Source organism: Thermostilla marina (genome assembly GCF_054657455.1).
Window position 1 is genome coordinate 519042 of record NZ_BAAHYR010000001.1, and the last position, 57671, is coordinate 576712.

The following is a 57671-nucleotide window of genomic DNA, read 5'->3' on the forward strand; positions in this document are numbered from 1 at the left end:
GGGCAGGCCACCGCCGAAGAAGGGTGCCTCAGCTTCCCCGGTATTTATGCCCCGGTTTCTCGGCCCGCGGAAATCGTCGTCACCGGATACGACCTGGCCGGCAACGAAATCAAACTTGCCTGCAAGGGGCTGTTGGCTCGGGCGGTTCAGCACGAATTCGACCATCTCGAGGGAACGGTATTCATCGATCGCGTGGCCGACGACGAGCGACTCAAGATTGCCGAAGGCATTGCCGCGCTGGAACAGCAATTCGCCGAAGGTCGAAAGGCGGGAACGATTCCCGACGACGACGCCATCGCCGCACGATTGGCCGAACTCGAAGCCGCCCGCACGTGACTTCTTCGTGCGGTGCCGGGGCGGGGCCCGCGGACGTCATTCGTTCCATGCTTCGCCGGTCAAGTACGGCCGCAATTTCTCGCTCCACAGCCGATAACCTTCGTCGCTGCAATGCAGGCCGTCGGCCACGAACAGTTCTTTGCGCGGTTTGCCGTCGGGGCCCAACATGATCGATTCGATGTCGAGGTAGGCGATTTCGACGGTCGGATCGATCTCGGCGTAGCGGGCGATCAGCCGATTCGCGCGTTTCACTTCGTCGAGCAAGTGATACCGGGCGATGCTCGGCTTGATCGCGACGAAGACGATCTTCGCACCGGGCATGCGAAAGCGGGCCAAACGCACGAATCGCGAGAAACGGGCGAGAACCTCTTCGGCCGACACACCCGCCGCAATGTCGTTGTCGCCTGCGTAGAACACGATCATCCGCGGACGCAACGGCACCAGGATCCGCTCGGCATAATAGGTGACTTCGTTGATTTGCGAACCGCCGAAACCGCAATTCACCACGTCGAGATCGGGAAACCACTTGTCGAGATCCCAGCGAACGATGCTCGAGCTGCCTGCGAAGACGATCGCATCCTTCGGTGCGCCGGCGTTCCGTTTTTCGATCTCGGCAATCGTCGATTCCCAGCGGGTGATGGGTTTGGCCGGGTCGGTCGGTTCCTCCAAAACGACATCTTCGATCAGCTTGCGTTCGACCAGTATCGCGTCGCGCCGCATGCCCATCACGCGGAAGTACTCGGCATGAAAGCCGGGAACCAGGCGGCGGACTTTCTCGGGATCGGCGAAGCGGATGCGGCCGCCGGCGGCGTCTTCGATGCCGGTCGCTTCGCGGGTTGTATCGACCAGATTGTTTTCGAGGACGATGTACGGTTCGGCTTTCTTCTCGAATTCGCTCCAACGACCGCCGATCGCGATGTTCCTTGCAATCACGTTGCCTTTGGGCGCGCCCGGCTCGTCGTTCGGAATGTTCGCCAGATCGCCGTAGCGGCTTTTCCATGCGATCGACTCGACGGGCATCGCATTCAAACGGTTCGGCATGGTGTCGTTCAGGTGGTAAGCCGCCCATCCCAGTGCCCGCGCATCGACATGAACTGCACGATCACAGTCGATGAACACGTTGTTCAGCACGCGGTTGTCACGTCCACCGCCGACGAACGCCGCCCGCGTGACGTTACGGAAGAGGTTGCCCACGATCGTCGTCCCGCAGTACATGTCGTCGAGGTATACGCCCACGCAGCCGCGGTCTTCGAAGCCGTTGATGTCGTGGAAGTAGTTCGCAGCGACGACGGTTCCTCGTTGCGTCCAATCGCGTCCCGAGTAGACGGCGCCTGCGTCGTTCGACTCCAGGCACACGTGATCGATTTCGTTGCCCACGAAGGTGTGTTCGTTTCCGCCGAACCCGATTGCCTGGTGCGGGGCGTGATGAATGTGGTTGAAGGCGACGAGAATGCCGACGCCGCCCGCGGCAACACCCGGCTGGTACATGGGATGAATCCGGCCGTAATCGTGGATGTCGTTGCCGATTGCCGCATGCGAGCCGGGGGTGAGTGTCTTGCGGTCGCCGCCGGAAAGGCGCACACCGCCGTCACCCAGCGAGTACAGATCGCTGTCGAACACGCCGCACAGTTCCCCGCCGTCGACCTGCACGCCCCAACTGCCCGCGTTCCGCACGAGACAATCATCGAGGAACACATGCCGGCAGTTGCGGACGGTCACGGCCGTGGCGCGGCAGTGCTCGAAGACCAATCCGCGGACGGCGACATGCGCGGCATCGTGGATCGAAAGGAGCGTATCGACAACCGAAACGACCGGCCGACCCTTTGCCGGATCATCCTGATAGCCCTCCGGCGGATAGAAGTACAACTCGCCGGTTTCTCGATCCAAGTACCACTCGCCCGGCCGATCCAGTTCACAGAGCAGGTTGTACGCGTAGTACCACTGCCCCTTGCGGTAGCCGTAGCGATGGTACGGCGGAGCCACTTCGATGACGTGCTTTTCGGTATCGATCCGCGCGATCGGGTGATGGTCGGACGACCAGTCATGGAACCAATAGCCGTGAACCCAGGGATCTTTTTCTTCGGTCCACCGTGCGGGTCGATCGCCTTCGTAGATGAACTTGCCCACCCGATCGCCCTTACGACCGCGGACATCGAACGGCTGCTCGCCGACGACATCGACGATCTTGACGAATCCTTCATTCGGCCAGCGGGCGAGCGTCTGCGGCCGATCGTCGAAGAAGAACTCGATCCCTCCGCCGCTGGGTTTGCCGAAGTCGGTGACGCCCAACTTGGCGAGATCGGCCCGCCACACCTTGCCGCGCGCTTCTTCGGGAAGTCGAGCCAGGGTCGCTTCGTCGCGCACGCGCTGCCAGCCCGTCACGGCCGTTCCCCCGCTGAAGCGCGCCTTGCGGGACTCGGCCGCCGCGATTTCCACACGCCACGGCGAACCGGACGCGGGTAAGTCGAGTTCGATCGTATCATGCGGCCGGTACGTGCCTGCGGTCAATTCGATGCGGACGATCCCGCCTTCGGCATCGTCGGCGACGATCTGTTTCGCCTTTGCGACCGCCTCGGCCAACGCATGCGGATCGTCCGGGTGCACGGTGAGGACGACTTCCTTCGCCTGAGCTGCCGAAAACGCAACGATCCCTAAAACGGAGATTGCAAACAACAGACCGACACGTCGCAGACAACCCATGATCTTCCGACTCCTGTGTGAGCAAATCGAACCGGCAAACGGAGCGCATGCACTTGCCGCACCGCACGCGCAGATGCGCAAGGTGGGAGAGACAGGCAGGCATTTTCTTCGGCGGCGCGCACCGCCGCGACGGACGATGTTTCCCGTCCCGCGCGGATGTCTATTCAAAACCGAGGATCCGCTTGTGTCAAACCGATGCGCGGTGGCCACCGACAAAGCTCTCAATCCGAAGCAGATGCGGTAGTCCGAATCATGCTAGGCGGTTCGTTTGCCAGCACTCGTTCGACCATCACGCGAATCACGAGTGTGGGCCGAAGCTCCCGCACCAACCCTTCGTCGAAATGGTTGTTCCAAATCCAGTACGCTTCTTTAAAATGCGGGCCGAGATAGGGAAGCAACGCCGTAGCAAAGGAATCGCGGAAAATGACTACGCGTTCGATCTCTCCAGATGACGACACGGTACGGAACCGTGTGAGCTCTGGCCTCCGGCTGATGTTGGCCGTCTCCAACCAAAACCAACGCCGCAATTCTTCATTTGCCGGCCTCACGCGAACTGCGTCCTCTTGAAGGATTTCACGGATACCGATCATGCGAGCCAGATCACCGGCTTGCTGCTTTGCGGCACTGATCTCGTATTGCGTCTTCAATTCGTCAACAATCGTCTCACCCAACGGGCCCAGCGCCTTCCCGATGCTCTGCGCACAAAGATAAGCCCCAAATTCATTCCAGTGTGTGTCCGTCATGTAGTAGGTCTGTTGCGCGCTCTTGGCTTCTTTCAAAACATTCCTGACGTCGACAAACGCAAGGTTGTCGACGCTTCGGCACACTTCACACAGGCGGTCCGTGACTGTTCCTTTCCCCGGTTTTCCGACATGCGTTGGCAGAAGTTCCGGATAAATTGTGCTCTTGTTAGGGCCTATGACGACTACATAGGGCGCCCCCACGTCGCGGCATACGTCGGCTTCCTGTTCGAACGTCGCACGCCAATTCGTAACATGTTCGACGCTTCGCACGTTCTCAGATTCGATGAACCGCCGAACCTCACCGTTGTAATAAAACAACCACCCGTCTTTGCCGATAATCACATCGCCGATGCGTCCTGATCTCATGCAGAAGTACTCGACGATGCCGCCCATGCGAATCCACACATCTTTGCCGCCGTAATCCCTGGTGATCTGTTTCTTTACAGCTCGTGCAAGTGCGTAGCCGGTGCGGAGTATCGAAGCTTGACTGTCACGCTTATTGCTATCGTTCACCTCTTCACTCGCTGGAAGAGGTGAAACGCACGCCGGCAAGGCAGCCCCTACATCTTCAAGTCGATTCGACTTTCCGAAGTGTTCGTTTAGCCAACCAATGCCGACGCGAAAATTGTCCAGCCAGGGACACCCAATCAGTAGACTGAAGACCAATACCAGTATCGCGTCGGATGCGATTGTTTCGCGACGTTCGGTGTTCATTGCCGTTTTTTGTGCCAAGATTCCCAGGGATGTCCTCAAAACCGAAAATAGATGAACGGATTGTGCGTCGACATCGCCGAGACGCACTCGAGCCAGAAGAACACGACCGCCAATCCGACCACGCGCACGACTTCGACGATCGGTTGTGACTGCGGCCACATACGACAAATTAGTCTCGGCAATGCTCGGTAAGCGGGTGAAACCCCCACAATCGCCAAACAGGCGGCAATGGTACAGTGAAGATCCCATCCCACCGACGCTGCCAATCCGCTAATATCATGCGCCCAATCACCGAAGGCCAACATTGCCTGTAGCATTTGCGCCGCCTGCGCAAAAGATTCTGCTCGAAATAGGACCCAGCCAAACATCACAACTGTGAAGGTGTAGAACCAACGCATCGCTTTGGGGAGTCGCTCGAGCGACTGCCGCAATCCCATGCGTTCGATCACAAGAAACATTCCGTGATACAACCCCCAGACAACAAATGTCCACGCAGCACCGTGCCATAACCCGCACACAAGAAACACAGTCACCAAGTTGCGAAACGTTCGCAACGTCCCATGTCGATTTCCTCCCATGGGGATATACATGTAATCGCGAAACCAAGTGGAAAGGGAAATGTGCCAGCGCCGCCAAAACTCCGTTACCGAGGTGGAGATATACGGATAGTTGAAATTCTCTTCGAAATGAAATCCGAACATCCTCCCTAGACCGATCGCCATATCGGAGTAGCCCGAAAAGTCGTAGTAAATCTGGGCCGTATAGCACAACGTGGCGATCCAAACCATAACAGAGGTAAGTTCGGTAGAGGGAAGTCCGAACACGTGGTCAACGATTCGCCCAAGAACATCAGCGATGAGAAGTTTCTTGCCCAAGCCCACAATGAAACGCTGAACGCCCTGCGCCATGTCGGTTAAGGTCGTTTGCCGATCGACGATTTCACGTGCAATCGTGGAATATCGGACGATCGGACCGGCAATTAGTTGCGGGAAAAGGGAAATATACAAAGCCAAGTGAAAAGGATTTCGTTGCGGTTCGGTTTCGTCACGGTATACATCAAAGAGATAAGACATGGCCTGAAAGGTGTAAAACGATATGCCGACCGGTAACGCCGGATCAACCTCCGGCACCGAAGGCAATCCCAATTGCGTCAACACTGCGTTTAGGGAAGAGGTGAAGAAACGGGCGTACTTGAAAACGCCGATACACGCCACATTCAAAGCGATCCCGACACCGAAGACGAGACGGCGACGACGCGTTCCTGCCGGCCCCAAGGTGAGAGCGCAAAAGTAGTTGATCGCGATTACCGCCAACATAAGAAATACATAGATCGGCTCACCCCAGGCGTAGAAGAATAGGCTGAATAATAGCAAAATCGGGTTTTTGAGCGATTTCGGCGCGACAAAGTAGACAAGAAGTAACGTCGGCAAGAAGACGAACAGAAATGGTGGCTCCGAGAACAGCATGTCGCTACCCCAAAGCAGACTGACGGTGGGTTTGGTGATCTGTGCAAAAGAAAGCCGTTCTTACAACACCACGGCGACCCCTTTGAGACGTTTGCGGATTTCGGGGATGTCGGCGCGGCTGGTCATGTCGAGGACGGGGGCCTCGATCGGCAACGCGCGGAACCGTTCGCCCAGCTTCTCCATCGCGTATTCCACTGCGCTGGGCAGTTCGAGTTCACCCCGCGGCGACGGTTCGATCTTCGCGCAGGCCTCGAAGATCGCCGGTCCGAAACGCCAGCAGTTCATACTCAACCACAACGGACGCGGCAGCGTCGCCAGGGTTTGTTCGTCGGGTTTTTCGACGATCCGTTCGAGATATCCTTCGTCGTCGATCAGCCCTACGGCGAAGGCCTTGATTCGCTCGGCGGCGATGTTGCTGCCGTTGAGCATCGCCTCTTGCCCGAAAAGGGCGGTGGCGGGGCCGTCCGCCTCGCGGAGCGCCCGCAGCGCCTCCTGCGGATAGTAGTTGTCGGAATTGAGCACGATGAACGGATCGTCGCCGGCGAATTCGGCGGCGGCGGCGACGGCGTCGGCCGTCCCTTTCGGCTCTTGCTGGACCGCGAAGTCGATCGACAGTCGCGTGAGCGAGACCTCTTCGGTGTAGTAGCGGCGAAGCGCATCGTGATCGGGAGCCACGATCAGGCACACTTGGCGATAGCCCGCGTCGGCCAACGCCGAAAGGACATAGTCCAAGAACGGCCGGTCGATGGGGATCATGGCCTTGACGCCGGTCGCGGCGACGCGGGCGGTGGCCTCGTCCAGTTCCGCCGAGGCGTCCTCGCGCCGCATTCGGGTGCCCAATCCTCGCGCCAAAATGACCGCCTTGGTCGCCTGCTGTGCCATCGTCCGGCTGCTCCTCGTTCCCGCTAGAGAAATGTCAAAAGATAAGCTGTGTCGATTGCCCGGCGGCCCTCCCTCATGCAAGGGGGGTGATTCCTCGAAATTGCGGGCAATGCGTTCCCACTATCATAGCACGCGGCGCCGATTCTCTCGAAGGACGAAAGTCTTGTAGGGGAAAAAACCTATTTTTCTGGCAGCTTGTTCCCGCCGTTTGGCGAATCAGAATCGATATAGTCGACAAAGCCAACTATCGTCGCGGCCGTGTTTGCGGCCGGGTTCTGCCGGATCGCGGGTACCGGGAAGAGAGAGGTGCACCCCATGAAACTGCTACGTGGTGTCATTGCGCTGGGAATTGTCTTGGGAACGGCTCTGAGCGTTCAGGCGGCGCTGACCGCCCCGTCGTTCGACGACTTTGGAGAACTTTCGGGCGCCACCTTCGGCGGTTCGGGGATCCCCAACGATCATATGGCGATTCGAACCCTAACCGACGATATGGGCACGTCCGAAACCTCGGACGATGTCACGATCACACTGGGCTTGACCGCCCACGGGCGCTACAGTTATTCGCAGTGGTACGGAGAGCCGGGTTACTTCTACGTCGAACGCGGCACGTTCGGCGGTACCGGCTCCGATGCCGACTATGCCCGCTGGAACTTCGGATGGTATGTCGAATTCTCCCAAGACCCGGCGGGTGCGTACGCCGTCGAGTTGCTGTACGACTTCGATCCCGGAGCCGACACGGACGAGTCGAGTCTCGGCTCGTTGGGTTTCTTGGCGGCCACGACCACCGGCGAAACGGTGTTCCAGAATAGTTGGAACTTCGGAATGGGCTTCTTGGGCGTCGACAGCGCGAATGCCGGATGGTACACGCAAAAGCCGAGCGCCGTGTTCGACCCCGTCGCCGAAGGCGAATACACGATTGCCTTGCAAGTATGGAAAAACCCCGTTTTCAATACCGACACCAGCGGGAATTATGTCTCGCTGCAATCGGGGACGGCCTTGGGCGACCCGGTAGCCATCAAGGTGAACGCCGTTCCCGAGCCGGGAACCTGGACGGCCTTGCTCGGACTGGCGGCGATCGGCGGCATCTGCTGGCGGCGACGACGTCGCTGAGCGCAAGAGGGGTTGCAATCGAAGAAACAGGACGGCGCATCCGAGTCGGGTGCGCCGTTTTCACATGTGTGCCGAGCATGTTTGACGGCTCGAGGGGACACGTCCCTTGTCCAACTTGACGGCGGTGAAAGGACCGAAACGGGGCGTTGCGGCGAAGACGCTTTTGCGGTTCAAGTAGCGGGTCCGGGAGCCGACGAAACGGAACCGCGGCGGCTCAGCCGCAGCATGGTCTTTGCAATCGCTATGCCGAATGCCTCCCTCGACTCGCGCGGCCTCGGGTGATTTCCACCGAGTGCCCTGCCGGGCGTGCGGCGGATACGATACACTGACAAGGCCGTTCGCCGCCGTGACGACGGCCGGGAAGCCTTTGGTCCAGCGTGTGGAAGCGAACCGCCTCGCCGTGCTCCGCCCCAGCGACTATCACGCGATTCTCAGCGGCCGCCGAAAGGACGTGTCCGCCCGTCTGCTTCGTGCAGGCTTGCGGGCGTGCGAGCCGATTTACGGCCTGGCGGTTTGCCTGCGGAACCGGCGATACGACACCTGGCCCGCGCGGGCGCACCGACTCGACGTGCCCGTCGTCAGCGTGGGAAACCTTACGACCGGGGGAACGGGGAAGACCCCGCTGGTAATCACGCTGGCCCAATGGGCCTTCGACGACGGCAAACACCCCATTCTGCTTAGCCGCGGCTATAAAGGGACACCCGAGGGAAACGACGAAGCTGCGGTGATTCGTCTCCATTTGCCGCAGCTTGTCCATCTTCAAGATCAGAACCGCGTGCGGGCGGCACAAGCGGCCTTGCAAACTCATCGCGTCGATCTTTTTCTGTTGGACGACGGCTTTCAGCACCGGCGGCTGCACCGCGATGCCGATATCGTGTTGCTCGATGCCCTTGCACCGTTCGGTTTCGGCCACCTTCTGCCGCGGGGACTGCTGCGAGAGCCGAAATCGTCGTTGCGGCGGGCGGATGCGCTGGTGCTGTCGCGGGCGGACCTGGTCGAGGGCGAACGCCGCCGTGCCGTCCGTCGCGAAGCCGAACGCGCGGCCGGTCGCGCACTGCCGTGGGCCGAGATCCGCCATCGGCCCGGCTACTTGCGAAGTCTCCCACAAGAGAACGGCGACGCCCCCCTCGAACCGGTCGAGCGGCTACGTGATGCGGCGGTGGTGGGATTTTGCGGGCTGGGGAGCCCGACCGGCTTCCGGCGCACGCTCGAGTCGCTGGGTGCCCGAATCCTTGCCTTTTGCGAGTTTCCGGATCATCATCGGTTTTCCGAGCAAGACGTCATCCGGCTGATCGACATTGCGCACAATGTCAATGCCGATTGCCTCGTGTGCACCGAAAAAGATCTCGTCAAGCTCGCCTCTTTCGACTGGGCCGATATGCCGGTCAAAGCGGTGGGCATCGAGATCGAGTTCCTCGCCGGTGAATCGGAATTGCGATCGCTGTTTCGTGCGGCAATCGGCGGTTGATGAATTCCCGGATTGCGGCTCGTCCCCGTTCCATGCGTCTTCGACAGTTGGGAGGATTTCACCATGATGCGGATCGGTTTGGGATTGCTGTTGGTTTGCAGCTTGGGATGGACCGATAACGCCTTCGCCCTGGCACCGGATGCCGAGCCGGTGTACGCCGATCCTGCCGAAGCGGCAAAGGATCCCGATTTCGTCGTTCAGGGTGAGTACGTCGGGCGCGTCTCGACCGACGAAGGGGCGGCGACCGTCGGCGCCCAGGTGATCGCCCTGGGGCACGGCCAATTCGAAGGGGTCATGTACATCGGCGGCCTGCCCGGTGACGGTTGGACGGGGGAACCGGTCGTCCGCGCCCAAGGCGCGCGAAACGACAAGAACCAGGTCGTCTTCCAGAACGACCGCGGCAAAGGCGTGCTGGCCGACGGCAAAATCACGGTGATCGTGGGCGACAAGATAGCCGGTGTCCTCGAAAAGGTCGAACGGAAGAGCCCGACCCTAGGGATGAAGCCCCCCAAAGGCGCCGTGGTATTGTTCGACGGTACGACGGCCGACAACTTCATCGGCGGGCGCATGACTCCCGACGGGTTGCTGATGGAAGGTGCCACCAGTAAGCAGAAATTCCAAAGCTTCCGCCTTCACTTGGAATTTCGCACGCCGTTCAAGCCGACGGCTCGCGGTCAAGCCCGCGGTAACAGCGGTTTCTACGCCCAAGGCCGGTACGAAGTGCAAATCCTCGATTCGTTCGGCCTTAGCGGAGAAGACAACGAATGCGGCGGCATCTACAAGGTGGCCCGTCCGAAAGTGAACATGTGCTTCCCGCCGCTTTCGTGGCAGACGTACGACGTCGAATTCCACGCGGCGAAGTACGAGGGCGACCGCAAGGTGCAAAATGCCCGCATCACCGTGCGACACAACGGCGTGTTGATCCACGAAAACCAAGAGGTGCCGCACGCGACGACGGCCGCGCCCGTCAAAGAAGGCCCCGAACCCGGCCCGATCTTCCTGCAAAACCACGGCAATCCGGTGCGATTCCGGAACATTTTCGTGGTACCGCTGGAAGACTGACGGCCTGTTGGGCGTTTCCGTTCGTGGTCGCGCGGGCGGGACGGCACTCCCCCGCCGCGCGGTCCCCGGCAAACCCGTGTTTTCCCTGCACGGCGGCACCGGTATATTGCAGAATGGCAATCGGGGAGTCGTCCGCGCGCGTGCGGTCGGTTTTCCCTCGTCGCCGCGGGCACGTCACATCCCACGGTGAGTAAGCGATTTGGCCGCTACGAGAAAGATTCCTTTGATGACCACCGCCTTGGTTCAGCGATTCGATTTCCTTTGGACGTGGATGAAAAGCGACGCCGCGACTGCCAAGCGGCGCGGGCGATCCGGCCGCGACGGCTCGAAGACCAAGTCCGACAAACCCGGCGAGAAGAACGAGAAGGACTCGACGGCCGTCTGGGTGCGCGAGGTCGTCGAAGCGATCTGCGTCGCGCTGATCTTGGCGTTCTTGTTCCGTACCTTCGAGGCCGAGGCGTTCGTCATTCCGACCGGCTCGATGGCCCCGACCTTGATGGGCCGGCACAAGGACCTCGTCTGCGACCAGTGCGGTTTTCCCTTCCAGGTGGGCGCGAGTGAAGAAATCGACAAAGAGAGCGGTCGGCGCACCGGCCAGGTGGTCATCGGTGGAACGTGCCCCAATTGCCGGCACACGATGGCCGTCGGCCCCAACAGCGACGAGCCCCACCCCTCGTACAAGGGCGACCGCATCTTGGTCGCCAAATATCCCTATCACTTCGGTGAACCCGAACGCTGGGACGTGATCGTGTTCAAGTATCCCGGCGCGGCCGCCACGAACTTCATCAAGCGGCTGGTAGGGTTACCGAACGAGACGGTCCGTATCCACCACGGCGATATTTGGATTCGCGACGACGGCAACGGCGACGGCGAATTTCACATCGCCCGCAAACCGCCGAAGAAAATCCTCGCGATGATGCAACCGGTCTATGACAACGACTACCGGGCCGAGGTGTTGCGTCGAGCCGGTTGGCCCCCGCGCTGGGACGTCGACGAGGCGTCACAAGGCGAATGCACGCCGCTGGAAGACGACACCGCCTTTCAATGCGAATCGCCGCACAGCGAAGTGTGGCTGCGCTACCGGCACATCGTCCCCGATTGGCCCGACTGGGAACAGGCGATCCAAGGTCAGCCCATTTCTCCCGATTCGCCCAAAGCACGTCTGATCTCCGATTTCGCGGCTTACAACACAAACGACTCGGTGCGCCTGCCCGGCTACCAGGGCCAGTTGTTGGGCAACGTGCGACCCGCCCCGCCGCGCGGCGACCAGTTGGGGCTGAACTGGGTCGGCGACCTGGTCGTCGAGTGCGAGGCCGAGGTCGTCTCGCAAGACGGCCGGATCTTGCTCGATTTGGTTGAAGGCGGTCGGCATTTCGTGTGCTCGCTCGACATCGCCGGGGGAGAAGCCGTGTTCACCATCGACGGCGACGAGGTCGGTCGCGCCGCGACGCAGTTGAGCGGTCCCGGCACGTACCGCCTGCGATTTGCCAATGTCGACGATCAGCTCGTGCTGTGGGTCGACGGCAAGTCGTACCCCGTTCCTTACGAAACGTTGCCTTGGCGGATGCCTCAGTTGGACGACCGCGATCGCCCCGTGCGGCTGGGCATTCGCAACGGGAACGTCGTCTTCCGGCATTTGAAGGTGTTCCGCGACATTTACTACATCGCGCATTTGCGGGCGACCCAATCGCCGATGTACGACTTCGATTTCGCGACATCGCCGTACCGTTATTTGACGCCCGGCCCCGGAGCGGGCGATCGATTCCGCGAGATGGTCCTCGAGGTCATGGCAAATCCCGACTATTGGAACACCTTTGCCGAAGGGAATACCCTCGAGTTCAGTCTGAAGGACGACCAATATTTCGTGCTGGGCGACAACAGTCCGCAAAGCGAAGACGGCCGTTTCTGGCGCGATCAGCATTACGTCGATCGAAACCTGCTGATCGGCAAGGCGATCGCGGTCATCTGGCCGCACTCGCTGGACCGCATTCCGGGGACGAACATTCCGATTCGCTTCTTCCCGAACTTCGCGCGGATGCGGCTGGTCCGCTGACGCGGTTTATGCTCTCGTGCAAAGGATGGAACCGATGACGCGCATGTCGACGGGCAAACGGATCTTGCGTTCGACAGCCGCCGAAACCGACGCCGTCCCGCAGGCGATGCTGGCCGCGGTCGGGTTGGCCAAGGTCTACGGTCGCCGACGCGTCGTCGACGGAGTTTCGTTCGAAGTCCACCCGGGCGAAATCGTGGGGCTGTTGGGACCGAACGGGGCTGGTAAGACGACCAGCTTCCGCATGGTGTGCGGGATGATCCGCCCCACCGAGGGCAAAGTGTATCTGAACGGCCACGACGTGACCGACTGGCCCATGTACCGCCGCGCCCGCGACGGGGGAATGGGGTATTTACCCCAGGATGCCAGTGTCTTTCGCAAGCTCACCGTCGAAGAAAACCTGTTGGCGGTGATGGAGCTTTTGAACTTCGACAAGAAGACCCGCGTCGCCCGCTGCAACGAATTGTTGGAGCAGTTCGACATCGCCCGACTGCGAAAATCGAAGGCCGGCTCGCTCTCGGGAGGCGAACGGCGGCGTCTCGAAATCGCCCGCACCCTCGTCTCGAACCCCAAGATCATCCTCCTCGACGAACCGTTCACCGGAATCGATCCGGTGACGATCGACTCGATTCAGGACATTGTGCGGTCGCTGCGGGCACAGGGGATTTCGATCTTGATTACGGACCACCAGGTGCGCGAGACGTTGCAGATCACCGACCGCAGCTACGTCGTGCGCGAAGGACGCATCTTGTGTCACGGCTCGCCGCAAGAGGTCCTGGCGAATCCCGACGCCCGGCGCTACTACTTCGGCGAAGACATGGACTTGCCTTCGTAAGCGACCCCGGCGTGGTTTCGGTAGTCGCCGTGATCGAATCGATGTGCCTGCCTCGGCTTGCGCCGCCTTGCCGCAGCGTACAACCGCTCGACGCGTGCGCGTCAGGTCGTCGAGTCGGCGGCGGTCTCGGGCGAATCGCCGGAGGTTTCTTCCGCCGGCGTATCGGTGGTTTCCTCGGGCGAATTCGGCGGCGGCTCGTAGCCGGTCCAGCGCCGCAGATAGTACACGGCGTGGTCGTCGGCGGGACGCAGTGCACCGGGCGGGAAGTGACAATAGATCGCTCCGACGATGTCGTTTTCGGTGGTCATCACGACCTCGACCGGACGGCCGAACAGGCCGTGCCACTCTCGCAAACGCCGTTGCGTGACCGCGCGGCAAGTCGCCAACCGAATGGCGTTGCCGGTGATTTCCAGCGGCAAGATGCGCATCCGCAACGCAACCGAAGGCGGCAACAGCGAGAGCGCTTCTTGCGAGATCGAGGCCTCGCACAAGCGTTGAAACGGCACGCCCGCATGGGCGGCGATCGTGCGTCCTTCGTCCACCTCGGCGTGATCGCGGTCGAAGGTGAGCACGGCCGCAGGGCCTTCACCGGAGGTGTAGAACTGGACGTTCACGCGTACGTTACGCCTCAAGAATTCGGGTTGCCAGGATCGGTCTTTTCCTGCCCGCTCGAGCAAGTGCGACAACAACGGCGCCGTGATGCACGCCGACAACGGCGGCCGCGTGAAGGCCCGGCGCATGATCCGCAAGGCGGCGGTCAGCCGGTCGCCGTTGGGGACCAACAGCAGGTGCGAGGCGCGATAATGCTCGGCCTCGCCGACGAGGGCTTCCAGCGTCTTGGCGATCATCGGCGTGTCGGACCGCACTAGGTCGTCCAATGAGGTCAGCGCCAAGGTTTGCTCGATCCATTGTTCGGCCCGGTCGGGGGCCGTCATGCACGACGGATCTTCGAGGATGCGGCCGATCGCCTCGAGCGGGGCCGTGGGCCGTTCGGCCAGCAAGGCCAGCAATCCGGTGTTGGTGTCGATGTCGCCGTGGGTCTTGAGGATGAAACTGTAGAGGAAGTTGAGCCATTCGTGTCGCAAGCCGGACGGATCGATCGTGACCTGTTCGCCGCGGCCCAACCGGCACGCGGCCGTGTACAAGGCGAAGGCCACGCTCAATCCCAGCGCTCGCCGATCACTCAATAACAGGTTCTCCAACTTCGCCAGCACCGTGCGGCGCAGGGCGGCGATGCGATCTTCGAGGTAGCGTCGCGCGGCTTCGGGCAGCACGCTGACGACCTCGCCTTGCGGGAGGACGACATCGAAACTTCCGTCGGGAAGCTTACGACACAACTCGGGCCGCCGCGCGATTTCGTCGAACAGTTGGAACAGGCCGTCTTTGCCGAAACGTTGCAGCCAGCCCCAAACGGCCATCGCCGGATGGTCCTCGGTCGCCTGCGGTCGGGAAAGTTGACGGCCGGGGTGTTGTGTGACTTTTTCCAGCAATTTGCGCGAGCGGGCGAATTCGGCGAGAACGACGGGGGCGGCTTCCGCGTCCGCCGCGCCGTAGCATCGGTCGATCAACGCCCGCAAACGTCCTTCCGGCGCAAGGACGAACTCGACCGTTTGCCCCAGACGGAACCGCATTTCGTCGAGCATTTGCTGCCGACTCATATCGGCGACGGCCACGACGATCGAGCTCGTCTTGCGTTGAATGGGTAGCACCAGGTATTCGCGGGCGACGTCGGCGGGCACATCGGCCAGCAGTTCGGCCGGAAAATCGATGTTCTTCAGGTCGGTGAATTCGGCGCCCAATTGCACGGCCTTGTCTCGTAAGCGGCCGATCACGTCATCCGGCTGCCCGAGCGCGATCAATACCGCCGGCCCGAACCGCGTGCCGTGAAAATGGAGCTTCAGCCGCCGCTGCTGGTCGCGAACCTTGATCTTCATGCCGCCGTAGAAGTCGAGCATCGCGATCAAGCGGACGGTGATCGGCACCAAGGCGTCGGCGGGCAAATCGGCGTCCGTGCATACCAGGTCGTCCACCATATACGCGACTTTGACGCGTCCCTTGTAGGGCAGCAAAAGCGCATGCGTGGCTCCCAACGCCATTCCGCGGCTGAGCACGTTCTGAATGTGCTTGGCCACGGCCGGGCTTTCGGGATCCAGGGCCATCGGCAGCTCGGGAATCTCGCGGAACTCGGGTTCGGACGCCTCGGCGGGTTCCGCTTCGGCTTGCGTTTCGGCGGTCTCGCCTTCGGGGGGGCCGTAGAACCGTTCGATCGCCGCTTTGAGATGTTTTCGCGGGCTGAGCATGACCCGCACCGAATGATTCACGATGAACCGCAAGCGGTCGATCGTCTCGGGCGTGAGCGGGTCGGCGGCGGCGACGTCGAGTACGCCCCCTTCGGCCAAGATGGGCAGAATCCCGTACTCGTGCGCGATGCGCGCAGGCACCAGGTCTAAAACCTCTTGGGGAATTTTCGCGTAGCGAACGTCGAAGAAGCGACATCCCAATCGAGCAGCACGGATCTCGGTCAGGCGAATTTCGTCTTCGATCGCTCCGCGTTGGCTGTGCCGACGACGTTCGACACCGACTTCAGGGGGAGTATCGCCGGAGTTCATGATGGACCTCCCTTCGACGGCAACCGTTCTCCGTCCGACGAGTCGCTCCAGCTCGGACGAAGACGGCAACCTTGGTTTCGGGCCGTCCGTGGGACATGTTCCCCGCTTCCCGCCTCGGAAGAGACCGGAAGCCGCTTTCTGCACCATCGATACCGGCCGACCTGTTGCCGTCCAGACAAGGTTTGCGTTCCGGTAGCGGCCGGCGTCCTCTCCTCTGCCCGCGCATCACCGAAGTGACCGGATCGCCCCTTCTCTACTTCCGACGACGGTCGACGGCAAATCGGGTCTTGCCGTCGTCACGATTCGACGGGCACAACTTCTCCGCGGTCGGTACCCCCAATGACATCCCCCTCTTTGGTCCGCAGCCGATTATAGGTCGGTCGTGGAACAGGGGTCAAACTTTTTGCGATTCCCTGAATCGGGGGGCACAGTTTGTTCGCTCGGCAATGTCGCGAGTATTCTCTGTCGCCAATGGGCCGGCGGACGCAGGAACTCGAACAGCGATATTCGGCTTTTTGCCAATATGCGCGGGAGGGAAAACTTTTCTCTCCCCCATCGGTTTCCTGGTCGTTTATCATGTGCCCGACGTCCTGAATGAAATGGACGCATGCCGTTTGCGTCAAAGTTCGCAAACGGTCTGAAAGATCGCGTTTATCGCAAAATGGGCATATCCGAACGGTTTGACACGACCCCGCATTTGGACGAAAGTGGATCAGGACCGTCGGCGGCTGCAATGCGGCATGTCGGCGAAAGACGCGGCGGGGGCCGGTGCGCATGACGCTCGATGCAAAACGGTCGAGCGCGGAGACACATCCAGTATGCGTTCACGATCTCGAGGAGTTCCATTCATGCGTGCGTTGTTTGCGTGTCTGGTCGCGGTTGTCCTGATTCCCGGCGCGGCGTCGTTCGTCACGGCCGACGAGCGACCGAATATTCTTTTCGCCATCGCCGACGACGCCTCGTACCCGTACATGAGCGCCTACGGCTGCAAGTGGGTGCACACGCCCGGCTTCGATCGCGTCGCTCGCGAAGGCATCTTGTTCACCAACGCCTTTACGCCCAATGCGAAGTGTGCGCCGTCGCGATCCTGCATCGTGACCGGGCGCAACTCGTGGCAGCTCGAAGAGGCGTGCAATCACGTGTGTTACTTCCCGAAGAAGTTCAAAACGTATCCCGAGGCCTTGGCCGAGCACGGATACTTCGTCGGCAAGACCGGCAAAGGCGTCGCCCCGGTCGTTGCAGGAACGATCGACGGCAAGCCGCGTCATCTTGCCGGTACTCCCTTCGACAAACGGCGCACCACGCCGCCGACCAAAGGTATTTCGCCGAACGACTACGCGGCCAATTTCGTCGATTTTCTCGATGCCGTGCCCGAAGGAACGCCTTGGTGTTTTTGGTACGGGTCGACCGAACCGCACCGCGGCTACGAATACGGCTCGGGGGTGAAGAAGGGCGGCAAGTCGATCGACGACATCGATCGCGTCCCCGAATTCTGGCCCGACAACGAAGTCGTACGCAACGACCTGCTCGACTACGCCTTCGAGCTGGAATACTTCGATTCGCATCTCGTGAAAATGCTGGACGAGCTCGAGCGCCGCGGCTTGCTCGACAACACGATCGTGGTCGTCACCGCCGACAACGGTATGCCGTTCCCGCGCTCGAAGGGGCAAGCCTACCACGTATCGAACCATTTGCCGCTGGCGATCATGTGGCGCAAGGGGATCAAGAATCCGGGTCGCACGGTGGACGATTACGTGTCGTTCATCGACTTTGCGCCCACGTTCATCGAAGTGGCGGGATTGCGCTGGGAAGAAACCGGCATGCAGCCGGCGACCGGTCGCAGCCTGACCGAGATTTTCTACTCCGAGAAGTCGGGGCGCGTCGTTCCCGAACGGGACCACGTGTTGATCGGCAAAGAGCGGCACGACATCGGCCGGCCGCATGATTGGGGATATCCCATCCGCGGCATCGTCAAAGACGGCCTGCTGTACGTACAGAACTTCGAGCCGGACCGCTGGCCCGCCGGAAATCCCGAAACCGGCTATTTGAACTGCGACGGCAGCCCGACGAAGACGGAAATCCTCCGGGGACGCACCGACCCGGCATTGGTCAAATATTGGGTGTGGTCGTTCGGCAAACGTCCGAGCGAAGAAATGTACGATTTGCGACACGATCCCGAATGCATGCGGAACGTCGCCCATATCCCGCAGTACCAGGCTGCGAAGTCGGCCTTGGTGCAACAAATGACGCAAGAGTTGCGCGAGCAGGGCGATCCCCGCATGTTCGGCAAAGGACACATTTTCGACGAATATCCCTACGCCAACGAAGGTCAACGCGGTTTTTACGATCGCTACCTCCGGGGTGAGGATGTCAAGCGGAAGACCGGTTGGGTAAACCCGAGCGACTACGAACCCGAGCCGCTCGAGGACTTCCACCCGGTGCTTCCCGACGAAGGCCCCGGCACGTAACGAACGCGACCGAACCGCGACCGCGAAATTCGATCCCCGAGATTGCGGGATCGGAACGAATAGCCGGCGACCGCGGGGCACCCACCGCGCCCCGCAGACGGTCGCCGTTGCGCAGACAACGTAATCTTCCGCCGACGACGAAGCACCTTCGTCCCCCCGCTACCAACGTCGCGGCGACGTGTGTCGGTTCGAACTCCCGTTAGAGCAGGAGGATGGTTGTGCTCGATCGACGTCGTTTCTTGCAGACGAGTGCCCTGATCGGTACCGGTTTGTTGGGGGGGATCCGGCCGGTTCGGGCGCAAGCGACGGCGGGGCTGAAGTGGAAGCGCGCCTCGCTCGACTTGCTGTTTCACGATGTGCAGGAAGGCGGCACGCCGCTTTGTCGTGCTGCCGACATCGGACCGCTGGCCGCCGAAGTTCGCGTCCGCGGCGCCGAGGATGGGACGCCGGTCCGACTCGGCCCGCAACGCCCTGCGAGCAAGGCGGGGCCGGTCGGCGTCGGCCTCACGCACCGGCTGCGCAACACGGGCGGCGGCATGGGGGAAGACCTGCTGGAAGCGACACTCGCGTTGCAAAACCCGAGCCCGCGGACGGTCGAGGTCGAAATCGCGTTCTTGTCGACGCTGGCCACCGGCGATGAAAGCTACGTGCCGCTGTCGGCCTCGGGACTGGGACGCGACAAACGATTCGCCGCGCTGGGCGTGGCCGAATTCCTTCAGGATTGCCGCGTGCCCGTCGCCGCCGACGCGTTCACGTGCCACTATCTCGAACCCGCGGCAAGTCATCCCGAAGAGCTGACGACCAAGGCCCTTTTGTTGGCCCCGGTCGTCGATCTCGCGTTGGCGTCGACTGCGCTGCGTGGGGCGTTCATGACGCCTTCCGACGAGCCGATGCGGTTCCGGCTGGTTTCCGAGTCGGGTACGCCCGTGTGGCGCATCGGCCGGGTGGTCCGGCTGGAACCGGGAGAAAGCCGCGAAGTGCGGTGCTTCCTGCTGTTGCACGAAGGCGATGCCTCGGCGGCGTGGGATGTGTTCCATACGCACGTCCATCACGACGACTTTCCCGTTCCCGCGTGGACGCGCGACTTCCGCGTGCACTATTACGATTTTCTTTCTTCGGCCGAAGGCAAAGGCGGTCGCCGAGGTAACGGTTACGAGGCCGATTTGCCGCATTTCGCCGCCTTCCACGTGGGGTTGGCCACCCAGCACGGATACTATCCGACGCTCAGCGATTACGTGCATCCCGACCGTAAGACGTGGCTTGCCATGCAGGGCGATGCGGCCGGTCCGGCCGAGATGTCGCTGGAGAAGATGCGGGCACGCATCGAAGCCACGCGCAAGACGGGGGCCAAGGCGGGGATCTACATCCATCCGGTACTGTTCGACGACGCCACTCCCTTCTTCGACGACATGCAGGATTGCATCCTTCGTGATCCCGAGGGCAACATGGTGCGTTTCCCCTGGCAAGGTCCCGACGTGAAGGGGCGATGCTGGCGGGCCTCGCTGGCGTCGAAACGCTGGCGCGACCACCTGTTGCAACAAACGCAATGGATCATGGAACTGCTCGACCCCGACGCCATCGCGATCGACGAAACGTTCGCCGGCATGGGGTACGACTTCCGCGACGGAAAGGCCGTGCCGATGGCCCAATCGGCGATCTCGTTGTACCGCGAAATGCGAAAGATCGTTCGATCCTTCGGCGACGACAAGGCGATCTTCGGCAGCGACTGTTCCGATACGGGTTTCTGCTTGTTTACCGACGGCGAGTGCGGCGATCATGCTTACGGGTCGCTGTTGGGCCACCCGTTGTACAGCCAGCAACCGGTGCGTTACCTGGCCGCCTTGGGCAAGAAGCCGTGGCGTCCCTGTGCGTGGCATTTCACGCACATGTGGGACAAGCAAATGGCGCTGGCGCGGTTGGTCGGCTCGGGAGTGGGCGTGTCGAACGGTTGGATCGAATACACCGGGTTGGCCCGGCTGGACGACGCCGTCCGCCGCCGACTGATCGCCGATATCGAAAGCCTTTTGGGCTGATCGTGCGGCAACAGGGGTGTTGCACGATGGGAATCGAAGATTCCCGGCGGTTATCACCATTGCGAGGTTTGCCATGAACGCGTTTCGCTCATTCGTCGGGCGCACGGTCCGATCGGTTCTCGTTCGATCGTGCGTGGTCCTTGTGCTGGTGGGGGGCGTATCGGTCCCGGCCTTCGGCGGCGAGTTCGGCTTGATGGCCAACAGTATCGAGATTCGCAAGCTGCCGCCCGAGCAAGTCGCCGCGATGATGCAGCGACACGGCTACAAGACGGTGTTCTTGAGTTGTTCGGCGCAGCAATTGACGCCTTCGGCCGAGGCGTATCGCAAGCACGGTATCGAGATCGGCGCCGTATATGTCGGGCTCACCGTCTCACAGGACGCGGCCGCGTACACCATCCCGCTCGAGCGGGTGTTTGCGGTTCTGCAAGGTCACGGCATGATGCTCGTGCACGTCGGCACACCGAAAGGCGAGACGGTCTCCGACGCCCGCATTGCCGAAGCGCTGCGAAAACTTGCCGAGCAGGCGGCCGCGCAGGGCGTGGAGGTGGCGATCTATCCGCACGTGGGCAATCGACTGCCGACCATCGAATCGGCCCTGGCCGTGGCCCGAGCCGTCGATCACCCGAACTTGGGCGTGTGCCTGAACCTATGCCATTACCTCAAGCAACATCCGCCGGCGGGGATTCGTGAGGCGGCACGACAGGCACTCCCGCTTTTGAAGATGGTCACCATCAACGGGGCCGACACCGGCGATACCCAAGCGATGGGCTGGGACCGCCTGATTCAGCCGCTGGGGCAAGGCAGCTTCGACGTGGCCGGGTTCGTGCGGTTCCTGAAGCACGAGTTGAATTTCGACGGGCCGGTATATGTTCAGCTTTACAACGTGAAGACGCCCGCCGAAGAACTCATCGCTTCGACCATGGCGGCCTGGAAGGCGATGTGCGAACCGGCTGACGGAAAGTGAAAGAAATGTACGGCACCGCGAAGCGGCGTGAGCGGGCGTCCTCGGAGGGGAAACGTCGGCACGACCGTTCGATCGTCTTTCGCTTCGCGGTCCGTTCGACCCTCCCGACCGCGTCGATCGAGCAACAAGCCCGCGACGCGGCAACCGCGAGTGTACGTCATCTCGAACGTAGGAGAACGAAGCTATGCGTAAGTCGTCACGCCGTCGATTCTTGAAGTGGACGGCCGCCGTCGTCGGTACGGCAGCCGCCGCCCCCGCGGTCGTTCCGTCGAACGTGTTCGGTGCCGCCGCACCGTCGAATACCGTCACGATGGGCATGATCGGCACCGGGCGACAGTGCTATTTCAAGAATATCCCGCTGTTTCAGCGACAACCCGATTGCCGCATCGTCGCCGTGTGCGACGTCGACTCGTGGCGCATGAACGAAGCGAAGAAGAAAGTCGACGACTACAACAAAGCAAAGCACGGGATGACCGACGGCTGCGCGACCTACGTCGATTACCAAGACCTGCTCGCCCGCGACGACATCGACGCCGTCATGATCTCGACGCCCGATCACTGGCACGTGGTGATGGCCGTCGAGGCAATGGAAGCGGGTAAAGACGTGGCCTTGGAGAAGCCGATCTTGCGGACGATCGCGGGTGGTCGCCGGTTGCAAGAGACCTCGGAAAAACTCGGTCGTATCTTCCGGGTGGACAGCGAATTTCGCGTGGGGGCGCCCGCCCGGAGAGCGTATTCGATCGTTCAAAGCGGGATGCTGGGCAACGTCGCCAAGATTCGTGTGGGCGTGCCCGAAAGCGATATCGGCTGTCCGCCGCAGCCCGAAATGCCCGTTCCCGAAGAACTCGACTACAAACGCTGGCTGGGCGAAGGAAAGACGCAAGCACCGCCGATCCCGTACACGCTCAACGGCGTTCATCCGCGGCACGATCTCCGCGGCCGTCCGGGTTGGATGCGCAAACTCAACTTCTGCGACGGCATGGTCACCAACTGGGGAACGCACCTGTTCAACGGTGCCTTGTGGTGCTTGGGGCTGGATCGGAGCTGGCCCGAAGAAATCTCGGGCACCGGCGTCTATCCGCCTGCCGAAAGTTTCTGGAACGTGCTCCTGGAATTCGACATCACCTACAAGTATCCCGGGGGCATCGAGATCGCCTACTTCACCGAAAGCCCTTACATGTACTTCGAGGGCGACAAGGGGTGGATCAAGGCCGGGTTCAACTTCTTCGAAGCAAGCGATGAAAAATTCAAGACGGCGTCGTTCCCCTTGGTGGACAACCCGGAACCGCGCTACACCAGCGAAAAACGCGACTTCCTCGACGCTGTGAAGAGCCGCAAACCGAGCTGGGAACCGGCCGACGTGGGCAACCATGTGACGTCGGCCTTGGTGATGGGGCACCTGGCCGTCAACCTGGCCGAAACGCTCCGCTGGGACGGCGAAAAGGAGCAGTTCATCGGCAGCGAAAAGGCCAACGCGATGATCGACAAACCGATCACGGAACCGAATCCCGACCTCCAACAAAAGAGCTAAGCGGGACTTTCCGAGCGACGCGCCCGCCGCTTCGGGTGCGCGAGGCGGCGGCGCTTTCGATCCGAGGGGGCATCAATTGCAAAACGGCACGAGGACGACTACCGTACGCACGTGCGAATCATCATCGTGTAAATAATGTTTCCGGCGTGGAAGCGGGGTGAAACCTCGATATCGTTTTGTTGTTTCGATTCTTTTCCGGGGGGTATTGTCATGTGTGAATCATGTGAACACGGGTTCGATCGTCGTAGTTTTCTGGCGGCAAGCAGTGCGCTCGGCGCGTGGTCGCTGACCGGCGGCATGCTGGCGGCCGGAGAAGTTCCGGCGACGTTGCCGGCACGCAAGAAAGAACCGGCGAGCGTGGCGGTGGTCTTCCTCTACCCGCCTGCCGACGTCGTCTACGCCGGTAAAAACGAGGACTCCTGGCGCGTCCACAACTGGTTCACCTGGCCCGGCAACCAGTTCGAGCCCGAAGCCCAGCAAAAGAAGTTCACCGACAAGATCGCCGAGATGGCCAGGCGGCTGGGCATCCGCGTGACCTTCGAGCCGGAAGGTGTGTGGCAAGAGGCCAAGGTCAAGGAGTTCATCGCCAAGTGCCAGGCCGCCAAAGTCGACGCGGTGCTGGTGGTCAACTTCTGGAACACGTTTGCGGGCCGATCCTACGACATCGCGGTGCAAGCCGCGCCCGCGGCCATCGTCTATCAACCGGTCGGCTCGAACCACCAATTGCCTTCCGAGGCGTTGCGTACCGCCGAAGGGATCCACTACATCCATTCGATCGAGAACTGGGCCGAGATCGAACGCGGGCTGCGTGCCGTTCGGGCGAAGAAGATGCTCGCGCAAAGCCGCTTGTTACGAGTGACCGGTCGCTTGAAGGAACGGGCCGAAGCGGAAGATGCCGACTTGGGCACGCACATCGTCGGCATCCCCGCTGCCGAGTACAACGACCTGTTCGACTCGATTCGCCCCGACGACGCCGTTCGCTCGCTGGCTCAAAAGATCAAGAGCGAAGCCGCCCGCGTGATGGACGTGACCGACGAGTATTTCGTCGACGCGATTCGCGCGCATCACACCGTCAATAAGTTGCTCGAACGCTACGGGGCCGATGCGATTACGATCGAATGCCTCTTCCTCAAGGATCGCAAGCCGTGCGTGAGCTTTGCGATCAACAACGGGAACCTGGTTCCCTGCGGTTGCGAGAATCAGCTCGACGGCACGCTCACGCAGATGCTCGGACGGTGGCTGTGGGATCGGGCCGGGTTCATGCACAACCCCGATTTCGACACCAGCGAGAATCGCTATTTCGCCTCGCACTGCACGTGCGCATGGAAGCTCCACGGACCCGACGGTCCGGCGCAGCCGTACATGGTGCGTCCCTTCTTCCATCAGGCCCCGAAGACCGCCGCGGTCGATACGCAGTGGCCCGCCGACGAACCGGTGATCTTGGCGAAGTATTACAGCGGGCAGAAGAAGATGATCTGCTGGACCGGCCGCGTCATCGAGTCGCCGACGTGTCCGCCCGTCGGCGGATGCGCCACCCGCGTGCTCGTCGAAGTCGACAAGGTCGACGACGTCTGCTCGATCTATCCGGGTGTGCACCCGATCCTGTTCTGCGGGACGCCCGGTGAGGCCAAGGCGTTGAAGGCGTTCGCCCGCATGTACCACATGCAATTGACCGGCAATGTGTGATGTCGATCGAGCCGGCTGCGTATTCGGGTAAACACCGCCCGAACCGCCGATGAAACGATGCGAGACACGACACGGCCGTCTTTCAGGCGGTCGTGTCGTCTTTTTCGGCAGCGGCGTCGAGGGGATCCGCCCGGCCGTTCGAGTGTTGCGAATCGATCGCCGTGTCGATCGGTCTTGCAGATAAATCCTTTCCTCCGGCGACTTCGGCATTCAACGGTCCGCTGTACACCGTGGTGCCGGCGGCATCGGTTTGCCACAGGTGGTTACGATGCACGTCGAGGGCGGTGAGTCGTCCTCCACCGTAGAGATACGTGTCGATGCACTTGAGATACCCCAGGTCGAGAACACGCCCGTTTTTCTGGGCGGTATGCCCGACGATCGCGGTTTTCCCGCTGAAATGCGGTCCCGGCACACGCTGCCGTAACGACTCCCAACGCATCACCCACACCGAGAGCCGTTTCAGCGGTTGATCATGCACGTAATTGGCGTGGATGAAGAAGTGGGACTCGATTTCGTAGTAGTCGACGCAGCGGTTCAAAAACACGCGATAGCGACGCGGCGTATCCTCCGGATGATCGATGCCCATCGAACGCAACGTGGCAAACCCGCCGTAGCTGAGCCATTCGCGCAGCATGCGGGGCGAGTCGACCTCGATCACGTCGAGGAACATTTGATCGTGGTTGCCGAGAATCGGCACCAAACGGCACTTTCGGCTCAACTCGATGAGGATGTCGATGACGCCGGCCGAATCCGGTCCCCGATCGACGTAATCGCCCAAGGTGACGATCGTATCATCGGGCCGCGGGTCGATCGCTTCGAGCAATCCGCGCAAAGCTTCGCTGTAGCCGTGGATGTCGCCCACGGCAATCACACGGCCGCCCGTTCCGCCGTCGCGTTCCCGGTCGGCTGCCGTCTTCACGCGCTGCGTCTCCTTCGCTGTCGGCCGCCGGGATCGTTTGTCATTCCTGCCCCGGCGGATAGAGAATCTTGGCCCGTTCTTGTTCGTCGTAGCGCGATCCCGCGATCGGGCCGGGACTCCAACATTGCTCGAGTTTGCTCGGCCGAACGGGAACCCGCGGAATGACCAGCACGGTTTCGCCGCGATCGTTCTTTTCGACACGTCCGCCGTTACGGCGCACGGCGTCGATCGCCAGCGCTTCGCACACCTTGATCAGACGATCGAAATTGTACTCGGTATGACTGAAAACGCGAGTACGATCGAGTGCCTTGGTGAATCGCTCAGGCAGATTGGAAGCGCCGATGGTGGTGAACAAGACGCCCGCCGCATTCGACGGATTGCAGTCGGAGTCTTGCCCGCAGCGGGTGGCGATGATGATCGTCCGGTCGATGTCGCGTTTGCCGTACAAAAGCCCCATGACGATGAAGGCGCCGTTGATTTTGGCGTCGATGTTAAATTCGCCTTGCGTGCACGAGGCCTTCCGATAGGCGGGATTCAGATGGTACTTCGTGTTGATCTTTTCCCAGGTCGCTTGCCAATCGTCGGGATTTTCGTGGTACCAGTCGAGCACGTCGCGAATGCACTCGGCGTATTGCGACTCGGCCGGAATGGCGGCCAGTCCGGCCTTCACGATCGCTTCGGGATCGGTTTCGAAGAAGGCCTCGCTGTACATGGCGCCGACGAATTGTCCGCCGTAGAGACCGTCGCCGTAGTTCATCAACCGGCCGAACTTTTCGCCCAGGGCGATGACGACGTTCGGCATTCCGGGAGCGATGATCCCCGAATAGTCGGCCTCGATTTGGTAGTCGATGTCGTCGGCGTGCTTGTTGAACTGCGGATGTCCCGAGTCGGGCGGGGCGATGCCGTTGCGCAGGTTATCCCGGCCCGCACGATTGGCGTGCCAAAGTCGATAGCGGCTGTTTGCGAAGTCGATTCCGGCCTGCTTCAGCGAGACGTCCCAACCGTGCACCTCGAGTGTGCGCAAAAACGTCATTTCGACATAGATGTCGTCCTGGTTGAACTGGTTGATGCGCTCGGGCGTCCAGTCGGGCATTTCGTCTTCCCGCAAAATACGGCCCTTGGCGTGGAACTCGGTCGGTCCGCCCCAGCCGACACCGGCCATTTGCCCCAACCAGGCCGCCTCCATCTTGTCGCGGTACTCGGCCAAGGTGATTCGGCGGACGGAAGATTCGTCGGCCGCAGTCGGGCGGGACGTTCCCACAAGCCAACCGCCGAATACGACAGCGATCATCAACCACCGGCACGCAGAACGGAACATGACGTCACCTCGCTGATCCAAAAGAAACGTGCGACCACCGAAAATCGGCCCCCAAACGGCGGATTCATTCTAATTGCCCGTTCCGAGAATCGCACGTTTTGCACGGCCGCGCAGGCGAAGCCGATACGTTTTTCGCAGAAGGGGACGCCGGCCGGTCAGGTGTCGAAGTCTTCCATCACGCGACGAAACTCGGGTGTGTCGCGGATCGGATCGAAATCGGGTTCGCGGTCGACCAGCTCGCGCAGCTCTTCATCGTTCAAGATGGCCTGGGCAAGGTACTCGGCGGCCTCTTCGGCCTGGCCTTGCAGCGACAAGTAACAAGCCAGATTGAACAGCACGATCGGGTGCGAAGGCTCCAGCATCGCCGCCTCGCGCAGGTCGTCGATCGCCAGGTCGAGGCGTCCCAGCCGCTTGTGGCACCAGCCCATCGCCATCAGCACGCCGATGTGGCCGCGGTCCAGTGTATTCGCCTTTTCAAAATACGACAGGGCCGTATCGTACTGTTCGAGACTGCGATAGGCTTCGCCCAACAAGTAGTACAGGCGCGGTTCTTCTTCGTCGGCGCACTTTTGCAAGGCGTCGATCGCCGCGCGGGGCATGTTCAATTCGAGGTAGCCTTCGGCCCGGCTCAATGCCCGCAGCAAACGAATTCGGCGTTGCTTCTTTACGTTCATGGATGTCGATCGTATCGCAAAGGAAACGTGCCGCTTTGCAGGCGAAACCGCCGACCTGCGCGCGTAACGGGCGGGGAACGCCTCGGCGGCTTCTCCTACGGCCGATCCCGAGGGGCCGAGGAATTCTATACCTGAGCACCGATGTTTCCAAGCATGGATTTTGGAAAGAAGATTCCACCCCGAAGACGTGCCGCAGATGCCGCCGGGCGGCATTTCGCAGGAACAAGAAAAGCGACAGGCGACAGGCCGTCGAGACCTGCCGCCCGCTCGTAGGCTCACCCGTATTTTCCGACTTCTCGTTCGACCGGCGTTATCGTCGTTGCGCCGACTATACCGAACCGATCATCTCTTGGTCGATGGCGTTCATCAAAGCGGTGTCGTTGTCGTTACGGTCCAGGCGGTAGACGCCGGATTGCCGCGGCGCCAGACGGACGCCCAACTCCGCAGCGCGATGATCGCCCAACGTGAACAGCTTGATGCCGTTCCAGCGGGGATCTTTGCGGATACGTTGCATCGCCTCGTCCGTCTTCTCCTCCGACCGCACGTCGAAGATGACCAGATCGGGCCGGTCGTGGCCCGCAAGGTAGTGCAAGGCCTCTTCCGCATCGGCCACGGCGTCGACCGCGTAGCCCCCGTGCGAGAGCATGTCGATCATCCGCCGGCGGTCGCGTTCGTCTTCGGCCACGACCAACGCCGAACGAGGCTTGCTGGAAGCCTTGATGTCGAACTCTGCGGCAGCCGAGGCCAGACGCTCTTCGGCTCGCCGCATCATCAACCGAGCCTTGTCGATTTCGCCTCGTTGCAGGTGGAAATCGACGATTTGCAGTGCGAATTGAAGACACGCGAACAACTTGCTCGGGTCGTTCCTTGCCTCGCGACACGGGACGGCGTCGATCGTCTCCGAATCGGATTCGTGGTGGGTTTCGAGCTCGGAGCGTACGACCGGCACGTTTCGCGGGGCTTTGACACCCAAACGCACACTCTTTCCGCCGATCCTCAACACCTTGAATTCGATTCCAAGCGTTGGGAACCGAACCCCCTCATCCTTACGACGCGACAGCACCAACATGGCTGAGCCTCCTTGTCTTACGACGTCCGTTTCGGGGTTCTTCGGGTCACTCCGCTTTCCCGTCAACGAGGACGCCGGATCCTCCAGGTGAGCCTCTCGCAACTCAGCATGAACGGCTGCCGTCAACCCGGGCGGGGTTCACGGCGCACCCGCCGATCACTCGGCGAGGTTGCTTCCATCGCACGCAAAACTTCGAGACGTCTCCTGGTTCGATCCCGACGACTGCCGCGGCGACTTCCTGTCGGCCTTGGAGAGAGACACACTCACGGGCACCGATCGTTGCGCCTGGTCGTTTCTGTTTTCGGTGCTCGAACGCTACTTCTTCAACACACGGATTTCAGAAAACATCGGGATCCATTATGTACGCCGTGACGCGTTCCATTCCTGGAGTGCGTCCCGGCAACCTTCCTCGGAGACCAGCGAACATCCGTGTCGCTTCTCACGATTCACCGTCCGCTCTTTTACTAAATCTCCCGCCGATCGATCAAGAGCAATTTCGCCGAAATTCTGACAACTTTCGCTGAGATAACGTTCGCCTAACCAAAATCAGGCTTTGGGGGGGTAAAACAAGTCATTCAGAAGTCTTTATTTTCTCCTGTTTGCGTATTTTCGCCTCCCGTTTTCGGGTGAAAGCAAAGACGGCGCGCCCCGCGGCGGCGACTGCGACGGCCTCTTTGTTCTTCGTGAACCTGATGCCTGCGACGATCGGCCGGTGATTTTTCACGCCCCTTTCGCAAAGCGATCGTTTCGAGGCTACCATGGGGGTGCATTCGCCCACCGTGGTTTTCCATGTTTCCTGCCACGATCCACCAAAGGAGGCCCCTCTATGTCGCAACCTGCTCGCCTACCTCGACGTCGTTTTGTCGCTGTCGGGGCGCTTTCGGCTACCGCGGCGATCGTTCCTCGCCATGTACTCGGCGGCCCCGAGCACGTGCCGCCCAGCGAGCAGCTCACGCTGGCCCACATCGGCATGGGCACGCAAGGGTTCCGTGAAATCGGCAGCCTGTTGGCCGACCCGCGAATCCGGATCACGGCCGTCTGCGATCCGAACACCGACAGCCAAGATTACATCGAGTGGGGCGCCGGCGGCATCCGTCGGACGATCGCCGAGTTGATGGGCGTTCCCGATTGGCGGAAGGACGTCCCCGGCTGCCCCGGCGGACGCGAGGTCGGCCGCCAACTGGTCGATGCGTACTACGCACGCACCCGCGGCAAGAACTACTCCGGTTGCCGTGCCTACGCAGACTTCCGCGAGTTGCTCGAAAAAGAAACCGATCTCGACGCCGTCAAGATTATGACGCCCGACCATCTGCACGCCCCGATCGCCGTTGCCGCGATGCGCAAAGGCGTGCACGTGATGACGCACAAACCGATCGCCAATCGTTTGAACGAGGGGCGCATCGCGATCGAGACGGCTCGGCAAACGAAGCGGGCGACGCTGCTGTTGGCCTACGGCGCCGCGCCGGCCAATGCGGCGATTTGCCGCGAGATCAACAAGGGGGTGATCGGCACGTTGCGGGAGATCCACATCTGGACGAATCGCCCGGTGTGGCCGCAGTACACCGAGCTTCCCGCCGACACGCCTCCTGTTCCCAAGGGGTTCGACTGGCAGCTTTGGCTCGGTCCGGCGGTCGATCGTCCGTACCATCCGCACTATACGCACACCGTCTTTCGCGGTTGGTACGATTTCGGCGGCGGCTCGATGGCCGACATGGGCATCTACGCTTTGTGGCCGGTGTTCGACGAACTGAAGCTCGGCGTGCCGCACAAGATTCAAGGATGGGGTTCGCACGCCTGCACGATCAGGGGCAATACCAGCAGCGTCATCCGAAACGATTTTTCCTATCCGCTGGCGTGTACGTTCCGCTTTTGGTTTGCTGCGGCCGACGGCGATCGGCAGCTATGGTGGTACGACGGCGGCATGCGTCCGCGTCTGCCCGAGTTGGTCGAGCGGGCGGGGACGCCCACCGGCCGCGAAGGCATCATGTTCATCGGCGACGGCGGCGTGATTACCGCCGGATTCCACGGCGACAACCCGGTGCTTCACACCGAAGAGGAAACCGGTTCGCTCTGGAAACTGACAGGCGGCGAGGGCCGGGACTCGGCACGACTCGATCACGTCGAACGAATGGAGGGCTTCTTGGCCGCTTGTCGCGGCGAACTCGCTCCCGAGAAGGCGCCGGGCAACTTCCAAAGCGCCGCCCACATCACCGATACCGTCAACCTAGGCACGGTGGCCCTGCGGACGGAAACGACGATCGAGTTCGATGCGGCTTCCGGCACGGTCACACCGGCACGCGCTGCGAAATACTTCACCCGCGAATATCGGCCGGGTTGGGAATTGACCTGACGACTTCGACGACGGGGATTTTGCCAGCGGAGGTGTGCGATGCGTTTCACGACGAGGCTGCTGTTATCGGTCGGCCTGTTGAGCGGTGCGGCGGCCTGGGCCTGTGCCGAAGAGTCGCCGCCGGTGGTCGCCGAGATTCGCGCGGCCGCCGCGGCACCGACGATCGGGCCCGAAGGGCGACCGCTTCCCTTGGCCGGACACTGGAACCGCGGCACGCGGCCCGAGGGTTTCAGCCCCGATTACCAGCTCGAACTGATCCGCCGGGGGCATCACTTGTTGCCGTGGTTCGAGTTTCCGCGACCCGGAGCGCCGACCGACGATGCCTATTTCACGCGCTACGACGCCGCCTTCAAGCAGGTGGCCGAATGGAAGCTCCCCTTCACGCTGGTCGGCACGCAGTGGGAGATCGTACTGGCGAAAAAGTCGCTGTTCGGGCAAACGTTTCCCTTCAAGGACTTGCCGCCCGACCAAAGTGCGCTCGCACTGAACGACGACGGCGAACCCGATCCGCGGCTGGGGATCAGCCCGTTCGGCGCGATCGAACCGTGGCGCGAGGTCGGCCGACTGTGGGTCGATAGCCCCATGATCCGCCGGTTGCAGGAGGTTTATCCTGATCCGCCGCGGGTGATCTTCCTGAGCAACAACGAGGCCCCCAAGATTCGCTGGGCCAAGAACGGCGGTGTCGAACGAGACAAGCGGTTCACCGACCAGTACGGTTTCGACTGCACCGACGAGATGAAACGCTGCCTGGTCGGCAATGGTTGGATCGTGCGTTACCGGGCGATGTTCGAAGCGATGCGCTCGCATCTCGATGCGTCCGGCTGGCGCGATCAAGTGCGCTTCGTGGGATACGGTGCGTTCGGTCCGGATCACATGGGGCGTTGGTCGGGGTGGCCGGTCTATTCGCTGCATTGCGGAAATCGGTTCGATTGGGCGCCCTATGCGTGGGACGGCGCTTCGCCTTCGTACTATACACACGACTGGGACGCCTCAACCGACTTCACCGTCCACAGCCCCCTGGTCTCGTTCATGAATTACGTCATGGCCCAGCGTCGCGTGTACGCCGACAAGCCCGACTTTTGGTTCGAGTTCTCGGTGTGGGACGGGAGCAAGACCGACGCCCAAGGCCGCGAGATCGGTAAGCCCGCCTGGTACGCGAAACACGGCGAGCCCTACTCGCCGGTTCGGCACGCCAGCTACGTCGAGTTCGGCATGTGGCTTACGCGGCCGCGGGTGGTGCGCGAGTTTCGCGGCTATCTCGACACGCGAGAGCGCGTGGGCGCGTACTTCGAGGCGATTGTCGAGGTCGTCGATCGCGTCTACGCCGATCCGGTATTGCGCGAGTTTTGGCGCTTCGGCGAATTGGTTCCGAATCGGGGGCATCGGCATCCGTTCCAGGTGGCGATTCCCGAAGAATTTGCCGCCGAAGACCGCTGGTACATGCTCGACACGAATCTCGATCCGCCGCGACCGTGGTCGCTCGATACCGAGCTGCCCGTTCAGTCGCTGGCGTTGGTTCTGAACGAACCGCAGAATCGCCGGTGGCTCGTCTATGCCCGTTCGCCGTTGGCCGATCGAAAGGACGTGACGATTCGCATCCCCGACGGCCCGGAAATCACCGTCGATGTGCCGATAGCCGGGGCGTTTTACCTGGTCGATGCGAAGACGGGCAGCCCGCAGCGTGTCGGCCGATAGATGAGGTACCCCGTGCAACACCCCTGTTGCAGGAGCTGACAAGATGCCTGGTCGTACCGTTCTCTTTGCGCTAATCACCCTCTCGGCGCTTTCGGCGGGCAAGACCGACGCCCAATCGTCGATTCCCGATCCCCGGCACATCGCGAATGGTTGGGAGATCCCGAGCGAGGGTTACGCCGATCAGCCGTACATCGTGAAGACCGACGACGGCGCCTGGTTGTGCGTCATCACGACCGGCAAAGGTGCCGAAGGGGCCGCAGGGCAGCACATCGTCTCGATGCGCAGCCTCGACCACGGGAAGACGTGGACGGACATCGTGCCCATCGAACCGGCCGACGGACCCGAGGCGAGTTACGCCGTGCTCCTGAAGGTACCTTCGGGACGCGTGTACGTCTTCTACAACCACAACACCGACAACGTGCGCGAAGTCGAACGAATCGACGGGGGGGTGTATCGGCGGGTCGATTCCCTGGGCCATTACGTGTTCAAGTACAGCGACGACCACGGCCGGAGCTGGTCGTCCGAGCGTTACGAAGTACCGATCCGCGAATTCGCCTGCGACCGCGAAAACGTCTACGGGGGCAAGTTGCGCTTTTTCTGGAACGTGGGAAGGCCGCTGATCGCCGAGGGAACGATGTTCTTACCGCATCACAAGGTCGGCGCGATGGGCCCCGGTTTCTTTGCCCGCTCCGAGGGCGTGATCATCACGAGCCGAAACATTCTCACCGAGCGCGATCCGACGAAGATCACCTTCGAAACGCTTCCCGAGGGCGACATCGGGCTGCGGACACCACCGGGCGGCGGTCCCATCGCCGAGGAGCAAAGTCTTGCCCGCTTGAGCGACGGATCGCTGTTTTGCGTCTACCGAACGATCGACGGATGGCCCGCCTGCGCCTACAGCCGCGACGGAGGCCGCCGTTGGACGCAGCCGGAATATCTCACCTATACGCCGAACGGACGCCGCATGAAGCATCCCCGCGCGGCGAATTTCGTGTGGAATTGCTCGAACGGAAAGTTTCTGTATTGGTTTCACAATCACGGCGGCCGGTTCATCGCCGAATTGGGATTGGGGGGGAAAAACGGTCGAAGCCCCTATGACGACCGCAATCCCGCCTGGTTGTGCGCCGGACGTGAGATCGACACTCCCGACGGAAAGCGCATTGAGTGGTCGCAGCCGGAAATCGTCCTCTATGACGACGACCCGTACATCCGCATGAGCTATCCCGACCTGGTTGAGGAGGACGGCGTGTTCTACCTGACCGAAACGCAGAAGAACATCGGCCGCGTTCATCGGATTCCACAGGCGCTCGTCGAGGGGTTGTTCCATCAATGGGAAAATCACGAGGTCGCCCGCGACGGATTGCTTCTGGAAATCCCGCGAGGCACACCGATCCCCAAGCAGATCCCCATGCCGTCGTTACCGCGATTGAACATCCGCGATGCGGGACGACCCGATCACGGGTTGCGCGACCTGCGCGGCGGATTCACGTTCGAGGTGCGGTTCGAACTCGATTCCCCGTCGGCAGAACAGGTCTTGCTCGACAACCGCAACGAAGCAGGGGAGGGGATTTGCCTAGCGACGACCGAACGGGGCACAATCGCGCTGACCCTCCACGACGGACGGCAACACGTCGTTTGGGATACCGATCCGGGGACCGTTCGACCGGGACAAGAGCACCATTTGACGGCGATCATCGACGGCGGTCCGAAGATCATCTTGTTTGTCGTCGACGGCATATTGTGCGACGGGGGGGATGCACGCCAGTTCGGATGGGGGCGGTTCAGTCCGACCTTGCGGACACCGGAGGGCGATGCGACGTTGCGTCTCGGGACGGGGGTCCGCGGATTGCGAATCTACGGTCGTGCCCTGCGGGTAAGCGAGGCGGTGGGCAATTTTCAAAGCGGATCGTAGGACGCGTCGCTCGGCCCGTTTGCACAAGAAAGATCAACCGCCGCCCCGAAGGTTCGGGACGGCGGCTTCGTATTTCAAACCTCCCGGGTTATTGCGACCGGATGCGTCGCTGCGAGACGAGCGGGAGTCCGGCGTGCACAAGCACCGGCCTTCGTTCGACTCCGGCTCACGCGTAAGGGGTGGCACCTCCGTCGGAATATCACGCGGGAGGCTTGATCGCCTATTTGGCCCCTCTGTGGGGCCAGGAATCTTTATCGGTCGGGCAGGCGATGCGGGTTGAATGGTTTTCCCTTTCGCTTGTCGCCTCTCTATTCTACTCTACGCCCGAATCGCGGCTAGGGGTCGAATTTTCACAAAAATTTGCCCGGCGATTCCAGCGCGATCGAGGCCTTGAGCGGCGGACGAATCGCCCCGCCGAAGCGGCGTTTCTGCGGCATTCCGGGTAGTGCATTTTTCGTGCCGAAACCGCATCACTCGCGCGGTAAATGCGATAGGACGCACAAGGCCGCGCGACCGTCGGACGATCAGTCTTTCGGCACAACCCAGATGTTCCGGTAGTACACGTGGTTTCCGTGCCCTTGCAGGTACAGCGGACGCGGTCCGGGGCCTTCACCTTGACGGCCGGGGGTTGCACCGGGAAGTTCCAGGTCTTCATGAATGACCACGCCGTTGTGCTTGATCGTCACGCGGGCGTTGGCCGTCTTCTTGTCGCCGTCGTATTTCGGGGCGGTGAATTCGATGTCGTAGGTTTGCCAGGTCATCGGCGGAAAGCACATGTTCACGTCGGGCTTTTTCACCTTGTAGATTCCGCCGCATTCGTTGTCTTCACCGGTCAGGCCGAACGAGTCGAGCACTTGCACTTCGTAGCAATCGTGCAGATACACACCGCTGTTCGAGCGGGCTTGCCCGGTTGCTTCCGGCATCCACGACAAACGAAATTCCAGGTGCAGCGTGTAGCTGTTGAACTTGTCTTTCGTCAGGGCATTGCTCAGCAGGTTGCCGTCTTCGGTCAACACGCCCGGATCCCAATGATCGGTGTTCGAACCGTCGAAGAGTACGATCGCACCCTTGGGCGGCTTCGCGCCGAGCGTGGGACTCTTCCGCTCGATCCGTTCGAGCACCAGTCGGCCGTCGTCGTGCTCGACGATCAGCTTCCCGTTGCGGATGACGCCTTCGGCCTTCGGGGCGGTGATCGTGACGTGGTCGCCTTCACGCTTGCCGGAAGCTTCGATACGGCCCTTGTCGCGCGTCCAACCGTCGCCGGGAAGGCCGTCTTCGAGGAAGTAGATTACGAAATTGCCGTTGCCGCGGGCGATCACCTGCGCACCGACGGTCTTTTCGTCGCCGCCGGGCACGATTCCGCGACCCTTGTATTCGCCCTGAAACGCGAAGTCCGGATCCTTTGCGGCCTCGGCCGGGTCGGTCACTTCTTTGAATTTCCCGTGTTCGGCGCCCCAACAGGCGGGCAACACGGCCAACGACAACGCCAAAGCGTAAAACAAACTGCGTTGCATCGTCAAAACTCCTTCGTCAAAATGAGGGTGAACGATCCGGTGGCGGTCCGCTTGCCACGGTGAGCGACCCATATTTTAGGAACGCGCGAAGCCGCGAAGCAAACGCTCTCGGCAATTTCGTATCCCCTCGATTTCACGGGGCAGGACCGGTGCAGGAATACGACGAAACGAACGCTCAAGACGAAACACTCGACACGACCGAGCTGCGGCGGCCTCGGCATTTCGACTGGATCCGCACGGCGGGCATGCTGGCCGTGTTGGGGCTGTTCGCGCTGGTGACGTTGCAATTCACGCCGTTTTGGCCCGCTCCCGAAAATCACGCCGGCGTGGGTGAAAAGCTGCCGGAGATCGATTTGCAACCGTTGACCGGCGAATCGGGCCCCGTATCGACGGGTGACCTTGAAGGCAAAGTCGTGCTGTTGAACTTCTGGGGAACATGGTGTCCGCCGTGCCGACAGGAGGCACCGCACGTCGACGCGTTGTACGAGACCTTCCGCGAGAACGACGGCTTTCGGCTGTTGAGCGTCTCGTGCAGCGGCGACCCCGCCGGTGAGCCCGACGTCGAGACCCTGCGGCAAGAGACGACGGCGTTTCTGCAATCGCAGCAACTATCCTTTCCCACGTTTGCCGACGTAAACGGCAAGACGCGGGCAGCCGTGGCACAAACCGCGGGTTTCGACGGCTATCCGACGACGATCCTCTTGGACGGGCAGGGGATCATCCGCCGCGTGTGGGTCGGCTATTCGCCGGGGGTCGAAAAGCAGATGGAAGCCGCCATCCGCGTGTATCTGGAGCGTTAGCGGCAACCGAAGGATCGGGGCGACAACCATGTTCAAGCTGGCAGGCGATTTCCTTGCCGATCGCTCCCGCCGCCGCTCTCTCGATTTTCTCCCGCGCACGCGTGCGGCTTTTCGATTCGTCGGGCAGGGCCGTTGTGCGTACTGCCGGCGCCGGTTGCCCTCGCCGGGGGTGATATGTGCGCGCTGCCGCAACCGGCTCGCGTACCGTCGCTGGAAATACTGCGTACGTTGCGGCGGCGAAGCGGCCGGAAACGATGCCGACGATCGTGATTGCCGTTGGTGCCGCGGCCGACGATTCGCCTTCGACCGCGTTCGGGCCCTGGGACCGTACAAATACGCGTTGCGAAGGGTGATCCTACGGCTGAAACGTCATCCGCGACCGCGGTTGACTGAGGCGTTGGTCGACTTGTTGCTCGATATGCGCGGCGACGACTTGCGCTGGTTCAGAAGCCGAGTCGTCGTTCCCGTGCCTACGTATCGACCGCGCCGAATGAGACGCTGCGGAATGCTGGCCGATCATCTGGCCGAAACGATCGGCCGCAAGCTGGGTTTGCCGGTAGCGTGGGAGGCGCTGATTCGCATCCGCCCGACGCGAGTGCAGGGAGGCCTGCCTCCCGAGGAACGTTTCGCCAACGTGGCCGGGGCATTCGAAGTGATCGACCGGCAATCGATCGTCGGTCGAGCGGTGCTGTTGGTCGACGACATTCTCACGACCGGAGCCACATGTCACGAGGCGGCTCGTGTGCTGTGTGACGCCGGCGCAACGCGGGTCGATGTCGCCGTCCTCGCCCGCGCCGAAGGCGATTGACGGCGACACCTCTTTCTGCTTGCATGCGGCGCTTCGATCGGTCAGCCGACCGCCTTTTGATAGCAGGCCTTCAGGTAATCACACGATTGCCGCAATGCCTGCGACATGGCGTCCGGCTCGGGCTCGTGGTGCATGAACGGATTGACCGGATAGCGGAAGTCGATCTCGGCCAAGGCCTGCAACCACGGGGTGCAATCGACCGGCCCGATTCCCGGTAGTTGCTGCGTTCCGGCTCCCCGCTGCCAAGCATAGAAGAAAAAGAGTTTCTTGCCTGCGATGCGGATCGCTTCCGGCACGGAACCGTTGTAGCTTTGGATGTGGTAGGGGGCCAACGCCATGCCCAAACGCGGATACTCGGCCGCCGCATCGACGAACGCGCGGATCGAGTCCATCGTGTGCAACAATGCGTTGGCGTGGTTTTCGATCGCGAGGTACGAATCGTACTTTTCGCACAATTCCAAGTCGGGTTTCAGCGATTCGACGAATTTTTTCATCGTCTCGCCCAGCTTGCCCGGTTCGGCGGGGCGGGAGCTTCCGCGGACGGCCACGCCTCCGCCCGCCTTGCCCAGCAGTTCGGCGTACTTGCGGTATCCGCCTACATAGACCGAGAACGCATACAGTTCCAGGCCCGCTGCATCGAGCAACTGTTTGAGCTTTTCGGGCCCCACGCGGGTGAGCACGTCGTCCAAGTGCGGGCATCCGGCATGGGCCGACCAGATGTCGATCGCGTCGAAACCCAGCGCCGCTATCCGCTCGATCGCCTGTTCGATCGGCAGAGACGAGAAATTGATCGACGAGCAAGAGAGCCGCATTTGCCATTTTTTGCCGGCGGCAAAGGCGGGCATGATGCCGGTTCCGGCCAGAACGGCCGCCGTACCGGCGGCGGCGTGAGCGACGAAACGGCGACGCGACAACCGATTGCGATGACGACTCACGGGAATTCCTCCTCAGGTACTTGGTTCATCGGCGAGCGCCGAGACCCGCACGGACCGAAGATGCCCCGCCGCATGCGCGCAGAACCTCCGGGTAACCGGCGACCCCGGCAACTTTGAAAACGATACCTGCCTTGGAATTCGGAAGACGACGCGCCGTCCGGCGGATGACGGCCGGGACGCAAACGCGCTATTCTTTCGGCTGCTCGGGCGGCGGCAACAGCTTGCCCGTATGCTTGTCCCAGCGGACGAGCCGACGCGGCAACCGATGATTGAAATGGCAATCGGTGCAGACGATCTGTTTCGGATCCGTCTTTTCGGGGCACCGTTCCTGCCAGCGAGCGATGACCTTCCGCGCGGCCGCATCATGCTCTTCGTGGCATTCGTGGCACAACTTGTCGACCGCTTCCAGAGGATACATCTTGTCGGGCGGTGTGATGTTGTCCTCGTCGTTGCGGTGATCGTCGGAAGCCCCGTGGCAATCGATGCAGCCGACCCCCTCCCGGCCGTGCTCAAGCACCAACGGCTCTTCTCGATAGTTGCCGTGGCACACGTAGCATGCCGTGTTGTCGACGTTCATCTCGTGTTTGGGGGCTTCGTGCGCCTCGGGCAGCTTTTCGTCGAGGTATCCCTCCAGAGACAACGGGGGAGCGGCCTCGGCGCGGTGCTCGACGGCGTTCCGGCGGCCGAGGAAGGCGAACGCGATCGCCGCCGTAACAAACATCCCCAGAATCAACGTGCGCTTGCTCATGATGTGGTGGACCTCCCGGGGGAAAGCGATTCCGGCGGTCGGAAGGCGAAATCGGGCGCCGCGCACACGCACGGCGCCGCGATGTCTTTCGTCTTCCAGCCATTCGGCGAAAACGACTTCTTACCTCACACGAGGTTCCAGTCGATCAACCAGCGATAGTGATACGGCAGGTTCGCGAAACCGCGCTCGAGCGCGCGATCCAACTCGGCCTGCTCTTGCACGTCGAGCGCCCGACGCTGCAACACGGCCAACGCCACGTTGTCGACCTGTTCGGGCGTGATCATGCCGGGAATCGGGGCCGTGATCACCGGGTTCGTCAAGATGGCCCGGATCGTCAAGCGGGCGATCTTGTTGTCCTCTTCTTCGTGCGGGTTGCCCGGGCTGCTGTCGCCTTGGAAGATCGAACCGCTGGCGAACGGCTTGATCCCGAACCAGGCCACGTCGTGCTGCTGCATCGCGTACCACAGGCTGCTTTCCCACGAGCCGTCGCCGGTGGGAACGATGTGGGCGGCTTTGCCTTCTTCGGTCATTTCGACCTTGGCGCCTTGGAGCTTCGTCTTCGCCGTGTACGGAGTGCAGACGACTTCCAGTTCCTTGGGTGCCGCGGCGATCCACTTCTTGATGTGAGGACGGTCGTGCGACGAAATTCCCGTGAAACGGGCGCGACCGGTCTGCTTCGCCCAGCGCAGCGCCTCGAGCATTTCTTCCATCTGCTGGTCGGTGTGCTGGCTGCTGGTTTCGAAGCAGGTGATCCGCCACACGTCGACGTAGTCGAGTTTGCAGGTGGTCATCCCTTCGTCGAGGGCTTCTTTGAGCTTCTGCGTGATCCAGCCGGGCGGTTTGGGTTGACCGGCCTTTTCGGCATTGAACCACTCGCGGCTGAGCGAACGCATCTCTTTTTGATACCACGAGAAGCCCAGGTACATCTTGTCGCGACGCCCTTTGAGCGCCTTCGAGTACATGATGCACTCTTGCATCGTGCAGGCGTCGATGTAGTTGATCCCGCGTTCGATGCAGCGCGTGACGACGTCGTAACGGTTCTTTTCGAAGTCGGGATCGTCGAGCTTCGCGCTGAGCCAGCTCGAGCCGTCGAACAAGTCATGAACGACCTTGTTCGCCCGCTTCCAGTGACCGCCCAGGCACACCGCCGAAACCATCAGGTTCGTCTTCCCGGCCCGACGATATTCCATCTGCTCGTTGTAGTTGAGGATGTCGTCGGTCTTTTGGTTGTCGGGGTTGCCGGCGTACACGATTCGCTTGGGGACGATTCCCAAGGCCGCACCGGCAGCCGCCGCCGCACCGGTGTACACGAAGTCACGACGCGTGAGGCCTCTGTTTTCCATCGCTTTCTCCTTTTGCTGGAAGACGCCTACGAGGATGGGGTTCCGCCGGTAGGATGCACAACCGCCCGGGGTTTGCGGTTCTCAAGGGTGGGTGACGTTCCGCAGGTCTCACCGACAACCGCCGACTCGACCCTGTTGCAGATGCCGCCTTGCAGCAGCCCTGCTTTCACGATGCAAACGTCATGAAGGCAAGCGACCATTCGTTAATATAGGTTTACCTCGAACTCGACGCACGCGCGAAATCAGTCCGAATCTGCGGAATCAGAAAAAATAGACGGTGTATTTTTCGTTTTTTGTCAGGACTTTTCGCCTTGCCGCGAAAGTGTCTCTTCGAAGAATCACGGTTTTGTATTGAAGTCGCACGCTCGATCACGCTTGCACGGGCGCCCCGACTGGGGCATGATATGTAGTCGATCGCCTGCCGTCGCTCGGCCGGTCGCTCGCCGTTTTCGGTTGGTAGACATCACCCGTCCGGCCGAAGCGGGTATGGAAAGTCGCCGGCGGCTCGGGGGTTCCGAGTCCCGTTTTCGGAGCGAATGCCGAGTTTTCCCTCCTGCCGACGGCCGGGCCGACACGCCGACAAGCAGTTCCCTCCTTTTTCGGAAAAACCGAAGGTGCAACCGTGTCCAACGATTCGGACCAAGCCGCTAAGAAACGGATTCTTCTGGTAGACGACGACGCCGAGATCATCGAGTCGATGCGCATGGCCCTCGAGGCGATGGGCTACGAAATTCTCGTCGCCCGCGACGGCAATCAAGGACTGGCCATGGTCGATCGGGAGCGGCCCGATCTTGTCATCCTCGATATGATGATGCCGAAGCGAAGCGGTTTCTTGGTGTTGGAACGTTTGCGGCAAAGTCAGGCCTTTCCGATGCGGGTGATCATGATCACCGCCAACGAGGGCAGTCGGCACAAGGCCTATGCCGAAATGCTCGGTGTCGACGACTATATCCGCAAGCCTTTCCCTATGGACCGCCTGATCGACAGCGTGAATCGACTATTATCGTGAGCCGGTGATGCATCCACGTCCCCAGGAAGGTCCTCGTCCCGAAATCTCCCTTGTGCCCGAGCAGGGACTTCACTGCCTGCATAGCTTTTATCGGATCGACCGGCGGATATCGTCCGGCCTCGATTCGGCGACACTTGCCGCCGCCAAGGAAGCCTTTTGCGAGATCCTGACGCCCGGCAGCGGCGGAACGCCCGAACGGTTCCAGGCCTTCATCGTCGCCGGGCAGAAGGCCGATTTCGGCTTCATGGCGTTGGGGCCCGACCCGCTGGCGTTGGACGGCATTCACCAGCGACTGTCGGCCTCGCCGTTGGGACCGGCGTTGGTTCCCTGTGGGTCGTTCGTTTCGCTCACCGAAGTCTCCGAGTACGTTCCCACCCGCGAGCGCTACGCCGAAATGCTCGAGGCCGAAGGCCTTTGCCCCAAAGGCGAAGAGTTTCAGCAGCGGATGGCCCAATACGAACGGCGGCTGGAGATCATGATCCGGCAGCGGTTGACGCCCGATTTGCCCGCCTGGCCCGCCATGTGCTTCTACCCCATGAACAAGCGCCGTCGGGGCGATGCCAACTGGTTTTTGCTGCCGTTCGACGAGCGGGAGCGGCTGATGGGCGAGCACGGACGTTCGGGGATGGAGTTTGCCGGTCGGGTCACGCAGTTGGTGACGGTCGGCATCGGGCTGGAAGATTGGGAGTGGGGGGTCACGCTTTGGGCGCGGAACCCGCAGTTCTTGCGCGACATCGTCTACCGCATGCGATTCGACGAGGCCAGCGCCCGCTACGCCGACTTCGGCCCCTTCTACACCGCCTACCAGGCAGAACCGTCGGCGATCCTTTCGCACCTGCATTTGGCGTAAGACACGCCCTCGCATTTCGGCAGCCGCACAAACGCCCCCCGGCCTTTGCAGGCTTTGCGCGGGACCGGCGCGCAAGACAAACCCCCGGCTTCGGCCGGGGGTTTTCCGAGAGGACTCCTTCCTCCGTCGGCTGTCGGGTATTTCGGCTTCCGACGCGTATTACGATGTGGCACCGCCGGTCGGCAACGTGCCGATCGGGCGACGACTGCCGATCAGCAGCTCATCGCCGGTTCTCGATATTCGGCCGGGGCCTGTAGCAGGGCCTCGGCCCGGTCGATATGCAAGTGCATGCAAACGGTCCACGTGCCCGAGGCGTCCCCTTGAACCAGCCAGTGCGGTTGGACGACGACCGATTGATGGACCAGCTCGAAACCGCCCTCCGATTGACTGACGCTTTCGACCGGGAAGGTCCAAAAACCGCCGGGCTGCGACATCCGCAACTTGACGCCGAAACCTTGCCACCGGTCGACAAGGCCCAGCTCGGTGCTGTCGTACAGATCGAGACGCGAGCCCAAGTCGCCCAGCGATTGGCCGTAACCGTCGAAGAAGAACCGGTCGTCGGCTCCGGCGGGCATGCCCGCGAAATTGAACTCGACGGCGAAATGCAGCGGGAAATCTTGCGGCAGGTTCTCCAGGCGATAGGCGATTTCGAGCAGGGATTTTCCGGCTTCGAGCGTGACTGCCTTGATCACCCGCACCGGTCGACCGTCGACTCGACCTTCGCGCGAGAGCAGCACGCGGATGCGATCGGGATTGCGCTGGATCTTGGCCTCGTAAGGCTGATCCACGAAATCGCCGTGAATCGTCGCCTCGCCGGCCGCGACCGCATCGAGCGAGGTTTCGAGCGAATAGAACAAATCGATCAGGCTCTTGCGTTGGTAGCGATCGTAGCAGATCCGGCGATCGAGACCCTCTTGCTTGAAAACGACGCGATCATGGATGCTCGCGCAACCCTCGTGTTGTTGGTGGGCTCCGGCCAGCACTTTGGCGTGGTAAGCTTCGGGCCGACGCGTCATCGTCGCCAGCAGGTTGTGCTCGAACTGTCGCAGGTCGAGTTCGTACATGCGGCCGCCGAATCGCGGCTCGATCCACGCCGCGAGCCGGTCGTTGGCAAGACACACTTCTTGACGGCCGTCGAAGTTGAAATCGGCGGCGTCGGCGTCAATCCAGGGGCCGTCGCCGCGCTCGAGCCGTTCCAGGGCGTTGTCGGCGCGGATCAAGTGCCGGTAGATCGCGTTCCGCAGGTGCGGCAGGTAGATGCCTCCGAAGGCCCCGTGCCAGTACGGGCAATTGCATTGTCCACGATACAAATCGTCGCGGATCTGTTCCAATGCCGCGTCGGATCGCTGCGATGCCGACGCGCGATAGCGACGGCTGACACCCATCATGCGGGTGTACATCTCGTCGGCTTCGCTGTATTTCGCGCGGAAGTTGCGCCAGAAACCGCCGCGCAGGGCCTCGCGGATTTCGCCCCAGCGGGGATCGTGTTCCATTTGCCGGGCCAGCGATTCGCGCCGTTGTTGTTTTTCGACCGGCAAGGCCCACTCGGTCATTTCGCGGTAGCTGCAATCGGGCAGGTAGATTTTGCCCGCCGGTTCGACGTGGTCGTAGGCTTCGGCCAAGGTGGTCGTACTGAGCCAATCGCGGTTGGCGTCGAGGGCGTCGAAGAAGCGCTCCAGCCAACGATCTTCGTAGACGTGTTTTTTCGTGTCGGGCCAGGTGCCGAACTTTTCGCCGTCGTCGCCGAAGACGACCACCGCCTGCGGATCGCGCTCGGCCGTCTCGCGCAGGTAGTCGATGGTCGCCTGCGGATCGGCAAAGGGAATCGTGTAGCGCAGCCGCTCGCTGCCGGGGAAGACCGCCATCACGCGGCCGTCGTCTTCCGTCGTGAAGTGGCGGGTGAGTTGCGAGTCGTCCAATCCGGCGGCCTTGAAGTGATAGTCGTCCAATAGCGTGTATTCGATGCCGGCTTCGACGAGGTCGCGGACGTAGCTTTGTTCCCACACGCGCTCGGGCATCCACATACCGCGAACCCGGGCGTCGAGACGGTTTTCGAGCCACTGGCGATAGCGACGAATTTGGCCGATGCGGTCGGCCGAAGGGATCATCGCCAAGATCGGCTCGAAGAAGGGGCCGCCGACGATTTCGACGCGACCGGCACGAACGAGTTCCCGAAGTTGATCCAGGTAGCCCGGATGATGCCGGTCGAGCCACTCCATCAACGGGCCGCTGGTGTGGAGGGCGATCTTCAGGTTCTCGTAGCGGGAAAAGACCTCGAGGAAGGGCCGGTAGCTGTCTTCGTAGGCCTGTTGGAAGATGTGATCGAAATTGCCGACGGGTTGGTGGTTGTGAAGCAGGAGAACAAGGCGGATCTGACTCATGGCGGCAAACTACCCGACAGAACATAGCGACTGATTGCCCACTCCCGGAACTCCTCCGGAAGTCCCATTTGTTTCTTTGATCGGCAATCGTTCGCTAGTTTGTCCAGTTTACCAAGCCGAAATATCTTGCCTTGTTTTTCTTACTGCTCGACTTCGCGGAGAAACTTTGCGGCATCTTCGGGATAGACCGGGTTGATGTAGAATCCGGTTCCCCATTCGAAGCCGGCCGGTCGGGTCAAGCTGGGCATGATCTCGATATGCCAGTGGTAGTGTCCCAGCTCTTGCGCGTCGAACGGCGCCGTGTGGATGATGTAGTTGTACGCCGGTTGATCGAGCGCCGCTTCGATCTTGCCGATCACGGTCCGCATGACTTGGGCCAATTCGGCGACACCGTTGCGCTGGATGTTTTCGAAGTGGCTCGAATGGACCTTGGGCAAGATCCACGTTTCGAAGGGAAAGCGTGCGGCAAACGGGCAAAAGGCCAAGTAGCCCGGCGTATCGAGGACGACCCGTTTTTCGGTCGCCAGCTCTTGTTGGATCATGTCGCAAAAGATGCATCGCCCGCGAAAGTTGTAGAAGTCGAGCGATCCGGTCATTTCTTCCCGCACGTTGATCGGCACGATCGGCGTGACGATCAACTGGCTGTGGGTGTGTTCGAGGGACGCTCCGGCGGCGGCTCCCACGTTCTTGAAGATCATCCCGTACACCAGTCGCGAATCGCGTTTCAAATCGACGAGGCGATCGCGATAGACCCACAAGACCTCTTGTAGTTCTTCGGGCGAGAGTTGGCTGGTGGAGTAGAGGTGCTTGGGCGATTCGATGATGACCTCGTGTGCGCCGACGCCGCGCATCATGTCGTAGATGCCTTCCCCGCGTTTGTTGAGATCGCCTTCGATCTCCAGGGCGGGAAACTTGTTGGGCACCACGCGCACCCGCCAGCCGGGACCGTTCCGTTGGCTGTTCGGATTGCGGTACGCGATGATCTCGTTGGGAGTTTTGTCTTCGTGGCCTTCGCAGAACGGGCAGAAGCGTTCCTTGGCCAAACGGGGCGTCGATTCGAAGTCGTGCGGTCGCCGCGCGCGGTTCTTGGCGATGATCACCCAGCGGTTGACGACCGGGTCTTTTCGGAAGTCGGGCATATCTTCACGTTCCGTTCACGTATCGTGCCATATTCATCGGGCGGGCCGAAGCCTCGCGGTCAGACCTGCCACATAATCATTTCGTAGTCGGGCGAGGGGACGGTCGTTTCGATCGCACCTTCGTGCGGAAGGCGTTCGATCGCCTGCCCGTCGTGCAACAGCTCGACGCAAAACTGAAGCGGATCGTCGGTATTCAAGTTCAGATCGCTCAAGCGAATCGCCAATTCGAGGATGCGATCGGCGGCGGCTGTGATCTTGGCGCGTTTGCGCGGTTTGCCTTTGCGGACGATTTCGGCCGGACACTCGCCCGTCCACGGCGGATAGATCATCACCTGGTAGTCTTCGGGTCGATAGAAGTGAAGCCGAACGGCATCCACTTCCCGCAACGCATCCATCATGCGATCGGTCGACGGATCCAACCGTAGGTAGAAATTCTCGGCGTCGAACCCGAAGTACAGGTCGCTGATCCGGGTGCGATGGGTCATCGTCATGGTGCCGCGGGCGCCGCGGCTCTCGTAGCGACCGGCGTTGATCCACTCGAAATAACTGTGTTTGCCGTCGACCTTCACTCGCAACAAACCCGTCGGCTGTGTGTGCACCCGATGGGCCAAGCCCAGGCTGACCGGCTTGGCCAATTCGGCGGGCGGTTCTTCGCCCAACAATAGGTAAACATTTTGCAGGTGCTTGCGGAACAAGCGATCGAACAGGTCTTTTTGGGCGGTCACGTGTGAATCGCCGAACCACCAATACCAGTCGCTTCCTTCGGCGATGTACAGCTCTTCCCACGCCTGTTTGACCAACTTCGGGTCGATCGGCTTCGCTTTGACGATGCGCACCAGATCGCTGCGGGTTTGATGGACCAGGTCCCAAGCCCGGTTGCATTCGGGATGGCCGATCCAAATTGCGAAGTTGTGTTGGATCCAACTACCGGCGAACAGGTTGCGAATGCGATCGGTCGCCGGGAAATTGTCGAGATAATCGCCGATCCGCACGGGCGAAATCTGCGGATGGTCCAGCACTCGCCGGTACAATTCGCGCAAGAAATCGACGCCGCCGTTGGCGTAATATTCCCAGCAGTTTTCACCGTCGAGCGTGATATTCACCAGCGTCGGACGTTGCCTCGCCTGCGATACCGTCGCTCGGCCGATGTCTTCCAGTCGCCCGATCAAGTCGGTCGCGGCGTGCATCGGGTCGAACCGCTGATAGTGGAACCCGATCTGGTCGCTCAAAGCGTGATCGCGAAAGACGATTTGCAGTTCACGACCGTCGTCGGCGACGCGCCAGGGCCGGTAGAGCATTTCGGGATTGCGCAAATAGCCGCTTTCGTTGCGGGAAACCCAACCGTCGGTCGAAGCGGTAAGGATTTCTTCGTCGGTGGCGATCCACTGGATGCCGGATTCGGCGATTGCCCGGATGATCGCCTGGCACACCGAGCCTTCCGAAGGCCACATGCCGCGCGGCGGAGCGCCGAACACTTCGGTGTGATATTCGACGGCCGATTGCAAGTGCGCGGCGACGTCTTCCGGATACCCGTCGAGGTGCTGGGGCAAAGGCACGTCCGGCATCGCCTGACGGGCAAGGCGCTTGTCCCAAAGCAGCGGCAATATCGGATGATAAAACGGCGTGGTCGTGATTTCGATCTGGCCCCGCTCGGCCAGTTTCTTGTGCAGCGGAATGACCTCCGACAAAAGCGCCATCTGCCGATCGAGCAGCCAAAGCTTTTCGTCTTCGGACCATCCCCGCCCCTTCTTGCGGAACTCGGCCAGTTCGGGATCGCGTTCGAACGCAACCGGGTGGACCCATGCCAGGTTCGCCCAGCACTGCAAGTCGAGCAGGTCGCGCCGGGTGAATCGTTTTGCCGCTTGTTGCGCCGTGTCGATGCCGAAGCCGCGCTTTTCGTACAGTTCGTTGTACCGCGGAAAGGGGCGGATCATGCGGTCGACGTGCACCATGAAGAAGTTGTCGAGCAGGTAGACGACATCTTCCTGGGTCAGGCCGTCGGCCGGCTTGGCCGACACGTCGAAGTGCCGGTCGCGGCGGCCGTCTTCGGTGTACGCGCGGATTTGCTTGAGCAGGCTGGGCACGAGGTTGATCGTGCAGCGCATCTCGGGGAATTCATCGAGAATGGCCGCCATGCCCCAGTAGTCTTTGACGCCGTGCAGCCGAACCCAGGGCATGGGGTTTTCATTCCCGACGTCGTCGGGATAGTACGGCTGATGCTGGTGCCAAAAAAAGGCGAGTGCGATATCGTGCATGGGCGAATGGTCGTCCGTCTCGGAATGGTCTCGAACCGGCCCAAAAGGTGCGGATTGAGCGAAATGTGCGGGTCGTGAAAAACGGGCAAACGGCCCGTGCCTCATTCTATGCCTTCTCGCACGGCGGAGCTACCGCCGCGTTTCGAAAAGCATGCCCTGTTCCGGCCCCGTTTCGCGTCAGCGGCCTCGTATCGCTTGGCAGGAATCCGCGAGCGTCAGGCGTTTCCGCGACGTGCGCGGGTTCGTTCGTAGAGTTCTTCATATTGGCGGGCGGAACGGTCCCACGACCAGTCTTGCCGCATGCCGACGGCCACAATGCGGTCCCACACGTCGGGATTGTGGTACGCTTCGATCGCCCGGTGCAGCGCCTCGTTCATCGCGTACACTTCCGGCACGTGGAACACGAAACCATTCGCCGAACCGGCCGCCAGCGTCGCCTCGTTCGTGTCGGTGATGGTGTCGGCCAGGCCGCCGGTCTCGTGAACGATCGGGACGGTTCCGTACTTCAGCGAGTACATTTGCGTCAGTCCGCACGGTTCGAACCGGCTGGGCATCAGGAACATGTCGCTGCCGGCGATGATCTGGTGGGCCATCTGTTCCGAGCGTTCCACACGCACCGCCACCCGATCGGGATGTCGCTCCGCCAGGCCGCGGAACCGGTCCTGCAAGCCGGGATCGCCGGCGCCCAAAATCACCCATTGGGCCTCGAAAGCGTCAATGTGGGTTTCAAGCAGATCGGCGACCAGGTCGAAGCCCTTTTGTTCAGCCAGCCGCCCGATCATGCCGATAAGAGGTACTCGCTCATGGCAGGGCAGCCCGACGGCCTCTTGCAGCGCCCGTTTGCATTGCGGCTTGCCCCAGCGGACGTTTTCCGGTCCGTAGTTCACCGCGATCAACTTGTCGACGTCGGGGTTCCAGATTTCGTAGTCGACACCGTTGAGGATGCCGAACAAGTCGTCGTGACGTTCGCGCAGGATGCCGTCGAGACCGTACCCGAACTCGGGTGTTTGAATCTCTTGCGCGTACCGGGGGCTGACGGTCGTAATGGCGTCGGCGAAAACGAACCCGGTCTTGAGCAGGTTCAACTTGCCGTAGAACTCCATCTGACGCCAATTGAAATACTTCCAATCGAGGCCGGTCAACAACATGTCCCAATGCCAGAACTGTCCCTGGTAGGCCATGTTGTGGACGGTGAAGATCGACGCGGCGTTTTGGTATTGGGGCATCGCACCGTATTCGATCTTCAAGTAGGCAGGCACCAGCCCCGTTTGCCAGTCGTTTGCGTGGATGATGTCGGGACGCAAGTCGAGCAGACGAATCGACTCCATCACACCGCGCGAAAGAAACACGAACCGCTCGCAATTGTCGCCGTAATCTTGCCCGTTGAAGCTGTACAGCTCTTCGCGGTCGTAGTAGTAGTCTTGCCGAATGAGGATGAACGAGACGGGCAAGTGAGGATGGACGCTCTCCAGCAGATGGCCCGAAACCGTCTTGCTGCCCACTTGCACGATGAACTCGATTCCCAGCGGTCGGATAGGCATCCCGCACAGGTGCGCATGCCGATACGCCGGTAAGACGACCGTTACCTGGTGTCCTCGTCGCGCCAACGCCAACGGCAACGTGCCCGAAACGTCCGCCAAACCGCCGGTTTTCGCAAAGGGTACCGCCTCGCTGGTGGCAAACACGATCTTCACAGTTGCATCTCCCCCGGAAAGGCGCAAAAGTCGCCGCATATACTGCCCAGTCTTCCTGGTTTATCGGTCGCCGGGCGAAGCTTTTCGGGAATCAATTGTCGAAAAAGTTTGTCTATGTTGCCTGGATTGTGCGGTAGAGGGGTCTGTTTTGCTGCTTGTACCCCTGTCGCGGGACGAATGCAGTGCAACGGTCGGCGCGGATATGTCGAGCATAGGGATTTCACCTTGTATTGTAGAGGGGGAAGGCGCCTTCCTCGCAGTGCGAGAGGGGGATTGCTCTGCCCGCGGCGTATGCTGAAATGGACGAAGGTCCTTTTCTTCCGACCGGCGGGGGATCTCGGGCGGTCGGGCCTTGTGAAGAAGCGAAAGCAGTGAGTCGTTTCATGACGAAAGATATGCGCTCGATCGATCGGAAGAATCGCCCGGCGAAACGCGTGCGCTGGGCCGTGCTTGCGGCGGCTTCGGCAATCGTTCTGGCGGGATGCACTTCCCGACCGGCCGAAGGCGACAACTCGTCCGGCGACCGACCCGCGGTCGAGGAAACGACGAAGCGGGAACCTCCCGTGATTCGCGTGGAGGGGGGCATCAATCCCATTCCCGAAGGCTGGCATTTCTCGGCGGAAAATCTCGAGGCCTCGAGGACGGCGAACACGGGCGATCGCGACGACTGGCCCAACTTCGGCGTGCCCGCCGAGATCACGATCGAGCCGCCGCCCTTGCCCACGGAAGATGCCTCCGCAACCGAAGACGCCGAAACGCCCTCCGGCGATCCGGCCGAAAACGTGCCCTCCGCAGAGGCTCCTTGATCGTTCGGTAGGTGTGGTCGATCGGTCGCAGGAACAAGGGCCGGCACATGACCTGGGAACACTGGGCGGCGATTCACGAGTTGTCGAAGTGGTTGATCTGCCTGGTGATGTGGCCGATCGTCGTCCTTCGAAAAGAACGTCCCGCCACGGCGCTGGCCTGGCTGGCGCTCATCTTTCTCGCCCCGTGGCCGGGGGTGATTCTCTATCTGCTGATCGGCGAAAACCGTTTGGGCCGCCGTCGTCTGGCACGTCGGCGGGCGACGCGTCCGAACTTGGAAACCCCTGAACAGGCGTTCGACCGCGAGTTACTCGTGCCGGATCACGCCGTCGGCTCGAACATGGCCGTGGCCGCCGAATACGAAGAGAGCCTGGCCCGATTGGTCTGCAACCTGGGCGGTCCGGAGCCGTGCCGGGGCAATCGCGTCACCTTTCTGGCCGATGCCGAACTGGTAATCGACCGACTGATCGCAGACATCGACGCGGCTGAAGATCACGTCCATTTGTTGTTCTTCATCTTTCGCGACGACGATGTCGGTCGCAGGGTCGCCGAAGCGCTCGTCCGCGCGAAACAGCGGGGGGCGACCTGCCGCGTGCTGGCCGACGGGGTGGGATCGCGTCGCATGTTCCGCACGCTCGGCCGTTGGATGCGCGCGCACGGCGTCGAGGTGCATCCCATTCTTCCGGTGCGGATCTACCGATTGCCGTTCGCCCGCCTGGACCTGCGCGATCACCGCAAACTGGCGGTCGTCGACGGCCGAACGGCCTACGTGGGTTCGCAAAACATCGTAACCCCCGACTACGGCCATCCGAAGGCGGGCTCCTGGCGCGACGTGACGGCGCGGGTTCACGGGCCGATCGTGTTGCAACTGCAATCGTTGTTTACCGAGGCGTGGTACCACGAGACGGGCGAACTGTTGGATCGACCCGACTTGTTTCCGCCCGCCGCCCGCGAAGGCGAGACCGTCTTGCAGTTGGTGCCCAGCGGACCGGATCAATCGGTGAGCGAGTTTCGCGACGCGTTGGTGAACGTGCTCTTTTCCGCCCGCAAACAAATCACGATCACTTCACCCTATTTCGTTCCCGACGACGCCGCCATGCTGGCGTTGCGATTGGCGGCCGCCCGCGGCGTCGAAGTGAACCTGGTCACACCGCGGCGCACCGATCATCCGCTGGTCGATACGGCCTCGCGGTATTACTGGGAACGGCTGCATCGTGAGGGCGTGAACGTGTACCTTCATCACGAAGGCATGTTGCACGCGAAGACGTTGACCGTCGACGGGGTGATGGGGATGTTCGGCTCGGGAAACTACGACATCCGGTCCTTCGAGTTGAACTTCGAGCTGAACGTGATCGTTCACTCGGCTGCGTGCGTCGAAGAACTCGTGCGGTTGCAACGTCGCTACATGGCGCAGGCACGGAAGACGACCGACGCCGACCTGGAACGACGTTTTGCACGGCGTGTGGCGATTCACACGGCGAAGCTGGCGGCACCGCTGTTGTAGCCCGAAAAGGCCCGTTCCTTGCCGCGGAAAACGTCGTCAGCGCCGAGCAACGGTCGTCCCGCCCGTTCGTTTCACCAAGCGGCGCATCTCGAGCATGCTCAAGGTGGCGAGCACCTGGTGAGCCTCGAGACCGCTGCGGGCGATGACCTCGTCGATTTGCGTCGGTGTCGCCTGGACCGCGGCCAACACTTTCGTTTCGGCGGCGTTCAATTGCAACTCGGCAGGATTCCGAATCGAGGGTGTGTCTTCGTCGTGCGGTGATGTTGCCGCCGGCGTTTCGCCGAGGAGCGGTTCGGGCAACGGTCCCAAGGCGTTCAGCACGTCGTCGGCCGACTCGACCAGGTGTGCGCCGTCGCGGATCAGCGCGTGGCACCCCTTGGCGTGCGGACGATCGATGCGGCCCGGAACGGCGAACACTTCGCGGTTTTGTTCGGTCGCGTGTCGCGCCGTGATGAGCGCGCCGCTGCGTGCGCCGGCCTCGACGACGATGGTGCCCAGCGTCATACCGCTGATGATGCGGTTCCGCCGCGGAAAGTTGCCGGCTTGCGGAGCCGTCCGCAGGGGCATCTCGCTGACGACCGCCCCGCAGCGGGCGACTTCGTCGGCCAGCCCGCGGTGCTCGGGAGGATAGACGTTCAACACGCCGCTGCCCAAGACGGCGATCGTGCGGCCGCCCGCTTCGATCGCCCCGCGATGCGCCGCAGCGTCGATGCCGCGAGCCAATCCGCTGACGATCGTCATTCCCCGCCGGGCGAGTGTCGCGGCAAGATTTTTGGCCACGCTCAGGCCGTACTGCGACGCCTGTCGCGTTCCCACGACGGCGATCGCCAGGCGATCCTGCGGCAAGATTTCGCCCCGCACGAACAACACCGCCGGCGGCGTCGCCGTCTCGCGGAGCAACGGAGGATACTGCGGGTCGAGCTCGGTCACGACTCGCACGGCGTTGCGGCGACAGTCGGCCAGCAAGGCGTGCACCTCCTCGACCGAGGGCGCTTCACGAATCCGCCGTGCCAATTTGGTCCCGATTCCCTGGACCTGTACCAGTTCGTCGGTCGATGCGCGCAAGACCGCCTCGCACGATTCGAAGCGGGCCAAAAGCAATTGCCGCAGTCGCGGGCCGACGCCGTCCACCAGTGCCAGCCGCAGCAACGAGACAAGTTCCTGTTCGTCCATCGTGTTGCCCCGAGTCTTCCCCGAGCAAGGCGGGGGAGATACCTTTCCTGCCGACCGCCGGGGCACCAGCGTACCACGGTCTTACTGATTTCGCCAGAACCGTGGCAGGAACAAGGCGACCAGGGCGAAGATTTCCAATCGCCCCAAGAGCATTAAACCCGTCAAAATGAGTTTCGACGCGCCCGACAGCATCGAGTAATTACTCGTCGGACCGACCAGCCCCAAGCCCGGGCCCACGCCGTTGATCGTCGCGGCGACGGCTCCGGCACAGTCGATCAACTTGTTCGCCGGATCGAGTCCCGCGTTCGTCCACGAGCTGTTCGGCTCGCACACCAACAATCCGAACCAGGCAACGACCGAGAAGACCAGGATCAGGCAAAAGTAGACGACCACGTCCTTTCGCAGATCGGGATCCTCGACGGGGCGTCCGCCGATTCGAATGTGGCGGACGACGTTCGGTCGGAAGGAGCGTTCGATTTCCAAGAACAGAATCTTGAACAGGAAGATGTAGCGGATCACCTTCACGGCGCAACTCGTGCTTCCGGCACATCCGCCGATGTACATCAGAAGCAGCAGCGTTCCGCGGCCCAGCGGGTTCCATGCGTCGAAGTCGTGGGTGCCGAACCCCGTGTTCGTGAGCATCGACACGGCTTGGAACACTCCGTAGCGCAAACCGGCGAACGGTGTGTCGAAATCGGCGTAGAGCAGCCCCGCCGCGACGACGATCGCCGACCCGATGATCGTGATGGCCAAGTACACGCGAAATTCGACGTCCCGCCACAGTTTGCCGGGTTGGCCCAACAACACATGGTACAGCAAGGCGAAGTTGGTGCATCCCAGGAACATGAAGATCACGATCGTCGCGTCGATCACCGGCGAATCGAAATGTCCGACGCTTTTGTTGTGCGTGCTGAAACCGCCGGTGGCAATCGTGCCGAAGGCGTGACACAACGCGTCGTAGACCGACATGCCTTCAAGCACCAGTAAGACCGTCAACACGGCGTTCAGACCCACGAAGATCATGGCGAACGTCCACGCGGCACGTTGTGTGCGCTCGTGGGTCGATTCCTGCGTCGGTCCGGGCACCTCGGTCAGCATCAGCGCCTTGCCGGCCGATCCCATCCCCAACACGGCGACGAACAGGACCATGATTCCCAGGCCGCCGAGAAAGTGCGTCTCGGATCGCCAAAAAAGGACGGTTCGCGGGACGAAGGCGGGATCGTCCAGCTCGGTGAGCACGCTGGCTCCCGTCCCCGAGAATCCCGATGCCGACTCGAACACGCCGTCGAAAAAGGTCATGTAGACGGGGCGTCCTTCGTCGTCGAGCTCCCGAATCGTTTCAGAAAACCAAAACGGCAGCGCCCCCAGCAGCGAGGCCAGTATCCAGCTCAGGCCCACGACGGCAATCGCCTCTTTGCGCAGCAGGCGTTGCTTCGACGAACCGCGTCCGAGGTAAATCATCCCGACGCCGATGATGGCCGAAATGCAGATCGCCCCCAACATGCCGAGGAACCCGCGCAGCTCGAACGTGTCGGTCTCGCCGAACGCCGGAAACGCCCACGGCAGGCTGAAGCACATCGCCGCCGCGACGAGGATGGCGATCCAACCGAGCAATCGAAAGATCAAGCGGGTATTCATCGGCAACCGAGGTCTCGAAATCGAGATAGAAGCCCCATGAGAAACCGTACGGCGAACGGCGCGCCGACGGGCAAATATACAGCGCCCGGCCCGGTATTCCCAAGGGAGCCCGGCGGATTGCAATTTTCGTGCCTCAACATCGTGCACCGACTGCCTTTGTGTGCATTTACAACCAGAAAGCCCCGATTATACTAGCCGATTCGGGCGCCGGTGGGTGGTGTCTTATTCTGTTTTCCCCCAAACGTGGTATTCAACGGGGTTTGCCGTCTCATGTCGACCGAATCTCACGCGAGCGCTGCTGCATCGGCTGCCGAAGTCCATCGTCCTGCGACCGGCCGTTCCTCCGGGGAACCCGCCACGTCGAGCGCCAAGAAAGGCCGATCGACGCCCTATCCGCACTTGTTCCGCCTGTTGCACTGGTTGATCAGTGCGGCGCTCATCTTGTCGGTCGTGACCGGGTTGAGCCTTCATGCTTCGGCCGAACCGTACTGGTCGATGTTTCGCGGCCGCGTGGCCGACTGGATGCTCCAAGGCCGCGTTACGTGGCTGCACTTGCTGTCGGCGGGGGTGTTCGTGCCCTGCGTGATTGCCGTGGCGGTCATCTACTTTCGTTTTGCACGGGCGGTTCCCAAGGGACGTCGTCGCGTCACGCACCTTTTGTTGGTCCTGGGCGGGCTGGCGATGGTGGCCACCGCGCCGCTTTTGATGCGACCGATCGGCCCGAATTGGGTTTATTTCGTCGCCCGCGCCGTTCACGGTTTTTCGGGCCTGATCCTATTGCCTGCGGCACTGTTGTGGCATGTGATCGACGGGCTGACGGCCTACTGGAAGCTGTTGGTTCCGGCATTCCACCCGACCCGCGCGCCGCGATGGGGCAGTCTGGTCGTGTTTTGCGTTTTCGCCGCTGCGACGACCTGGCTGTTGTACTGGGAAATGCCCTGGACGACGGCCGGAAAGACGCTGGAAGCGGCGCGAATCGAAGTTCCCTCCACCGAAGTCGGCGACCTGTCGGCCTTGCCTTGGAACACCGCGCAACCGTTGACGATCGAGTTGGCCAACGGCGTGGGCTTCGAGGGCGGAAGAACAGAAGTCGTCCTCAAGGCCTTGCATAACGGCGACGAATTGTTCGTCCTCGCCGAATGGAAGGACCGCACGCTCAACCGAATGTATCTGCCGTGGAAGAAAACGGTCGACGGCTGGCAACACTTGGCGACCGATACGAAAGACGAAAGCGTCTTCTACGAAGACAAGTTCTCGCTCATCTTTCCGATCGAGCACGATCCCGAGTTCGAACGATTCGGTTGCGCTGCGTACTGTCACGTGGGCGGCGGACGCGCCTTCGGCTACAAAGGAAGCGACCTTCCCGTCGACGTTTGGCACTGGAAGAGTGTACGCAGCGATCCGCTGGGACAAATCGACGACAAGTATTGGGCCGAAGTCGATTTCGAGGCCGAAGACGTCGGCCGGCACGGTGATCCCAAGGAAGACGGCACCGGTTACAGCAAGAATTACGCCGAAGGCGTCGATCATCCGTTGTGGTTGCCGCGCGATGAATCGTTCGTCGAGCTGGGTCGGATCATCCGCGAGGGTGCAGTCGAATATTCCGACGAGGCGGCCGCCGCCGTGCCCGTTGGAACGATCGTACCGGGAATCGTGTCGAACGCGTTCGTGGGCGATCGAGGGGATGTCCGCTGCACGTCGGAACACCTAGGCGACCGCTGGCGACTGTACATTCGGCGCAAGCTCGATACCGGCAGCGAGCACGATGTACGATTCGAGCCGGGCGGCACGTACGGGTTTGCCGCGGCCGCGTTCGATCAGACCTCGAAACGACACGCCTACAACCTGACGACGTATCACTTGCACCTGGCACCGTAACGACGGCGTCGCATCAGGCCGCCTTGGGTTTCTTGCGCGCCCGGTACAGGTACGGATTCATGCTGGGGTCGTTGTACATCTTGAACTGGCGGTACACTTTCAGCCGCTTCTTACCGCAGGCGATGTCGTCCAGCAATTCCCGCAACGAACGACTCAAGTCGGCGTGTTGCTCGTAAAGAATTTCGAGCTTGGCGAGGGCCTTGCGGCGATGGGTTTCATCGGCGTCGGGCCGCTTCGCCTGTTCTTCCATGTGGTAGATGCGCAGCGCCAGAATCGACAATCGATCGATGACGCTGCCGGGCGTTTCGGTGTTTTGCTTGGCATCGGCCGAAGGCGTCACGCCGGCTTCGGCCAACATCGCGATCAACGCGTCGTCGAGCTGTTCGATGTAGTCGTTGCGGGCCTGATTGAGCTTGTCGATCGCCCGCTTGACCTGCGCGATGACTGCATCGTCGGCCGTCGGGTCGCGGGCTTTGTCTTCCTCGTGCCACAAGCGGAAGTTTTGCTCGTGCTGCGTGCACACCAGCCCCAAGAAGCCCGTGTACGGATTGCTGATCGGCTCTTCGTGCCAGCGACGAACGGTTTCGCGATGCAAACCGGTGAC

41 protein-coding genes (2 of these 41 cut by a window edge) are annotated in these 57671 nt (G+C 61.5%); 21 read left to right on the top strand and 20 right to left on the bottom strand.

Translation table 11 applies throughout. The annotated features are described in order from the left end of the window. Positions 1–336: the 3' portion of a peptide deformylase gene (gene def / locus ACYQ2I_RS01785; RefSeq protein ID WP_460165271.1), read on the top strand. 249 nt of this gene lie to the left of the window's left edge; the window shows 336 of its 585 coding nt (coding positions 250–585); its start codon lies off the left edge, out of view; its stop codon occupies positions 334–336. Between the two features lie 36 nt (positions 337–372). Here def and ACYQ2I_RS01790 read toward each other — a convergent pair whose 3' ends face one another. The 4 genes from ACYQ2I_RS01790 to ACYQ2I_RS01805 all read right to left on the bottom strand — a co-directional run bounded on the left by ACYQ2I_RS01790 (position 373) and on the right by ACYQ2I_RS01805 (position 6841). Continuing rightward, positions 373–3036, bottom strand: a complete 2664-nt coding sequence (locus ACYQ2I_RS01790) for a GDSL-type esterase/lipase family protein (RefSeq protein WP_460165272.1) — start codon at positions 3034–3036, stop codon at positions 373–375. A gap of 221 nt (positions 3037–3257) precedes the next feature. Beyond that, complete coding sequence (locus tag ACYQ2I_RS01795; RefSeq protein ID WP_460165273.1) at positions 3258–4292, bottom strand: alginate O-acetyltransferase AlgX-related protein; 1035 nt, start codon at positions 4290–4292, stop codon at positions 3258–3260. Between the two features lie 236 nt (positions 4293–4528). Next, positions 4529–5959 (bottom strand): MBOAT family O-acyltransferase, encoded by a 1431-nt coding sequence (locus tag ACYQ2I_RS01800; protein WP_460165274.1) that lies wholly within the window; start codon positions 5957–5959, stop codon positions 4529–4531. A gap of 60 nt (positions 5960–6019) precedes the next feature. Then, positions 6020–6841: a sugar phosphate nucleotidyltransferase gene (locus ACYQ2I_RS01805; protein WP_460165275.1), complete on the bottom strand. Its 822-nt coding sequence runs from the start codon at positions 6839–6841 to the stop codon at positions 6020–6022. Positions 6842–7156: 315 nt separating this feature from the next. On the opposite strand from ACYQ2I_RS01805, the gene ACYQ2I_RS01810 reads away from it, so the two are divergent. From ACYQ2I_RS01810 to lptB, 5 genes are all read left to right on the top strand, one after another. Then, positions 7157–7951 carry a PEP-CTERM sorting domain-containing protein gene (locus ACYQ2I_RS01810; protein ID WP_460165276.1) on the top strand — a complete coding sequence of 265 codons (795 nt, stop codon included), beginning with the start codon at positions 7157–7159 and terminating at the stop codon, positions 7949–7951. Between the two features lie 346 nt (positions 7952–8297). Further along, complete coding sequence (lpxK, locus tag ACYQ2I_RS01815; protein ID WP_460165277.1) at positions 8298–9419, top strand: tetraacyldisaccharide 4'-kinase; 1122 nt, start codon at positions 8298–8300, stop codon at positions 9417–9419. 63 nt (positions 9420–9482) lie between these two features. Further along, positions 9483–10481: a 3-keto-disaccharide hydrolase gene (locus ACYQ2I_RS01820; protein WP_460165278.1), complete on the top strand. Its 999-nt coding sequence runs from the start codon at positions 9483–9485 to the stop codon at positions 10479–10481. A 226-nt stretch (positions 10482–10707) separates the two neighbouring features. Further along, positions 10708–12534, top strand: coding sequence for a signal peptidase I (lepB, locus tag ACYQ2I_RS01825; protein WP_460165279.1), 1827 nt, complete (start codon positions 10708–10710; stop codon positions 12532–12534). A 34-nt stretch (positions 12535–12568) separates the two neighbouring features. Next, positions 12569–13366: an LPS export ABC transporter ATP-binding protein gene (gene lptB / locus ACYQ2I_RS01830; protein ID WP_460165280.1), complete on the top strand. Its 798-nt coding sequence runs from the start codon at positions 12569–12571 to the stop codon at positions 13364–13366. 101 nt (positions 13367–13467) lie between these two features. Here the strand turns inward: lptB and ACYQ2I_RS01835 are convergent, their stop codons facing one another. Further along, positions 13468–15975, bottom strand: coding sequence for a GspE/PulE/PilB domain-containing protein (locus tag ACYQ2I_RS01835; RefSeq protein ID WP_460165281.1), 2508 nt, complete (start codon positions 15973–15975; stop codon positions 13468–13470). 848 nt (positions 15976–16823) lie between these two features. Between ACYQ2I_RS01835 and ACYQ2I_RS01840 the strand changes: the two genes are divergently transcribed. From ACYQ2I_RS01840 to ACYQ2I_RS01860, 5 genes are all read left to right on the top strand, one after another. Further along, on the top strand, positions 16824–18443 hold the full coding sequence (locus ACYQ2I_RS01840; RefSeq protein WP_460165282.1) for a sulfatase family protein: 1620 nt from the start codon (positions 16824–16826) through the stop codon (positions 18441–18443). A 218-nt stretch (positions 18444–18661) separates the two neighbouring features. After that, a complete protein-coding gene (locus tag ACYQ2I_RS01845) occupies positions 18662–20476 on the top strand; it encodes a hypothetical protein (protein ID WP_460165283.1) in 1815 nt (604 codons plus the stop codon). A gap of 73 nt (positions 20477–20549) precedes the next feature. Beyond that, on the top strand, positions 20550–21440 hold the full coding sequence (locus tag ACYQ2I_RS01850; RefSeq protein ID WP_460165284.1) for a sugar phosphate isomerase/epimerase family protein: 891 nt from the start codon (positions 20550–20552) through the stop codon (positions 21438–21440). Positions 21441–21624: 184 nt separating this feature from the next. Continuing rightward, positions 21625–22971 (top strand): Gfo/Idh/MocA family protein, encoded by a 1347-nt coding sequence (locus ACYQ2I_RS01855; protein ID WP_460165285.1) that lies wholly within the window; start codon positions 21625–21627, stop codon positions 22969–22971. Positions 22972–23181: 210 nt separating this feature from the next. Beyond that, positions 23182–24657 (top strand): hypothetical protein, encoded by a 1476-nt coding sequence (locus ACYQ2I_RS01860; RefSeq protein WP_460165286.1) that lies wholly within the window; start codon positions 23182–23184, stop codon positions 24655–24657. 82 nt (positions 24658–24739) lie between these two features. Here ACYQ2I_RS01860 and ACYQ2I_RS01865 read toward each other — a convergent pair whose 3' ends face one another. The 4 genes from ACYQ2I_RS01865 to ACYQ2I_RS01880 all read right to left on the bottom strand — a co-directional run bounded on the left by ACYQ2I_RS01865 (position 24740) and on the right by ACYQ2I_RS01880 (position 28637). Continuing rightward, complete coding sequence (locus tag ACYQ2I_RS01865) at positions 24740–25576, bottom strand: metallophosphoesterase (protein ID WP_460165287.1); 837 nt, start codon at positions 25574–25576, stop codon at positions 24740–24742. 40 nt (positions 25577–25616) lie between these two features. Next, complete coding sequence (locus ACYQ2I_RS01870; protein ID WP_460165288.1) at positions 25617–26894, bottom strand: ADP-ribosylglycohydrolase family protein; 1278 nt, start codon at positions 26892–26894, stop codon at positions 25617–25619. 155 nt (positions 26895–27049) lie between these two features. After that, complete coding sequence (locus tag ACYQ2I_RS01875; protein WP_460165289.1) at positions 27050–27568, bottom strand: TPR end-of-group domain-containing protein; 519 nt, start codon at positions 27566–27568, stop codon at positions 27050–27052. A gap of 328 nt (positions 27569–27896) precedes the next feature. Beyond that, positions 27897–28637, bottom strand: a complete 741-nt coding sequence (locus ACYQ2I_RS01880) for a carbon storage regulator (RefSeq protein WP_460165290.1) — start codon at positions 28635–28637, stop codon at positions 27897–27899. A gap of 826 nt (positions 28638–29463) precedes the next feature. On the opposite strand from ACYQ2I_RS01880, the gene ACYQ2I_RS01885 reads away from it, so the two are divergent. From ACYQ2I_RS01885 to ACYQ2I_RS01895, 3 genes are read left to right on the top strand one after another with little or no spacing between them, the layout of a single operon-like run. Then, complete coding sequence (locus tag ACYQ2I_RS01885) at positions 29464–30987, top strand: Gfo/Idh/MocA family protein (protein ID WP_460165291.1); 1524 nt, start codon at positions 29464–29466, stop codon at positions 30985–30987. A 39-nt stretch (positions 30988–31026) separates the two neighbouring features. Beyond that, a complete protein-coding gene (locus ACYQ2I_RS01890; RefSeq protein WP_460165292.1) occupies positions 31027–32682 on the top strand; it encodes a hypothetical protein in 1656 nt (551 codons plus the stop codon). A gap of 43 nt (positions 32683–32725) precedes the next feature. Beyond that, on the top strand, positions 32726–34594 hold the full coding sequence (locus ACYQ2I_RS01895) for a hypothetical protein (protein ID WP_460165293.1): 1869 nt from the start codon (positions 32726–32728) through the stop codon (positions 34592–34594). Positions 34595–35118: 524 nt separating this feature from the next. On the opposite strand, the gene ACYQ2I_RS01900 is transcribed toward ACYQ2I_RS01895, so the two are convergent. Further along, positions 35119–36108 (bottom strand): 3-keto-disaccharide hydrolase, encoded by a 990-nt coding sequence (locus ACYQ2I_RS01900; RefSeq protein ID WP_460165294.1) that lies wholly within the window; start codon positions 36106–36108, stop codon positions 35119–35121. Between the two features lie 149 nt (positions 36109–36257). On the opposite strand from ACYQ2I_RS01900, the gene ACYQ2I_RS01905 reads away from it, so the two are divergent. Both ACYQ2I_RS01905 and ACYQ2I_RS01910 read left to right on the top strand, forming a co-directional pair. Continuing rightward, positions 36258–36908, top strand: a complete 651-nt coding sequence (locus ACYQ2I_RS01905) for a TlpA family protein disulfide reductase (RefSeq protein WP_460165295.1) — start codon at positions 36258–36260, stop codon at positions 36906–36908. 28 nt (positions 36909–36936) lie between these two features. Then, the gene (locus ACYQ2I_RS01910; RefSeq protein WP_460165296.1) at positions 36937–37716 is read left to right on the top strand and encodes a ComF family protein; all 780 of its coding nucleotides are present in this window, start codon (positions 36937–36939) and stop codon (positions 37714–37716) included. Positions 37717–37757: 41 nt separating this feature from the next. Here the strand turns inward: ACYQ2I_RS01910 and ACYQ2I_RS01915 are convergent, their stop codons facing one another. The 3 genes from ACYQ2I_RS01915 to ACYQ2I_RS01925 form a co-directional block, all read right to left on the bottom strand. Continuing rightward, a complete protein-coding gene (locus ACYQ2I_RS01915; RefSeq protein WP_460165297.1) occupies positions 37758–38651 on the bottom strand; it encodes a sugar phosphate isomerase/epimerase family protein in 894 nt (297 codons plus the stop codon). A gap of 187 nt (positions 38652–38838) precedes the next feature. After that, on the bottom strand, positions 38839–39399 hold the full coding sequence (locus ACYQ2I_RS01920; protein WP_460165298.1) for an ammonia-forming cytochrome c nitrite reductase subunit c552: 561 nt from the start codon (positions 39397–39399) through the stop codon (positions 38839–38841). A 125-nt stretch (positions 39400–39524) separates the two neighbouring features. Then, positions 39525–40742 carry an aldo/keto reductase gene (locus ACYQ2I_RS01925; protein WP_460165299.1) on the bottom strand — a complete coding sequence of 406 codons (1218 nt, stop codon included), beginning with the start codon at positions 40740–40742 and terminating at the stop codon, positions 39525–39527. Between the two features lie 622 nt (positions 40743–41364). Here ACYQ2I_RS01925 and ACYQ2I_RS01930 point away from each other — a divergent pair. Both ACYQ2I_RS01930 and hemQ read left to right on the top strand, forming a co-directional pair. Further along, positions 41365–41751, top strand: coding sequence for a response regulator transcription factor (locus ACYQ2I_RS01930; protein WP_460165300.1), 387 nt, complete (start codon positions 41365–41367; stop codon positions 41749–41751). 7 nt (positions 41752–41758) lie between these two features. Continuing rightward, complete coding sequence (gene hemQ, locus ACYQ2I_RS01935; protein ID WP_460165301.1) at positions 41759–42601, top strand: hydrogen peroxide-dependent heme synthase; 843 nt, start codon at positions 41759–41761, stop codon at positions 42599–42601. Positions 42602–42813: 212 nt separating this feature from the next. Here the strand turns inward: hemQ and ACYQ2I_RS01940 are convergent, their stop codons facing one another. The 4 genes from ACYQ2I_RS01940 to glgA all read right to left on the bottom strand — a co-directional run bounded on the left by ACYQ2I_RS01940 (position 42814) and on the right by glgA (position 50070). Further along, positions 42814–44982 (bottom strand): alpha-amylase/4-alpha-glucanotransferase domain-containing protein, encoded by a 2169-nt coding sequence (locus ACYQ2I_RS01940; protein ID WP_460165302.1) that lies wholly within the window; start codon positions 44980–44982, stop codon positions 42814–42816. Between the two features lie 140 nt (positions 44983–45122). Continuing rightward, entirely contained in the window at positions 45123–46121 is a 999-nt protein-coding gene (galT, locus tag ACYQ2I_RS01945; RefSeq protein WP_460165303.1) for a galactose-1-phosphate uridylyltransferase, read from the bottom strand. Between the two features lie 59 nt (positions 46122–46180). Further along, positions 46181–48376, bottom strand: a complete 2196-nt coding sequence (locus tag ACYQ2I_RS01950; protein WP_460165304.1) for a glycoside hydrolase family 57 protein — start codon at positions 48374–48376, stop codon at positions 46181–46183. 215 nt (positions 48377–48591) lie between these two features. Then, a complete protein-coding gene (gene glgA / locus ACYQ2I_RS01955; RefSeq protein ID WP_460165305.1) occupies positions 48592–50070 on the bottom strand; it encodes a glycogen synthase GlgA in 1479 nt (492 codons plus the stop codon). 383 nt (positions 50071–50453) lie between these two features. Between glgA and ACYQ2I_RS01960 the strand changes: the two genes are divergently transcribed. Next, positions 50454–50876: a hypothetical protein gene (locus tag ACYQ2I_RS01960; protein ID WP_460165306.1), complete on the top strand. Its 423-nt coding sequence runs from the start codon at positions 50454–50456 to the stop codon at positions 50874–50876. Positions 50877–50923: 47 nt separating this feature from the next. After that, complete coding sequence (gene cls, locus ACYQ2I_RS01965; protein WP_460165307.1) at positions 50924–52378, top strand: cardiolipin synthase; 1455 nt, start codon at positions 50924–50926, stop codon at positions 52376–52378. A 36-nt stretch (positions 52379–52414) separates the two neighbouring features. On the opposite strand, the gene dprA is transcribed toward cls, so the two are convergent. Together dprA and ACYQ2I_RS01975 are read right to left on the bottom strand one after the other, a co-directional pair. Then, the gene (dprA, locus tag ACYQ2I_RS01970; protein WP_460165308.1) at positions 52415–53551 is read right to left on the bottom strand and encodes a DNA-processing protein DprA; all 1137 of its coding nucleotides are present in this window, start codon (positions 53549–53551) and stop codon (positions 52415–52417) included. Positions 53552–53632: 81 nt separating this feature from the next. Then, the gene (locus ACYQ2I_RS01975; protein WP_460165309.1) at positions 53633–55189 is read right to left on the bottom strand and encodes a TrkH family potassium uptake protein; all 1557 of its coding nucleotides are present in this window, start codon (positions 55187–55189) and stop codon (positions 53633–53635) included. A 270-nt stretch (positions 55190–55459) separates the two neighbouring features. Here ACYQ2I_RS01975 and ACYQ2I_RS01980 point away from each other — a divergent pair, with 270 nt between their 5' ends. After that, positions 55460–57067 carry an ethylbenzene dehydrogenase-related protein gene (locus tag ACYQ2I_RS01980; RefSeq protein ID WP_460165310.1) on the top strand — a complete coding sequence of 536 codons (1608 nt, stop codon included), beginning with the start codon at positions 55460–55462 and terminating at the stop codon, positions 57065–57067. Positions 57068–57080: 13 nt separating this feature from the next. On the opposite strand, the gene ACYQ2I_RS01985 is transcribed toward ACYQ2I_RS01980, so the two are convergent. Then, positions 57081–57671, bottom strand: partial view of a DUF4254 domain-containing protein gene (locus tag ACYQ2I_RS01985; protein ID WP_460165311.1) — the 3' portion only. Its footprint extends 18 nt past the window's final position; 591 of the gene's 609 nt are visible here — the last part of the coding sequence; its start codon lies beyond the right edge, outside the window — the gene reads right to left on this strand; the stop codon is at positions 57081–57083.

Bases quoted from the DNA above. Each gene is read 5' to 3' on its own strand.
- ACYQ2I_RS01790 (WP_460165272.1), bottom strand. From the start codon at position 3,036: ATGGGTTGTCTGCGACGTGTCGGTCTGTTGTTTGCAATCTCCGTTTTA.
- ACYQ2I_RS01800 (WP_460165274.1), bottom strand. From the start codon at position 5,959: ATGCTGTTCTCGGAGCCACCATTTCTGTTCGTCTTCTTGCCGACGTTA.
- ACYQ2I_RS01805 (WP_460165275.1), bottom strand. From the start codon at position 6,841: ATGGCACAGCAGGCGACCAAGGCGGTCATTTTGGCGCGAGGATTGGGC.
- ACYQ2I_RS01810 (WP_460165276.1), top strand. From the start codon at position 7,157: ATGAAACTGCTACGTGGTGTCATTGCGCTGGGAATTGTCTTGGGAACG.
- ACYQ2I_RS01820 (WP_460165278.1), top strand. From the start codon at position 9,483: ATGATGCGGATCGGTTTGGGATTGCTGTTGGTTTGCAGCTTGGGATGG.
- lepB (WP_460165279.1), top strand. From the start codon at position 10,708: ATGACCACCGCCTTGGTTCAGCGATTCGATTTCCTTTGGACGTGGATG.
- lptB (WP_460165280.1), top strand. From the start codon at position 12,569: ATGACGCGCATGTCGACGGGCAAACGGATCTTGCGTTCGACAGCCGCC.
- ACYQ2I_RS01835 (WP_460165281.1), bottom strand. From the start codon at position 15,975: ATGAACTCCGGCGATACTCCCCCTGAAGTCGGTGTCGAACGTCGTCGG.
- ACYQ2I_RS01840 (WP_460165282.1), top strand. From the start codon at position 16,824: ATGCGTGCGTTGTTTGCGTGTCTGGTCGCGGTTGTCCTGATTCCCGGC.
- ACYQ2I_RS01850 (WP_460165284.1), top strand. From the start codon at position 20,550: ATGAACGCGTTTCGCTCATTCGTCGGGCGCACGGTCCGATCGGTTCTC.
- ACYQ2I_RS01855 (WP_460165285.1), top strand. From the start codon at position 21,625: ATGCGTAAGTCGTCACGCCGTCGATTCTTGAAGTGGACGGCCGCCGTC.
- ACYQ2I_RS01860 (WP_460165286.1), top strand. From the start codon at position 23,182: ATGTGTGAATCATGTGAACACGGGTTCGATCGTCGTAGTTTTCTGGCG.
- ACYQ2I_RS01870 (WP_460165288.1), bottom strand. From the start codon at position 26,894: ATGTTCCGTTCTGCGTGCCGGTGGTTGATGATCGCTGTCGTATTCGGC.
- ACYQ2I_RS01875 (WP_460165289.1), bottom strand. From the start codon at position 27,568: ATGAACGTAAAGAAGCAACGCCGAATTCGTTTGCTGCGGGCATTGAGC.
- ACYQ2I_RS01880 (WP_460165290.1), bottom strand. From the start codon at position 28,637: ATGTTGGTGCTGTCGCGTCGTAAGGATGAGGGGGTTCGGTTCCCAACG.
- ACYQ2I_RS01885 (WP_460165291.1), top strand. From the start codon at position 29,464: ATGTCGCAACCTGCTCGCCTACCTCGACGTCGTTTTGTCGCTGTCGGG.
- ACYQ2I_RS01890 (WP_460165292.1), top strand. From the start codon at position 31,027: ATGCGTTTCACGACGAGGCTGCTGTTATCGGTCGGCCTGTTGAGCGGT.
- ACYQ2I_RS01895 (WP_460165293.1), top strand. From the start codon at position 32,726: ATGCCTGGTCGTACCGTTCTCTTTGCGCTAATCACCCTCTCGGCGCTT.
- ACYQ2I_RS01900 (WP_460165294.1), bottom strand. From the start codon at position 36,108: ATGCAACGCAGTTTGTTTTACGCTTTGGCGTTGTCGTTGGCCGTGTTG.
- ACYQ2I_RS01910 (WP_460165296.1), top strand. From the start codon at position 36,937: ATGTTCAAGCTGGCAGGCGATTTCCTTGCCGATCGCTCCCGCCGCCGC.
- ACYQ2I_RS01920 (WP_460165298.1), bottom strand. From the start codon at position 39,399: ATGAGCAAGCGCACGTTGATTCTGGGGATGTTTGTTACGGCGGCGATC.
- ACYQ2I_RS01925 (WP_460165299.1), bottom strand. From the start codon at position 40,742: ATGGAAAACAGAGGCCTCACGCGTCGTGACTTCGTGTACACCGGTGCG.
- hemQ (WP_460165301.1), top strand. From the start codon at position 41,759: ATGCATCCACGTCCCCAGGAAGGTCCTCGTCCCGAAATCTCCCTTGTG.
- ACYQ2I_RS01940 (WP_460165302.1), bottom strand. From the start codon at position 44,982: ATGAGTCAGATCCGCCTTGTTCTCCTGCTTCACAACCACCAACCCGTC.
- galT (WP_460165303.1), bottom strand. From the start codon at position 46,121: ATGCCCGACTTCCGAAAAGACCCGGTCGTCAACCGCTGGGTGATCATC.
- ACYQ2I_RS01950 (WP_460165304.1), bottom strand. From the start codon at position 48,376: ATGCACGATATCGCACTCGCCTTTTTTTGGCACCAGCATCAGCCGTAC.
- ACYQ2I_RS01960 (WP_460165306.1), top strand. From the start codon at position 50,454: ATGACGAAAGATATGCGCTCGATCGATCGGAAGAATCGCCCGGCGAAA.
- cls (WP_460165307.1), top strand. From the start codon at position 50,924: ATGACCTGGGAACACTGGGCGGCGATTCACGAGTTGTCGAAGTGGTTG.
- dprA (WP_460165308.1), bottom strand. From the start codon at position 53,551: ATGGACGAACAGGAACTTGTCTCGTTGCTGCGGCTGGCACTGGTGGAC.
- ACYQ2I_RS01975 (WP_460165309.1), bottom strand. From the start codon at position 55,189: ATGAATACCCGCTTGATCTTTCGATTGCTCGGTTGGATCGCCATCCTC.
- ACYQ2I_RS01980 (WP_460165310.1), top strand. From the start codon at position 55,460: ATGTCGACCGAATCTCACGCGAGCGCTGCTGCATCGGCTGCCGAAGTC.